Below are 57671 nucleotides of genomic sequence, written 5' to 3' on the forward strand. Positions count from 1 at the left end.
AATGGCTTCAACATGATAACTCTTGTTGGTTGGCTTGATATCCACAAATGCTTTATAGCTTCCATCTACTAAATCGTGGTTTACCTTGAATGTTCCTTCTGAAGTTTTTTCTGGATGCAAGTGTTTGTATATTTCCATATCAGATCCTACAATAATTAGATGAAGTAATTTTTCGTGATTGATATCTAATTCGTCTACAGGATTGCCATCTGTATCTTTCACCATGATGGAGATTGAATTATTTTCTGCAGCTACATCGACATTGACTTCGCTTCCCTCCACACCTTCACCGTGTTCGTCATGGCTGTCTGATTCAGTTGATGTTTCTTCATGTTCACCGTGAGTATCGGCAGGTTCAGCGGTTTCATGGCTATTATGGCTTTCAGATTTTTCGTTTGAAGCCTTTTCATCCGACTGAAACACTTGTGAATACACAGTATAACCTCCAACTATTAGCAATAGATATACAAGTGCAGATACAGCCCATTTTTTCATCTTCTATCCCTCCTATAATTTCACTCTTTGTAAACGTAAAGCATTAAGTACGACTGAAACTGAACTGAAGGCCATCGCCGCTCCAGCAAGCCAGGGAGCGAGGAAGCCGAGGGCTGCAATAGGTATTCCCAATGTGTTATAAGCGAACGCCCAGAAAAGGTTTTGTTTAATATTTATAATTGTTTTTTGGCTCATTCTAATGGCATCTGCGATACTATTTAAATCACCACGTATTAGTGTGATATCAGCTGCTTCCATCGCTACATCTGCACCTGTTCCGATTGCCATTCCGATATCAGCTACAGCAAGGGCCGGGGCATCATTGATCCCATCTCCTACCATAGCTACCTTCTTCCCTTTCTTTTGTAGCTTTATGACCTCTTCTGCCTTCCCTTCAGGCAATACTTCCGCAATGACTTGACTGATACCCGCTTCCTTGGCAATAGCATTCGCAGTTTGCCGGTTGTCTCCAGTCATCATAATGACTTCTAACCCCATATCTTTTAATCGTTCAATAGCTTCTTTAGATGTATTCTTAATGGTATCTGCCACTGCAACTAATCCAGCATATTGACCATTGATGGCAACGAGCATAGCAGTTTTTCCTGCTTGCTCAAGCTGATTTTTGATCTGCAACACCTTTCCTCCAATTGACACTCCTTCTTTGTTCATTAATTTAATCGTGCCAATGAGAACATTGTTAGAATCAACCTTGGCTATCACACCAAATCCAGGAACCGCTTCAAACTCAACGTTTGCATCAAGATTAATCCCTTTTTCCCTTATCCCTTCGACAATGGAAATAGCCAAAGGATGTTCAGAGGGTTTCTCTGCAGCGCCTACTAAGGTTAGGAATTCAGTTTCGTCAATATCTTGATGAGTGATCACATCTGTCAGAACAGGGTTTCCGTTGGTGACCGTTCCCGTTTTATCTAAAACTACTGTTGAAATTCTATAAGTCGTCTCAAGATGCTCTCCACCTTTAAATAAGATGCCGTGCTCTGCTGCACGGCCAGACCCGGCCATGATTGATGTAGGTGTTGCTAATCCCAATGCGCATGGACAAGCAATAACAAGAACAGCAATCATTTTTTCTAAAGATTCAGCAAAGTTACCAGGTGTAGCCCATATATACCAGGTGAAAAACGTAATAATCGCTATCACCACTACCACAGGTACGAAAACCCCGGATATTTTATCCGCAAGACGTTGTATAGGAGCTTTAGATCCTTGTGCTTGCTCCACAACTTTAATAATTTGAGCCAGGGCAGTATCCTTACCTACTTTTGTAGCCCTCACTTTCAAAAAACCATTCTTATTTAATGTGGAGCCAATCACCTCGTCGCCTTCTGATTTATCTATCGGAACACTTTCCCCAGTCAGCATGGACTCATCAATAGCTGATTTCCCTTCGACGACCACCCCATCGACCGGGATCTTTTCTCCTGGTTTTATGTAGACGATATCTTCTACAAGAACCTCTTCTAATGGCAACTCGAACTCTTCTCCTTTACGAAGTACAGTGGCGGTTTTCGCTTGTAAACCCATCAGTTTTTTTATTGCTTCCGAAGATCTGCCTTTGGCCTTCACTTCAAAGAGCTTTCCGAGAATGATCAACGTAATTAATACAGCACTTGTTTCAAAGTATAAACTGACCATATGGTCAGTACTTCCTATCGATTTAATGGATAAGTATATACTATAGAAATAAGCAGCTGAAGTTCCTAGCGCTACCAATACGTCCATGTTTGCACTCTTATTTTTCAATGCTTTATAGGCACCTACATAAAACTGTTTCCCTATTATGAATTGAACAGGTGTCGCTAAAGCAAATTGAACCCAAGGATTCATAAACATTTCCGGTAAATAGATAAAAGAAGTGAACTCAAAATGACTGACCATTGCCCATAATAATGGCAGAGAAAGAATGGTAGAGAAAATAAATTTTCCTTTTTGGTTCTCTATTTCTTTCAATCGATGATCTACTGCAGCTTGTTGATTTGTATCGATGCTCTCTCTTGCTCCATATCCTAGCTTTTCTATTTTTTTCATGAGATCGTTTACTGTGAGAGTGGATGGATTATATTCAACAGTAGCCGTTTCCAAAGCCAAATTAACTGTTGCTTTAAAAACCCCGTCTAATTTATTCAATCCTTTTTCAATTCTTGTTGAACAGGCCGCACAAGTCATGCCGGATATACTTAATTCAACTTTCTCTGTTACCAGATCAAACCCCAGATCCTTTATCTTTTCTTGTATTTCACTTTCATTCACATTCTTAGAATCAAATGCAACTGTAGCTTTTTCCAATGCCAAATTGACCGTTGCTTTCTTAACACCTTCCAGTTTGGTCAGTCCTTTTTCTATTCTTCTAGCACATGCCGCACAAGTCATTCCCGTTATTTGCATATTAAGTTCTTTAGAATTTTCAGTCATCAGCAGACCTCCTTATACCTATATGGGGTATATTCAATTCCAAAAGAAATCGTGCACATAATGGCACGTTTTCTTTTGTTTATTCTTGAATATCGTATCCTTGATCATCAATAGTTTCTTTGATCGCATCAATAGAAACATCAGAGGATTGATATTCAACGTCGACTGTACCTGAATCGAGATATACTTTCACATGTTGAACTCCATTTAATTTTCCTACACTTTCTTCTATGGCTTTCACACAGTGACCACATGACATTCCTTCTACTTGCAGCGTTACTTTTTCCATCTCGATCCTCTCCTTATTTCTTCATTAATTTTTGAATGGTTACCAATACTTCATCAAGTACTTCGTTGTCTCCAGCTTGAATGCGTTCTAAGACACAGGATTTCATGTGACCCTCAAGTAATATTTTCGCTACACTATTTAGTGCAGATTGCGTGGCCGATATCTGTGTTATAACATCGTCACAATAGGTATCACGTTCAATGAGTCCTTTGATTCCTCTAATTTGACCTTCTATCCTATTCAGTCTTGTTACAAGGTTATTTTTTACTTTATCTGAATGATGGCTCTTTCGATCACCATCCGTTGCACAACAAGAATCCATCTCAATAATATTCTCTGGATTAGATGACATTTCGCAACCCCTTTCAAACGATTTGGTTAAAAACAATGAAAGTGCTTTCCATCATATTCAAATTACATGATTTCAAGCTGTATGACAAATATTTAGACTATTTAATCGATTGCTTTATTTCATCAAATCCAATCCTCTTTATGAATTTTGCAACGCCTTCACGTTTTCTTCCCAATTCCTGATACTTGGCAAGAAAACGGTCGATATAAAGATAGAGTTCTTCTGATTCCAAATTCTCGAAAAGCAGAGTACCTGCCTCAGCGTCCTTACCTTTGGATTTCCCTCCTATATAAAGATTATATTTATCCCTTATTTTCATAATACCGATATCATTTACTAGAGGCTCTCCACATCCTACGGGACAACCAGTATACGCCATTTTTACAGTAAAGGGCACTTCTTTTCCCGCAGTTCGCTCATTGATTTCCTTCGCAACAGGCATTCCTTCTTCGAGTTCACCCTTACAAAAATTACAAGTGCGCAGGCTTTTAACCACATTGCCTACCGGGTAACATTTTAACCCAGCTGCTTGAAATTCCTGGATGGTTTCATCCACTTCATCTTCTGATACTTCCAAGTAAAGTTGTTGGAACGTTGTTAATTCCAACTCGACATCCCCTATGCGATTCGCAATGACCATTAACTGTTTGGAAGTCAGCTTGGCACCGAATCCAATTCCTCCGTTTACTGCAATTTTAGTTTTCTTCCCTTCCAAAGCTGATTACTCCCTTCTCCACTAAGATGTTTTCTCTAATAACTCCTCATGACAATGACAAGAAACTTCATGATTCTTACCAAGGGTTTCTAGTTGAGGCTCCATATCATGACATTTAGTTTCTTGGTGAGGACATCGGTGAACAAAAGGACAACCTTTCAACTCTTGAGTAGCATCGACTTCACCATCCAGGATGATCTGGTCACGATGTTCAATAAAATAATTCAAATCTTTTACCACAGAAACTAATGCTTTAGTGTAGGGATGAGATGGTGATTGGATAATCTTCTTAGTTGGCCCGATTTCCACTACCTTCCCTTGGTACATCACTGCTATCCTGTCGCACATATAGCTTGCAGTCGTTAAATCATGGGTAATGAACATCATTGTCAAGCCCATTTTCTTTCTTAAGTCTAATAATAAATTTAAAATCCCTGCCCTTACAGAAACATCCAACATTGAAGTTGGTTCATCCGCCGCAATAAATAATGGTTTTAAGATCACTGCTCTTGCTATGGCAATCCGCTGTCTCTGACCACCGCTTAATTGATGTGGATACCGATACATAAAATCTTCTGCTGGTCTTAATTCTATTGATTCTATCGCTTCTTTTACTTTCTTTAATTTCTCTGGATAAGATAGGTGCTTTTCATGTGCATTTAATGGCTCCATTAAAATATCTAATATTCGCATCCCTGGGTTTAATGTATCGTAAGGATCCTGAAAAATCATTTGCATCTTTTTCCGTACTTTGTTCGTTTGAGCATCATTTAAATTACATAAGTTTTCTCCGTCGAATTCAATCTTTCCTGCACTTTCTTTCATTAATCTCATTACCATCCTTGCGGTCGTTGTTTTACCGCATCCACTTTCACCTATGATCCCTAATATTTCCCCGCGCTTTATATCTAAATTAATGTCATTGACAGCATAGACTTCTTTCCTCACCCGCTTAAAAATCGGTCCAGTTTTTTTCACAAATGTTTTCTGTAGATTTTTGATACTGAATAATACTGTTTTATCCAATTTTATTCTCCCCCTTTTCTTCTAGGAAGCAAGCAGTAAAATGGCCTGGTTTAACTTCTCTTAGTTCAGGAGTGTCTGTTTTACATCTTTCCATTGCAAATGGGCATCTAGTTTCAAACCTGCAGCCTCTGGGAGGGTTCACTAAGTTTGGGACACTTCCTGGAATGGAGATTACTTCCCTTTCAGGGTTTGCCAGGTCTGGTGTAGCATTCAAAAGAGCTGAAGAATAAGGGTGTCTTGCATCGTTAATTATATCTTCAGTAGAAGCCCATTCTACAATCTTTCCTGCGTACATGATAACGATTCTGTCACATATTGCTGTTACCATTGGAAGGTCATGGGAAATCAAAATGACAGAAAGATTTAATTTTCTTTGCAAGTCTTTTATCAGGGCAATGACTTGAGCCTGAGTCAAAACATCCAAACCTGTTGTTGATTCGTCAGAAATGACCAGCTTAGGGTTGCATGCAAGCGCCATGGCAATTGCAACACGTTGTTTCATCCCTCCGCTAAACTCATGCGGGTAGCTTTTCCAACGTTCTCCATCTATACCAACCAACTCTAACAATTTTTTGACTCTGATTTCCGCTTCTTTTTTACTTACATCTTCATGTAGGAAGATAGCTTCCATTATTTGTTCTCCCACGGTATAGACTGGATTAAGAGCATTCATCGCGCTTTGAGGAATAACAGAAAGTTCCTTCCACCTTAAATCAGTAAGTTCAGAATCAGAGAGTTTCATAATGTTTTTTCCGTTTAATTGAACTTCTCCAGAAACCACTTTCCCAGGATATTCAATCAAACGTAGAATAGACTGTGCAACTGTCGTTTTTCCGCATCCTGATTCACCGATAATCCCCAGCATTTCTCCTTCTTTTACCGAGAAAGAAACGTCTTCCACTGCTTTTGCTATTCCTTTATCTGTTTTGAAGTAAGTTGACAGATTCTCCACTGTGAGTAAGGAATTCATTTATCACCGCTCCTTTCTTAATCGAGGGTTAAGGATTTCTTCCAAGGAATACCCCGTGAATGCAAACCCTATAACCAGCGTAGTGATCAGAAGCCCAGGAGGAAGTATCCACCATACCCACGCGTCCGTTAAGAAAGCACCTCTTGCTTGTGCATAGTATAAAATGGTGCCCCAGCTCTTTGTAAATGGGTCTCCTAATCCAAGGAAACTCAATGAAGCTTCTATTAATATCGAATGACTTGCTGCCAGTACAAACTGGGACAAAGCAATGGGGATTACCCCTGGTAAGATATGTTTTGTCAGAATGACCCTAATATTGGTACCAATCGATTTGGCGGCCTCCACGTATCCTTTTGTTTTTAACGATAGCACCTGTGATCGTATTACACGGGCCGGACTCGCCCATGAGATCAAACTTATGACCAGGATGATATTCCAAAAGCTTGGCCCGATGAAAGCGGCTAATAATATCATAAGGGGCAGGAATGGGATTACAAGGATCAAATCAACGAACCTCATTAACATCGAATCTATTTTCCCTCCGTAATATCCTGCTATGACTCCTACTAGGCAGCCAATGACAATGGAAATTAAAGCCGCAACAATACCAATTAGCAAGGAGACTCTTGTACCATAAATCAATTCACTGAAGATATCCTGACCTACATCATTAGTTCCGAGAAGAAAGTCACCATTTGGTTTTATAAAGGGGCCTCCCACCCTGACACTCGGATCATAGGGTGCTATAAGAGGTGCCAGCAAGGCGATAAGCAAGAACATCAATAAGATCCCAACACCTAGCATCCCTAAGTTGTTTGATGAGAGAACGGACCAATAATTTTTTAATTTTTGTTTATCCATTATTTTTACCCACTTTCGGGTCCAAGATAGGATAAATCAAATCAGCAAATAAGTTTGCAAGGACCACACTAAAGGTGATAATTAAGAAAGTGGCTTGAATCAAAGGGTAGTCCCTGCTTAGTACAGATTCAAACATCAATCTGCCTACACCAGGATAAGCAAATACCGTTTCGATCACGGTAGCTCCGCCCAGCATAAACCCTAAACTAAGCATAAAGACTGTAGCTACAGGCAATAACGCATTTCTCATGGCATGCTTATATTTAATGACTTTCTCTTTAACCCCTTTTGCTTTTGCCATCATGATATAATCTTCACCCAATACACTTAACATTGAATAGCGCATAATCATAAATGTGCTGGTTACCGAAATCAATACTAGCGTCGTTAAGGGTAATGCTAAGTGCTTCATAATATCGATAAATCGATCAATACCAGTGAGATTTGACCAGGCACTCTCAGCTCCAAACACCGGAAATAATCCAAGCTGAGCAGAAAAAATCGAAACCAGAATCATACCTACCCAAAAGGAGGGCATAGCACTCAGGAACATAAACACCGTGAGCAGGTTAGCATCGGTCTTTGTACCGCGTTTCCAAGCCGAAATTGCCCCGAACATAACTCCGATGACCGTTGAAATTACCAGCCCTAGCCCGGTAAGCAACAATGTCCATGGCAGTCGTTCCATCAAAAGGTCTGAGATAGGTCTTTTTTGCTGATAAGAGAAGCCAAAATTTCCAGTAGCGATGTTCTTAATATACGTTCCATATTGAACAAGAATCGGATCATTCAACCCGTGTTCATCCAATATTGCCTCTTTCTCACTGCTCGACATAAACCCAACATCTTCACCCGCTAGGAAAACCAAGGGATTGCCTGGCATCAAGCGCGGAAGAAGAAAATTCAGCGTGAGCATCAAAAAAATGACGATGGCATATTGTACAAACTTTCCAGCTATGAACTTTCCCAACTGTTACACCTCCACATTAGAATGTGAATCAAGGAGGTCTGATTCAAGTAATCAATCAGACCTCCTTATCACTTAAAAATCAAAATCATCTTTCGGTTTGCTTTTACCTTTTCGTTTAATAAAGAAGAAGCCGATGACCACTATAAGAATAAGCCCTCCAAGTATGAATAGGGTGTTTTTAGAACCCCCACCAGATGTACTTTGGCTGGCTACATCCCCAGTTGCTGTTTCTTTCTGGTCAGACGTTTTGATTTCGGATTTCTCACCTGAAACAAAGGATAGCTTATTAATAATCCCCTTCCCTACTTGGAAAACATATCCGTCGTATACTGATGGGTTATATGCATTAACGATCTCCTGGTAATATAAAGTGATAAAAGGAGAATCTTCTGCAACTAGTGATTGCATTTCCTTAATGACCTTCATTCTCTCCTCTTCTTTAAAAGTAGTGGATAATTGTTCAGACAATGCATCAAAGTCGGCATTCTTATAAGCACCAATGTTAACAGAACCTACTGCAGGATCGGAGTGGAACAACTCAACCATACGATCAGGGAATAATTGCATCGTGTTAGACCAACCCCACAGACCCATATCATAATCACGACCCTTTGTCACATCAAAGTCAGGCCACATTAGGGAATCAACAGTTGTTGCATCCATCGCTTTTACCGTATTTTTAATCCCAATCTCGTTTATTGCTTCTGAAACCAGCTCTGCTGTCCGGATTCTGATCGGACTGTTTGCATATACAAGAGTGGTAATGTCAATCTTCTCTCCCTTTGGGTCTTCTCTAAAACCGTCCCCATCAACATCTTTAAAGCCCGCTTCTTCAAGGATCAGTTTCGCTTTTTCTTGATCGTATACAGGTTTCAATTCTGAATTATGGAATGTGGAAGAGGGATGGATAAATCCTGGACTACCCACTTCACCATATCCGAGCAACAATGTATCGACTAGATTCTGCTTATCCACTGCATAATTAACAGCTTGCCTAAAGGCCGATTCTGTCATCGGATACTTCTCCGCATTAATTTGGAAAAGTGTCGTACTGTAACCAGGTCCCCTAGCCACTTTTAATGAACTATTTGATTCAAATTGCTCTACAAGTTCAGGTGATATACTAGAAGAAAGAGCATCGATTTCTCCAGCTTGAAGGGCATTCAGCATGGCTGTCGTATCTTCTATAATCGGAAAAACGATTTCTTCTATTGGAGGCTCCCCGTGAAAATAATCCTTATGGGCCTTCATCTTATAATATTGTCCTGACTTATGTTCTTCCAGAATGTATGGACCACTTCCAATAGCATTCGTTTCTTCATCTGGATTGCTTATTTCACTCCAGATATGTTTTGGTAGTATAGGTAAATCTGCAAGTGGTTGAATCATGAAGTTGGGATCTGCTTCTGATAAGGTAAGTGAGATTGTGGTTTCGTCTGATTGATCTATTGAGGCGATGCTCTTAAGAGGATTCGTGAAGCGAGACTTAGGATGATCGATAAAATATTCCATTGTAAATTTAACATCTTCTGTTGTCAAAGGCTTACCATCATGCCATGTGATATTTTCATGTAGTGTAAACTCATAGGTCAGACCGTCTTCACTAACATTGTACTCTTTGACTAACCATGGTTGAGGCTGATTGTCTTCATCTAACACAAACATGTTATCATAAAGAAGGTTCACCAAATCGAGGCCAGGATAACCCGTTACATAGGTGTAGGGATTAAGTCCATTTTCATCCTTTGTAATTCCGACTTTTAAGGATTTAGTTTTCTGATCTGCAAATACAGGGGTGAGATTCGAAATAACAAGTAACAGCGAGACTGCAATTAATAGTAGAGGTTTCTTCATCCTTTTTCCCCTTTTCATATCATTTAATTAATTCCTGCAAATGGAAATTTCCTTCTCTTCTATATGCTTCAGCTAAAGCAAAATGGCCGTGGGTTGCCAATCCATGATAAACATGAACCGCTTTATCCAATGCTTTATGAATGGCCCGTCCTTTTTCATAATTATTAGTTAGTTTAGAAAAACCGGGAGCTATAATTTCTGCAGCTGACGGATCCAGCATTTCATCAAAATGCATTCCACTGAATTCCATTTGACTTTCTAAGACACTCATCGCATTTTCTTTCTTTTCCCAAACAGATGAAATATCTACTACAGTATTAGGGTGATGAGGGGTCATGTAGTAAATGGTTGGTATAGGATGCGGATCTAAACCAGGAAGTTCTTCCAAACCAAAATCTCGACTTGAAAGGGCGATGGATTCGAGCAGTAAAGTCATAGCCGGCCTGCGGTCCGGGTCAAGATCATGGAAGGAATGCTCGGGGTCTTGAGTGATAATAATGTCTGGTTTTACTTCTCTGATGACTTTGATCAATTTGAGCTTTGAATCAATACTTAAATCGACAGTGCCATATTGAAAATCCAAGAAGGAAACATTCACTCCTAATTCTTCACTGGCTTTTCTTACTTGAGGCTGACTGGTCTCACGACAAAGCATAATTGTTGCGTAGGATTCTCCGCCACTAGTTACGTTCTTTGCCAGTGCACCTCCACATTCCACAACTTCCATTCCATAAACTCCAAGAAACAAAATTTTTTGTCCTTTTGCCATTTGTATTCCTCCCTATATAAATTTTTAAAAAATACAATACCCCTCTATAGTATATTGGGCTTGTTTTTAAATATACTATACCTTATTTAATATTTTGTAAATACTGAATTTTAAGAAAATTATATTTTTATAGTTCAAATGTTTTAAAAAATTTTGGAATGGCCTGTCTATTCTTCTCATATCATGAAAGCAAACAAAGGAGGAGATAACGATTCAACCATATCAACTATTTATTTCTATCACTCTTTTTCTCTTAGTCTTGGCTTGTATGATTATGGGGAAAATATTAAAAGAACGGTTACATTCTATGTCATACATGATGATTTCCATGTATACAGGAATGAGTATTGGATTGACGCTAGGAGTAATGTTCGGCGCACTATACCAAGGGGATTTATTCTATTCCACTTTATTGTCTATGGGGATAGGAGGTACTGTCGGACTGCTGATAGGAATTATCCATAGTCCACTATCTTCCATCGAAGGTTTAATGTCAGGATTAATGGGTGGTATGATGGGAGCAATGTTAGGAGAAATGATTTCTCCTAAAGAATCTATTATGATTTTGAAAATTTTGTCGGTGCTTTCATTATGTTCTATATTTCTATTTTTTATTTTTCCGCGAACCAAACCTGAACAGTACTTAATTACGAAGAAATGGCTATTTAAGCCTTTGGTTGTCTTCGTCACCATCTTTGCATTTTTCTTTTCAGGTGAACTACTTTTTAAATCTACTGCTTCGCCACATTCAGAACCAACTAAAGAACAGACGGGGCATCAATCTCACCTTAATCATAACGGTTCAAACCAAACTGAAGATATACACACAATCAACATCATTGCATCTGAAATGCGTTATCAGCCATCCACCATAACTGTTGTAAAAGACACAACTGCCAGAATTGTGTTACAAAATGATGATCAAGTAGAACACGATATTGAAATTAAAGGAATTACAGCTAATGCGCCTAATTCAAATGGTGGGCATGCCCACCACTCATCAATATCCAATGAATCATTTCATCTTCATGCTCAAGCCAACAGTTCAAATCAACTAGAATTTCTTCCTACCGAAAAAGGAGTTTATGAATTTTTCTGTACCGTCCCTGGTCATAAAGAAAACGGTATGACCGGTACACTGATCGTAAATTAGTATACAAAACAAAAGAACCCATTTTAAAGGGTTCTTTGTTTTTGATACGAGATATCTGTTACGATTTCTATGTTATTTAACCATTTTCCATTATGGAATCCTCTATATAGAAAATAGGCCCGAAATGCATTATCCAATCCAATCGCTATCCAAACCCCTAATATACCCCATCCGAAATACATCCCAAGCAAGTATACCCCCAACGTACGGATGATCCATATTCCAATCATGGTCAAATACAATGGTGATTTGGCATTTTCTGCTCCTTGATATATTCCAGTCATGATGAGAACAATCGCTAAAATAGGCTGAATAAAAGCATCAACCTTTAAAGCTATACCAATATTCTTAATTGCTTCTTCTTCAACTGTGAAAAAAGAACCGATCCACTCTCCGCCAAGAAATAAAAAGACTCCAAATATCGACATACATGCTATTCCTAAGTATACGCAGTACCGCGCTGCCTTTTTTGCAAGATCGTATTCTTGTGCCCCTAAATAATCACTGACCAATGTAGTTGCCGCCGTTGCAAACCCATACCCAATCATATAAGAAAAGACTTCAATATTACCTGCTATCTGATGTGCAGCAAATAATTGAGTTCCCATATAAACAATGATACCAAAGTAAAGTACCTGGCCGATCCGCATGGCTAGCCTTTCTCCCATTGCTGGAGTGGCTAATTGCAGCAGTAATTTCTGAAGAGATGAATCCCATCTAAATAATGTCGATTTGCGAACGAATTTCTTTTTATTAAGGAAAATAATCAGTAACAAAACTCCCGTTAATCTGGATATCACTGTAGCCCATGCAGCTCCTTCCAATCCAAATGCAGGAATGATAAAGAAACCAAAGATTAAAATATAGTCAAGCAAAATATTTAATAAATTTATGATTATACTGACAACCATTGGTGTTTTAGTATCTTTCATCCCTCTTAAAATGCTGTTCATACTGAACATCAAAGAAATCAAAAGTGATGGGATACCAACGATTCTAAAATATATAACTCCCTTTTGTAGTACTTCTCCCCCCAGACCCATCATCCTTAATAATGGCTCAGCAAATACGATGGTAACAAATCCAAATACAAGACCAAGAGCTAAAGCCAAGAGAATTGATTGACCCGCAACATTCTGGGTTTTTTCCTTATTCCCTGAGCCTGAAAATTTTGCGACATAGACATTCACTGATACTCCCAGAGACATAAATACTGCAATATACACTGCAAGTAACGTATTAGCCACTCCTACAGCGGTTACTTCCTCCAAACCGATTTGAGCAACAAAATAAGTATCTACAAACCCAAGTATGGTCTGAAAAAAATTGTCCACGACGGCAGGAATTGCTAAAGCTAAAATAGCAAAGATCATCTGTTTGTTTGTAAAAGCAGGCTCACCACTGATAAAAAACACTCCCTTCTTTCTTTTTACTCTGTACAGTACATAGGTAAGGTATTTATTTAATAATTATCTTTTATTAACTTAATGTCAATAATATTCAGATAATTTTAATTATTTATATAAAAAGTGATTAAGCAAAAGAAAAACGCCTTAAAAGACGTTTTTTCAACTTGTAATAAATTTATTTTCAGAAGAAGTTTTGAACTTTTATTTTTTTGGTTGAAAAGATATGTCCGAAAACAAGCAGGAAATGACTTTTAATTACAAATAGAAGCATAATTTTGACTCAATTATATAGAAGCATAAGCATGCCTAAAAATACAAATATATGGTCTCAACTCACCGATGTTACTTGAACTTTAATATCCCATTAAATTAAACATAAGTCTGCATTCATTGTTAATAATATAGAATTGTTGACTTGTAAAAATATACAAAACTTACCATTTAGCCACCCTTATATAAAGCTCCTTTTTTATACATACTTAATACATTTCAGTAATGTATTGGTACTTTAATGCAATGTTTAGATTAACCATACAAGCGTAATTTTACACCCATAAAATAATCGAATAAAAATAGAATTCTTTTATCTGCAAACAATCTGCAATCCCTTGGGGAATATGCTAATTATATTCAATATTTATAGGAGGATTCGATGAAAACACATAAACAATTAGAACAGTTTGCCAGTAAACCTAATTCTTATAATGATCGCGCAGGGGTTAACCTTAAGACGTATGATACGAAAAATGTCTCGAGACTAAATACAGATAATACGCTGGAGGCTTCAATCTATACTTCCCAAATGATTTGGCCGGCCACACATGATGAAACGAGACCTGGCACGGTTATTCTTTTCCCGAATAAATCGTGGAGTATTGGCTTGGCCTCGGTAAATTTTATTCATCACCCAAATAACGGACCTGTTTTTCATTTTGACTCGGAAGGTGTGGCGGAAGAAGTGCTTAATGAAATCGACAGACTACAACCTAAAGGAAATTCTGAAGGGATTCAAGTAATGGTTATGGGAGACGTTACTGATCATGTGAATGAACAATTGGCTTCTTATAAGGTTAAATCGATAACAGCAGATACGGCTGCTCAGTTTGCTTTTAAAGTCGATGAGGAATATGCAAGATTGACAGATGAGTATCCTGAAAATATCCTCGTTGTATCCTCCGAGGATCATGCAAAGCTTTTTTCTCTAGTAGCTGGTTATTGGATTGCTCATATGCCTGAGCCCATTTTATATGTAGAAACGAATGGCGTTCCATTAGAAACAATTAAAGCCCTTAAGAAAAGAAAGAATCCAAATATTTATATTGTAGGGCCTGAAAAAATAATTTCTAAACAAGTAGAAGAAGAACTGAGCACGTATGGTGGCGTTACTAGAATTCCAGGAGATAATCCTGTCGAAGTCTCAATTGAATTCACAATGTTTAAAGACCAGGATAGTGGTTTTGGATGGGGTATCGACAAGCCAGGGAGGGGGCTTTCCTTCATCTCAACCTCTCAGCCTGAATTGGCCATTACTACAGCTCCATTTTCCCACCTGGGAAAGCATTGTCCGCTAATTTGGCTGGACCAAGGTAAACTGGAGGACTCTGTTTATCATTTTCTTGCAAAGATTAAACCTACTTTTCAAGATAGTCCCCAAGAAGGTCCATATAATCATTCCTATTTAATGGGGAGTATTGAAACCATCTCTTATGAGACCCAGGGGATAATCGATAATAAGCTTGAAATCGTTGCAGAAAGTGACGGGGGACACCACTAAATCATGAAATAAAAAAAGATGGAGCCAAGAATCGCTCCATCTTTTTTTAGTAGTTATTCACACACGCTGACATATTCTCCTTCGATGTTTGAGGGTGGCAATGAGATTCTGGGTCTTCTTCCGGCTCCACTTTCACAACAATCCACTTGTCACGATGAAATTGTACGGTTAGTACGACGGCTCTAAAGGCAATATCCAAACCAATCGCCATCCAGACACCTAGCAGCCCCCATTCAAGCTGAATGCCCAATACATAAACAAGTAACGTTCGGATAGCCCACATACCGATTCCTGTTAAATACATCGGAAATTTTGTATTATTCGCTCCTTGAAAGGCACCTGTTAAAACAAGGACAACTGCCAAAAATGGCTGAAACACTCCTGAGACTTTCAATGCTGTTCCAATGTTTCCGACCACTACTTTGTCTTCTGTAAATAAACTTCCTGCCCATCCGCCTATGCTAAATAATATGAGTCCAAAGACAGCCATACTTCCAACTGCTAAAAACACACACAGTTTTGCATATGTTTTCGCTTCATCAAACTTACCGGCTCCAACCTGCTGACCTACCAGAATCGTTGCTGCTGTGGCAAATCCAAACCCGATCATGTAAGAGAAGACTTCAATGTTACCAGCAATCTGATGAGCTGCGAATACATTGGTTCCAAGAGCCACAACAAATCCAAAATAAACAATTTGACCTGCCCTCATAATCAATCGTTCTCCTGCTGCGGGAGTCCCTAGGATAAACAGCTCTTTTAAATGAACGGGATCTACTTTCCAATATTCTTTTTTGAAAGTTAATGAAGTATTTTTTTGAGTATAGCGAAATAGTATAAAAGTTCCTAGTGCACGTGCTACGACTGTAGCAGTTGCTGCACCGACTATTCCCATTTCAGGTATGACCCAAAAACCAAAGATAAACACGTAATCCAGTGCCGCATTCACAATGTTAATGATAATACTCGTCTTCATCGGGGACTTTGTGTCACCTGCCCCCCTGAGAATAGCACTCAAAACGAACATCAAGGCCATAAATACAGATGGAATGGCAACAATCCTAAAATATGTCACCCCTGCATCCAGTACATTGCTCTCAATCCCCATTAATTTAAGCAACGGCTCTGCAAAAAATATAGTAATAATTCCAGTGATTATACCCACAACAATCGTTACAATAATTGATTGTTGTGCAATGTGCCGTGCTTTCTCTATTTTATTGGCACCTATAAAGTTAGCAATGTATACATTAGCCGCGACCCCAAGGGCCATAAATAAAGCGAAATATATAGCTAGTATAGCATTTGTTACCCCTACAGCCGATACTTGTATTAGGCCCAATTTTGAAACAAAGTACGTATCAACGAAACCTAAGATAGTCTGAAAAAAGTTCTCCACAACTGCGGGTAGAGCGAGTAGAAGGATCAGCTTTATCTTTTTTCTGTTATTATCTGCTTCTTGAACCTTTTTGCCTTCAATGTTTGTCGTCAGTTTTCACCACTCCTAACATCATTTTCTACCTTAACTATATCTTTCCCTGAAAATATGAATAATTTATGCAAAACAATAAACGCATATGTATTAAGGATAAGCATTCACTTGAATAGTCAAAATATCGTTTCTCATTTTGATTTCTTATCATAAAACAGGAGAGACATTCGAACTGTCTCCCCTGTTTATGTTTAAGCGATTTTTTTACACTCTTCTGCACAATTAAAGCAAGCATCTGCACATTCTTGACAATGATCATGATCATGTTTCTTACATTCTTCTCCACACGTTTCACAAATCTTCGCACACACTTGAGCCAGTTCAGATGCGAATGGTGTCCCTCTTACTAGGGATTGTTCTAAGTATGCACACATATCCGCACATTCTCGATCTAACCGAATGCACTCTTTCATCATGTTGATATCTTCTTCCTTTAAACAAGCATCGTAGCAATGATTACAAGCTTCCATACACTCATGCAGCGCTTTGATAGCAGATTGGTACCTTTCATGTGACATCTTACATTCCTCCTTGGGATTTGAGTTATTTGTTACATAATTACTATATCCAGTTATCATGCCAATAAACGAATAAATAATATTTTTATCGCTCGTAGAAAGTTATTTTTCGTTTGCATGGATAGTGCATATTTTGTGGGTATAAACCGTAATGCTCACCGGAGATACCTGGTCAATTGATATTTGTGTTCAGCAAAAGAATTTGCAATCCAGCATTTAATAACAGAAAGGATGTGAGCTTCTTTGACTTAACAAAGAATCTATCAATCAAAAACAGACAACTTAATTAAAAGTGGTCTGATCTGTTCAGTGAACACGGAAACAGCTCTCAACTATTTTACTTTTAAAAGGCGAAGAGCATTTAATATGACAATGATTGCAGCCCCTGTATCGCTCAGAACTGCCAGCCACAGTGTCAGCCAGCCAGGGAAAATCAATGCCAATGCAACAAATTTCACAATCAATGAGAACCAGATGTTTTGTTTGATGATTGTGAGTGCTTTTCTGCTCAAATTGATCGTGTGAGGCAGTTTTTCAAGATTATCCGCCATTAATACAATGTCGGCCGTTTCCATCGCAGTGTCTGTGCCTGCACCGCCCATTGCGATTCCTAAATCAGCGGTGGCAAGTGCAGGCGCATCGTTAATGCCGTCCCCGACCATCGCTACCTTGTGGCCTTCGCTTTGTAACTTCTTAATGGCATCTACCTTATCTTGAGGTAAAAGCTCAGCAAAATAACGATTGACGCTTGCTTCCTTTGAAATCATTTTGGCGGTGCCTTCATTATCGCCGGTCAGCATCACGACCTGGCCAATTCCAACTTTTTCCAAACCATCCAATGCTTTTACAGTCGTTGTACGGATCGAGTCAGCAACAGAAATGACTCCGAGGATCTCCTGTTTTGTACCGACGATCACGACCGTCTTCCCTGTGCTTTGTAGCTCTTGAACGATTGTTTCAGCCTCGTCTAAAGGGAGGTTCATTTCTTCAAATAGCCTTGAATTTCCTGCATAGTGTATGACCCCATCAATGGTAGCCTGAACCCCTTTTCCCACTATGCTTTTAAAGAACTCCCCATCTTTAGATTCAATCCCTTTCTCATTGGCAAACCCTACAATAGTTTGTGCAATCGGATGTGTCGAATACTCTTCTAATGTCAGAGCAATGGATAACAACTCTTCTTCTGTTGCATGAAACGCCTTTACTTCAGAAACCTTTGGCTTCCCTTCGGTTAAGGTACCCGTTTTATCAAACGCAATGGCCGTAATCGCTCCTGCTTTTTCAAGGAATGTACCACCTTTGATTAAAACACCGTTCTTCGCTGCATTGCCAATTGCCGAGACAATCGCGACAGGTGTGGAAATGACCAGGGCACATGGACAGGCAACGACTAACAATTCGAGCCCTTTGTAAAACCAATCTCCCCAAGTACCAAAGCCAAGCAGTGGCGGAAGAACCATGACGACCAACGCGAGCACGAACACAATAGGCGTATACACAGCTGCAAACTTATCGATGAACGCCTGGGTAGGGGCCTTCTGTTCCTGGGCTTCCTCCACCAGGTGAATAATTTTTGCAATGGTTGTATCTTCAGCAAGCTTCGTGACACTTATTTCAAGAGACCCATTCTCGTTTATTGTTCCCGCATAGACCAAGTCTCCGGCTTCTTTATCCACCGGGATGGATTCACCGGTGATTGGGGCTTGATTGATACTTGATTTACCAGTTATAATTTCCCCGTCCAGCGGGATTCTGTCCCCGGGTTTCACAATTAATACTTCACCAATCTTCACTTCTTCCACTGGCTTCTTCTTTAACTGTGCCCCTGCTTTAATCCACGCTTCAGATGGTGCCAGATTCATCAAGTTCCGGATAGAATGTCTGGTCTTCTCAATTGACATGTTTTGAAGGGAAGTTCCCAAGGCAAACAGCCAAACCACCGTGGCTCCTTCAAGCCACTCCCCAATCAATGCTGCCCCAATTGCAGCTGCTGACATCAATACATTCATGTCCAACGAACGGCTTTTGATCGAATAATAAGCACTTTTAACCGGCTTATAGCCGCTGATGAACATAGCAGTTGCATACAACAGTGTGGTCACCAGATAGGAAACATCTGTTAACGACCCTAAGAAACCAAGAGCAATCAAAATTCCGGAAGTGATGATGACTCCATATCCTTCTTTTCTATTTGAAGTTTCAGTGCTTCCATCCTGCTTTGATTGCAAGGATGCATGAAATCCAATCTTTGAAACTTCAGAAACGATGTCTTCCACACGGTTCTCATGATCCACTTTCATTTTTCCCGTTGAGAAATTGACACTTACATGCCGGACTTCAGGAATCGTATTTAAATGGTTTTCAATGCTCTTGGCGCAGCTTCCACAATCCATCCCCTCAACAGCATATATCTTCAGATTCCTGTTTTGATTTATTGGTTCGATCTTAAATCCGAGTTTTTGTACTTCTGATTCTACCAAATCAAAATTGCTGCCTGCTACTTGAAGCTTTGCAGAATTATAGTTCACCTTCGCTTCGTCAATTCCCTCCACCTTTACGAGAGCTTTTTCAATCGACAATCCACAAGAAGGGCAATCCATCCCATAAATCCGGTAATCAGCTTTTTCAGATGTGGATGAAAAAGCTTCAGTCTCCCCAGTCCTATGATTGCTGGATGAGCAGCAAGACCCGTTTTTCACATCAACATGTTCGGTCGTTCCAGTACTGCTGCAGCATGATTTCTCAGAATCTTTATTTTGTTCGATTTGGTTGCGTTCATAGTTGAACGCAACCAATCCCTCTTCCTTTTTACGCGAAGTTTCTTGGCTGTTGCAGCAGCCTTTAGGTTCTTGTTTTTTCTCAACATTACCTTGACTGCTGCAGCAGCTTGCTGTTCCGGTCTCCTTGCTGGTTTCTTTTTCTCTTGAGTTGCAACATGACTCTCCCATTCAATCCACCCTCTACACGATATGATTGCTGCAGCACGCAACATCATTTTCAACTTCATCCAGCACCACGTCAAACATATCAAGCAAATCACGGACATGCTGGTTGCTTACACTATAATACGTATACTTTCCTTCCTGCCTCCCGACAATCAGACCGCAACCCCTTAAGCAGGCAAGATGCTGGGAAATGCTCGACTGGCTCCCATCCAGTTCCCCTACAATCTGAGAAACTGTCTTTTCTTCCGTTTTGATACTCTCTAATATCTGTATCCTGATTTTGTGGGCAAAGCTATGCAGGAATTTCACCTTTGTATTCAAATCAATTTTTGTACTCATATCCTTGTCTCCTATCACATTAGATTTTTCTAATATGTACAACTAACATATTAGCAATTTCTAATATGTGTGTCAAAATTAATTGGAATTTGTGCTACAGGGTGAAATACACAGGTAATTCGGAAACAAAATAAAAGAGCTCATCCATATGGACAAGCTCTTCGATAAGTACTGATGTACCAAGATAGCAGCAGGCGATATAGCGGCCCTACTTATTGTCAGGTGATGCAACAGCCCCTGAATGATCACCTGTTTGTTCCAACTTCTGAAGCTCTTTGGATGACTTTCTCTTAAAAAACAGAACTACTAGACCTGCAGGAATTGATAAAATCAAATAAGCCAAAATGAGGTTAATAATGTCCATCTTCTCATTCCTTTCTATTGTGTATCACCATTCAAATTTAGACTCCCCTGTCACGCGGTGAAATAAAGTCGTCTTCTTTTCAGTGAGTGCTTCTTCCGTACACGAAGAGTTTGCTTCATAATCAAGTTCATCAAGTTTCGCAACCGTTGTTTCTTCCAAGAAATTTGTAGCATCAGTCTGATTGAAACAAGGAGGCGCAATATACGTCTTTTTATCATGATCAAGAATCACCCTGGTTGAATCCGGAGGGCTTAAGTTAAATGGCACATAAAAGAATACAGCCATCCCGACAATCAGAATAATACTTGCAATCCGAATATATTTAAACAATCTCAAATCTGTTGCACCTGCTTCCTATTGCACATTCACTTCTACTTTTGGCATGTTGTGAAGATCCATTGCTGTTACATGGGCAATGATGAAATACTTCCCTTTTTCATCGAACGTATAGTCGATGGCATATATTCCATCCTCTTTAAGCTCAGCTTCTTTCTTTATGTGATCTTCCTCAGATACACCTTCCTTCCAGATTTCAAACAGGACTTCATCTGCATCGGACACCTTTTCTTCACCTTGGGTAACGATGGCGTTTACTTGATTGGTTTTACCGGCCGAAAGTTCACCCGGATCGGTTTTCACTTTAACTTCTAACATTTGAGGCACTTGACCTTCTTTTTTGTCATTTTGCTTTTCGTCGGACCCGCAAGCTTCCAGAATCCCAATTGAAAGCATGATACTAAACAAGAAAATGATTCTTTTTTTCATCTACTCCACCCTATTCATACGATTTTTTCAAAAGCTTGATGTCGGATACGATTTCTTCATAAGGGACATCCTGTACCCCGCTGTAATTCTTGACAACTTTCCCTTCTTTATTCACCAAATAGAAGCTGGTGCCGTGGATGACTTGGTCTGAGGAAGGGTCATCCCTTACCAATGCCTTAAACGACTCTTCGGCAAGCGAGCTAATTTCTTTTTGATCATATCCAGTGAGAAGATCCCATTTCTTTGTATCCGCTTCGTAGCTGCTTATGTATTCTTTTAATTTTTCCGGAGTATCAACTTCCGGATCAACGCTGAATGAAACAAACCGGACATCGTTGATTCCTTCCTCTTTTAATTGTTTTTGAATTTTCGTTAGGTTATACGTCATTGGAGGGCAGACAGTTTCACAACTGGTAAAGATGAAATCCGCAATCCAAATTTCGCCTTTCAGATCTTTTAACCCTACCTCTTTATTATTTTGGTTCGTATAGCTGAAATCCCTTACCTTCCAATCTGTTTCCGCTTCAAATTCTGCACACCCGGAAAGAACAAGCATTGCAGAGATGAGAATACTAATCCAATAATATTTCTTCATTATTCGTCCTCCTGTGTATTAATTATCATAAATGTATCACGAGCATCGGGCTGGACAATGTATGAAAAATGATCATAATGTGACAATCATAATTAAAAGGAGCAGATACCATCCTGCTCCTTTTATTATTATATAGCTTTTTGCTTTTCCCCCAGCATAACCGTAAGACTTATCAATGTGACCAAAATAGTTGCGCCCATATCAGATAAGATGGCAATCCATAGTGTCAATAACCCTGGAATGGTCAAGAGCAATGCAATCAGTTTTAATCCCAATGCCAATGAGATGTTGATCTTAATAATTTTATTGACCCGTTTAGCAATCTTTATGGCTGATGGGAGTTTCCCAAGATGATCCTGCATCAGTACGATATCGGCTGTTTCTATTGCACTGTCCGTTCCTTTGCCCATTGCAATGCCCAAATCCGCTGTCGCCAATGCCGGAGCATCGTTAATACCGTCCCCCACCATGGCAACCTTTCCTTGGCTTGTGAGTTCTTTTACTTTAGAGACTTTTTCATCCGGGAGGAGACCAGCAAAATAGTCTGTCAGTCCCACTTGTTTTGCCACTTTTTCTGCTGTCTTGTCATGGTCGCCTGTCAACATGACCGCATTTTTAATACCAGCTAAATAAAGGTCTCCTATAATTCCCTTACTTTCTTCCCTGATTTCATCCGTGATCCCAAATAGTCCAAGAACTTCTGTATCACTTGACACAATCACAAGCGTATATCCCATGTCTTTTAGCGTTTGAATACTTCTCTTCACTTCAGACGGAACGGAAAAATCGAGGCTTTTCTCATTTCCTACTTTGTAGGTTTTCCCATCGATTACTGCGGATACTCCTTGACCCGAGATCGTATTGATTTCTTCCGGTTCTGAATATGTTTGGCTTTCAGCGTCTTCGCTTATCTTTTTCATGACTGCTTTTGCGATTGGGTGTGAAGAGGATTTCTCTATTGACCCAGCTATTCGGAAAAAGTTTTCTTTCTCGTACACCACCGTTTCCTCTACATAAGGATGCCCTTTGGTCAGAGTGCCGGTTTTATCAAATGCAATCGTATCAATCTTCCCTAGCTGCTCAAGGAAAACGCCGCCTTTGACAAGGATTCCGTTCTTCGCGTTACGGGCAATACCGGAGACGATGGCAATTGGAGAAGAAAGAATCAATGCACATGGACATCCGACAATGAGAACAGCCAGCCCTTGATAAAACCATGAACCCCAATCCCCATCTAAAAGAAGAGGCGGTACCAGCATCACTAAAGCGGAAACTGCCATAATGAGTGGTGTGTAATAACGGGCAAACTTGTTTATGAATTGTTCTGTCGGTGTTTTTGTTTCCTGAGCTTCTTCCACCAGGTGCAGGATTTTTGCTAGTGAAGAATCTTTGTATTCTTTTGAAATCCTTACCTTTAATACGCCTTCATTATTGATACTTCCACCAAACACCTTTTCGCCGGGCCCCTTTTCAACCGGCATGGCTTCTCCTGTGATGGCTGCTTCATTGACAGAGCTTTTACCTGATTGAACCACTCCATCGGAAGGAATCTTTTGTCCGGATTTGACCAGGACAATGTCTTCAATCATAAGCGAGCTTATGGGAACCACTCTTTCTTCTCCGCCTTCAAGGAGAATCGCTTCTTTAGGTGCAACCTTCAGCAGTTCTTCCATCGACTTCCTGGCCTTTTCCATCCCCATTCCTTCAAGCAGTTCATTGAGCCCGAACAGAATGGCAACCAATGTTCCTTCTTTCCATTCCCCAATCGAAAAAGCACCGATGAGCGCGATTGTCATGAGAGTATCAATATTGAATTTGAACTTAAGTAAGTTTTTTGCTCCTTTGATGAATGTCGGATAACCACTTGTTGCAGCTGCTGTTAAGTACAAGAGAACGGGTACTATATTGTCCAATTGTGTTTCGACATATATGGCAGATAGAAAAATGATTGTAGAGATTCCCAGCAATATCTTCATGGTACTGCTGTTAGTGTGAGAATGATCATGATCGTGGTCATGGGAATCATTGTCACCTTCTTGATCTTTCAAGATGGCAGCTCCATCCGAAGAAAGGATTTTTTCAACCCTTTTAAGATCGACACCTTCAGTCAGGACCATCTTACTGCTGTTATAAAGTATTTTGGAGCCTTCCCCATTCTCGAGCTTATTGATTTCCTCTTCCATTTCCCTCGTGCAATTTCCGCATGAGAGTCCTTGCAGTTTATATTCGTTCATATTGTATCCCCCATTAAAACATTAGTGATGTCTGGCGTGGTGCATGGTTTGTTGAAGCATATTCATCACGTGATCGTCATCAGCAGAGTAATATAGAGTCGTTCCTTCCCTTCTATATTTAACCAAGCGTAAATTCTTCAGAAAACGCAGTTGGTGTGAAACAGTTGTTTGCAATAATGAAAGTTTTTCCGCGATCTGATTAACTGAATGCTCTTCCTGTGCAAGCAGATGAAGAATCTTTACACGCGTAGGCTCAGATAAAGCTTTAAATGTCTGAGTGACAATAAAGAGCGTTTCCTCATCAATGTCTTCGCAATCACTCGTTTCTACCTGATCAACCTTTGTTTTGTTCAATTCAATTAATTTCTCGTCTTTTTCATTTTTCCCCATACTGACACTCCTATCCTATTCCAATATATGATTATGTGTTCATGTATTATAATTTATATGATAAAAAAAAGATCTGCTTTTGTCAAACAGATTTCCCTCACGTTTCAAATAAATGCATCAACGCATAGATTAGCGATCCTAGTGCAACACCAACAACCCAGTTTGCTATATGTTCATTCACTTGATAATTAGTACCAGCCAACACAGAAAAGTAAAAGACCAGAGTAATAACGATTACAGAAGCACCCGCAGAAGCAAAACGCACCTCATTTCCTTGTTTGAACAATAGACCCGCTATTCCTACCCCCTCACCTAAGTGGTGGATGAACATCCCCTTCAATTGCTTCATCGCCAATATTCCATCGATGGCTGACGTGACCCCAATACTGAAACCAGTCGGAATGCTATGCAGAATAAAGCCTGAGATCATTGCAATGAATGGCAGCCTCCTGCTCGTGCTTATTTTCCGATCAGTAAGCCGAGTCAAAGCATAAAAGAAGACAACAGCACTTGTACTCCCCAACAAGACACCAGTGTAATCGTACTTCCCAATAATATGCGGAATGAACTCCAATATTATAAATAAAACCATGCCTATCCCAATCAAGTTCGTGAGGATTTTTTTATTCTTGCCAATCAGATTATATGTAAAAATACCGATTACACCCCCTATGATTAAAGGAATCCCTACGTATAAACCTGTATAAATGTGAATATCAGCACCCCCTTTCCACTAGTTAACTTTATTCAGTAAAAAGTACAAACATTCGTCAATAAAGCTATTGACAAAATCAAATTTCGGTCATACGATAAGGAAAAAGTTGCACTAAGGAAAAAAAATAAACTTAATAAAAAATATGTGAAGGGTGGTAAAACAAATGCCTTTGTCCACAAATAGACTATATGACCTTGAAGAAGGCAAAAGTATGAGAATTACAGAATTGCATCTTACTGGGGTAATGAGAAGACGATTATTAGATTTGGGTTTTGTACCTGGGGGCATTATCACGTCCGTTAAGAAAAGTCCTTTAGGCGATCCCACCGCATTTCGAGTAAGTAATACAATGATTGCTTTAAGAAAAGAAGAAAGTACAAAAATTATTGGGGAGCTGGTTTAATTGGATAACCAAAGGACATATCGTATTGCACTGGCAGGTAATCCTAATACCGGGAAATCAACTTTGTTCAACCTGTTGACTGGTTTACGCCAGCACACAGGAAACTGGCCGGGTAAGACTGTATCCCAGTCAAAGGGTTACTTCGATCATCTGCAGACCTCATATGAAATCATTGATCTGCCTGGGACGTATTCACTGTTTTCAAATTCACTTGATGAAGAAATAGCCCGGAATTATATTGCTTTTGAAAAACCGGATATCACTATTGTTGTATTAGACTCCACCTCCTTAGAGAGAAATCTCAATATTGCTTTACAGGTAATGGAGATTACGAACAAAGTAGTGATTTGCTTGAATTTAATTGATGAGGCTGAAAAAAAGGGAATTCATATCGATGAACAAAAACTACGTAACACACTTGGAGTACCTGTATTGAAAATATCAGCCCGAAATAAAATCGGAATAGAAAACATGCTGAACACAATCAGTGACATCGTAAAGAACAACCGTACGTTTGCTCCCATTAATATCAAGTACTCAGAGGAAATAGAAAATAAAATCTCAACGTTACAGCCTGACATCGAAGCTGTATATGATGATTTTCTACCATCAAGGTGGATTGCACTGCGACTGTTGGAAGGTGATGAAAGTGTTATTGAAGAATTAAATCAGCGAGTATTTAAGAACAGAAAAGGAGGGAAAGAGTATGAATTTGCATCAGGAGAGTAGTGGTGAAATCACTTTACTTAAACAAAAAGCTTTTAATCTTTCCTCTGAATCAATACGTGATGAAATTGTATCAAGTGCATTTCGGCATACACAGGCCATTTGTCAAGACGTGACAAAAGTGAAGGATCAAAGCAAATTGTTACACACAGAAAAACTTGATAAAATCCTTACCTCAAGATTATTTGGGTTTCCAATTATGCTTGCAATGCTGGGAATCGTCATTTATTTAACAATTGCCGGCGCTAATGTTCCCTCTTCCATGCTTGCCAGCTTTTTTGGATGGCTTGAAGGATACCTGACATTGGGATTCCAGACCATCAACGCTCCTGATTGGCTTCACGGGGTACTAGTATTGGGACTTTACAGAGGAACATCTTGGGTAATCAGTGTTATGCTGCCGCCAATGGCCATCTTCTTTCCAATGTTTGCCCTTTTAGAAAATTACGGATATCTGCCCAGAGTAGCCTTTAATATGGATCGTTTGTTTAAAAAAACCGGTGCACACGGAAAACAATCCCTCACAATGGCAATGGGATTCGGATGCAATGCAGCTGCAATCATGTCTACCAGGATCATTGAATCGCCTCGTGAAAGAATGCTTGCGATCCTTACCAATAATTTCGTTCCTTGTAACGGCCGATGGCCAACACTAATATTGCTTGCATCCATATTTATGGCTGCCGGATTCACCGGTGCTGCTGGAACTCTTGTAACTGCAGGAGTTGTGGTCGGGATGGTCGTATTTGGTATTATTGTTACACTTGCAGTCTCATGGATTCTTTCAAAAACTGCACTCAAGGGAGTTCCAACCCATTACACATTGGAACTGCCTCCATACCGCAAACCACAATTTATGAACACCATCATAAGAGCGACAATTGATAAATCAGCCTTTGTATTAAAAAGGGCCATTGTCATTGCCGCCCCAGCTGGTGTACTAACTTGGATTCTGGCTAATATCATGGTCGGAGATACGAGTATCTTAATGCATATCGTCCAGTTTCTGGATCCGTTCGCACAACAGCTTGGCTTGGATGGATTTATCTTAATGGCATTCATTCTGGGTCTCCCTGCAAATGAGATCGTTCTCCCAATCCTATTAATGGGATACTTATCGACCGGAGCAATGATCGAGGTGGAGGATCTGGATTCATTAAAGAAAATTTTCATTGATCAAGGGTGGACCTGGATCACAGCTTTAAATATGATGTTATTTTCACTACTCCACTACCCTTGCGGAACGACCCTGATTAATATCTATAAAGAAACAAAAAGTAAAAAGTGGACATTCATGTCCTTTGCAATCCCTACAGGTTTGGCTATAGCAGTCACGTTCGCAATTGCTCAATTAGCAAGGATCTTCGGGTGGGTGTAATATATCATCACCAGATCTGTGATATGATCAGATCTGGCTTTTATGAAAGGGAGGTCGTTTCTATTTGTTAACTGCCATCATATTATTTATCGTTGCCGGGCTGGCTGAAATCGGAGGAGGGTATCTCGTCTGGTTATGGCTGAGGGAGAACGCTTCTCCGTGGTATGGAGTATGGGGAAGTCTTATCCTGGTTCTTTATGGGATCATCCCTACTCTGCAGAACTTCCCCACGTTTGGAAGGGTATATGCTGCATATGGCGGAGTATTTGTCGTTCTCGCAATCCTGTGGGGATGGTGGGTTGATAAGAACACCCCGGACATGTATGACTTTATCGGTGCAGCTATTTGCCTCTTAGGAGTTTCAGTGATTCTTTGGGCACCAAGATAAAAAGCTGAAGTTACCTCTAGTAACTTCAGCTTCTTCTTTAGGTTATTCACCTTGTTTCTTCTCTTCTAAAAACCGTAACAGGTCCCCATAAACTACCTGATCCGAATATTTGAGTTGGTCTTCTGCCTGTTTGATATAGGGCTCACATGCATTTTGTTCCGTCAGCTTTTCTGTACTCTTGTCATAACACTTCTGATCGGTATACACGTACTTATCTGTAATGAAGCTGCCGTCTCGGAGTACGACAAACTGATCAGGACCCTTCGTAAATAAATCCGATCCGAACTGGATGTCTTCATCTGGCTTTATCCCCAACATGTTTAATATGGTAGGTTTCACATCGATTTGTCCGCTTACATTTGATATAGTGCGTCCATTTGTTTCACCTGGAATATGAACAATCATCGGGACCCGTTGAAGCTGGGTATTTACGAATGAGGTGATTTCTTTACCTAAATACTGCCCCATTGCTTCATTATGATTTTGAGAGATTCCATAATGGTCCCCCATGATGATGAAGACTGAGTTCTCGTATAAACCTTCCTCTTTCAACCTTTCAAAAAATTGCTTTAATGCTTCGTCTTCATACCTGACTGTAGTGAAGTAACGATTCACCGTTCCGTCATTTGAAGTCCATTCCGGGATCGACTCATCCTCTTGTTCAAGAGAAAAAGGGAAATGGTTCGTCAACGTGATGAATTTTGAATAAAATGGCTGTGAAAGCTCTTTTAAATATGGAATCGACTGTTCATAAAATGATTGATCCTTCAAACCCCAGCCTATCGAGTTTTCATTATTCACCTCATAATACGATTCGGAGTAGTAGTTTTCATACCCCAGGTTTTTATACATAACATCCCTGTTCCAAAAGCTTTTGTTGTTGGCATGGAAAACCGATGTTGTATATCCCTTTTCTTTTAACAAAGATGGAAGCCCATTATACTCGTTTTGAGCATGTGTGAAAAACGCTGCTCCTCTTGGCAGTCCATACAATGAATTTTCAAACAAGAACTCAGAATCGGACGTTTTCCCTTGTCCTGTTTGATGATAGAAATTATTAAAATAATACGTATCTTCTTGTCTGATTAGTTGGTTCAGAAAAGGTGTGATCACTTTTCCATCCACTTTATTATTTATTACAAAGTTCTGAGTAGATTCAAGTGAAATAACAAACACATTCTTTCCTTTTGCAACCCCCGTCATTTCTTCATTTACCGGCCTCTTTATTGATTCTGTGTAGTTCAAAACTTCAGCCAGCTCTGAATTATCAGCAAGTGCCCGATTCATATTCGTCTTAGCCTGCAGAAATCCATCATACAGATGGTAATTGAACACTCCTAAGTTTTTCACCAGCATCTGACGGTCAAAGGACCTGGTCAATAGCTGGGGGCGTTCTATATTCGCAAGTCCGATATTCAGTAATAGAATAATGGCAGAAGCGAATGCAACTTTGTAATATTTTCTCTTGTTTTCAACTATCTTCACATATTTAAACAGATAAGAGATAAGTACAAAATCAGCAATCAAAAAGATATCCAACGGATTCATTAAACTGATTATACTCTCTCCCAAATCCGACGCGTTATCTGTTTGAAAGAGTACCGGCAATGTAATGAAGTCATTGAAAAACCGATAATACACCACGTTAAAATAGAGAATGAACGTTCCAAGGATATTGGTGACCAAAAGCTTCCATTTCAGTGTCTCTTTCTTACCGATCGCCACCAGGGAAAGTATGAGCATGATAGACCCTGCATTCGCAAGAAACAGAATCAGTTCCTGCATGACATTCTCAATCTCCAGGTTAAAGACGAACCGGCTGACTACATATGATTTTGCAATTAAAAAGATGAGAGTCAACAAAAAGAAGTTGTCTCCCATTTGTTTCTTTAATAAGTCCAATTTGTATCAACTCCATAAATCTATTATTGTTTATCTTACATTACATGAATGGTGAACGTTATGTGAAAACCGCCTTAAACGTTTGTGTTGAAACGCTCTAACCTGTTAATATATGAACATATATAAATATAATATCTAGTTTAACATGAAAGGACTACTATGAAAAATGAAATATAATTTCTCCTTATTTACAATCAATGTAACGATTGCTGCATTAATTCTTGGCAACTTAGTGGTTGCTACAAATTCAGGCGATGCCTGTGGTACTGATTGGCCATTCTGCAATGGGAAAGTCATTCCTGATATAACCGATTATCACATAGTGATCGAATATTCTCACCGTGTTTTTACCACACTGCTCGGGCTGGTCATTCTTATAAACGCAATCTTGGCATGGAAGAAATCATCCGATAAAGCAGTAAAAGTCATTTCGGTTCTTTCAATGATTCTCTTATTTATCCAAGCTATGATTGGCGGGATGAATGTATTACTGGGAACACCAACCGGCTTCACCACACTTGATGTGATGTTTAGTCTATTTCTATTAATCTCTCTCATTTTCCTTCATGCAGGGTTAAATAAAAGACCTGAAAACAGGGATCTGGAAGAAATAAGAATACCTTTGTTTGTTGGATTTACAGCTCTTATGACAGAGGTGCTAGTAGGTGCTCTCTTTAAACATTTTGAACTAAGTCAACTACTATTCGAAATAAACACCGCAGAAATCAAACTGGCAACCTTCGTATATTTGATGCATGGTGTTTTAGGAATGGTCACACTATTCTCTACAGGGTATGCACTATTCCTTTCGTTCAGGTATAAAGTGATGAAGAAACAAGCCTTGCTATTGATTTTGCTGGCTGGATTTACAACCTTCGGAGGATTTATTGCCAAAACGGAGGAACTCAGCCCAATCTCTTCATCTCTACACATGATTTTTTCCATTCTTACCGTAGCATTGCTTAGTCATATGACAGCAATCTGCTATTTTAATACTAAGAAGAAAAACTAGGCAGTCTTATGCCTAGTTTTCTTTTATATGAATTTCTATAGTGAAATGCTTAATATCAAGGTGTGAAACAAAATCCCTTACCTTCTCTTTTATCTCTTCTTGTTTTTCGCATGCAAAACCCTTCGAAGTATATAAATGAGTAATCATGGCATTCTCTTCTCCATCGATCGACCAGATATGAAGATGGTCAACTTCATCCACGCCGTTTATACTTTTGATTTGTTCACGAATGGAATCCAAATCCACTTCATCCGGCACTGCATCAAGAAAGACTTTCATCGTTTTAATAAGGTTTCTAACAACGTTAAATAGTACAAAACAAGTAATCACGATGGAAAGAATGGGGTCGAGAATATGAATATCCTTAAACATCATCACGATACTGATGATCAGGACCCCTACCCAGACAAGAATGTCCTCAAGAAGGTGCCAGGACAGAACCTTTTCATTCATAGAGCTTCCACTATGTAACCTCCATGCAGCGAATCCATTTATCGCCACACCTAATATGGCAAACCACAACATCCCCTGGGCATCTGGATGAGTAGGATTAAACAATCTCGGTATAGCCTCAGTCAAAACGAAAATCGACCCGAACAGCAATACGGTACCGCTGATCAACGCGCCCAGTGCTGAAAACCTCTTGTATCCGAAGCTGTACCTATTGTTTCCTTCTTTATTTGAAAGTCTATGTAAATACCATGATCCCCCGAGCGACAGACTATCACCCAAATCATGTACAGCATCAGACAATATCGCCATACTATTAGTGAGATATCCTCCAATGAACTCGATAATAGTAAAAATTAGATTTAAGAAAAAGGCCAGCCTGGTATTTTTGGTAGATGACTGATTCTTGGACAATTTGCATCACGCTCTTCTTACACTATTTTTTCATCTTTTTTCCTTTTTTATAAGCAGCAATGATAAAGAACGTATAAAGAAGTACAATGATCAAAATAAATAAACACGTTAATAGAAAGGCAGTCTCCACAATTCGAACCTCCTTATTCATCAATATCCCAATATGAACACATATACACATATAAATGCAAGGATAAACATCGCATAAACCACAGACTATTTCCTAATCTAATCCAATATAAAATGAGCCATGATGTTCCATGGCTCATTTGTTGTATACAATTTCCTTTATACAATTTCCTTTTCATTTGAATATTGGCTGCTTGATTACCTTTTATTTGCTGATAGCAGAGTAAAAATAGTAATAAATACAAAAGCTGTGAGAGCCAGGAATGGAATCGTGATGAATCCGAGCCAATTAATATATTCGGCATTGCAGGGAACACCACTCGCACAAGGCTTGATTCCTCCGAACCCTTCAACTTTTTGCTCCAAATAATGTAATATGGAAATCGTACCTCCAACAATTGACATAGGCAGTATGATTTTTCTCAGTCCGCTATCATTTTGAAACGTCGCCACTCCCAGAATCAACGTCAATGGATACATGAATATTCTTTGAAACCAGCATAATTCACAAGGTATGAAACCCCTTACCTCACTGAAATATAAACTCCCGAGTGTTGCAATGATAGAAACCACCCAAGCACCATATAGAAAATATTGACTTTTGTTTGCTTCCTTCATCTATTCTTGCCCTTCTTCAATCAACGATTTAATACGCTCGTAATCATACGGATCCTCAAGCTTTACCCCATTAATGATCACAGTCGGTGTTTTCTCCACCTTAAACTCTTCTACTAGGGAATTATCCAGCTCGAGTTGTTCCTTGAACGTTTGCTGCTCAATGTCCTGCTTTAACTGCTCAAGGTCCATATCGGTCGTTTCACCCGCAACTTCGAGCAGCTTTTCCTTTGTAATCCACGGTGCATCATGGTCTTCTTTAGGCTGCTGATTAAATAGCTCTTTTTGGAATTCCCAATAAGAATCAGGATCGTGTTTATAAACTGACTCGGCAGCTAACGCACCCAAAGTTGATTCCTCACCGTGAAAGAGCACATTTACATAGGATAAATTCGCTTTCCCGGTATCAATGAAATCTTCTTTTAGTTGAGGATAGATCCTTTCCCCCCATGCCTTACATGCAGGACACTTAAAATCACCGAACTCGACCACTGAAACAGGTGCATCCTTTTTACCTAAAAGGGGCTGATTTTTTGTATCTGGATGAGACTCCAAGGTTTCATCCTTGTTTTGCGCCTTGTTGTTCAGCATAACGATCGCCGCCAAAATGACAGCCACTAACACAGTAAGTAATACCAGATATTTCATCGGGGATGATTTTTTCATAAAAGTACACCTCTTCAAAATTATTAAAACTAGCTTCATCATATCAGCAGTCAGAATCAACGATGAACCAAAATTATTACAGAATTTCAACAATCTTCTGAGCTGTGTAAAAATGCCTTGCTCTTCTATTGCCCGAAACAAACTAAACTGTTAATTTAAATGTACATTCAAATATATATAAGATTCAAACATATTCTATTAGAAACTGTGAGGGAAAACAATGAAAAAAAGAAAGAGAAGATTGGTACGGATGGGCATTTTACTAGTATTAATCTCAGCTGTCGTCTATACACTCTATCTAAATGCTACGAAAGATCGAGCTATCATAGGGGAAGGGGACATGGCACCAGATTTTAAATTAGAAACATTAGACGGTGATACAGTTCAATTAAGTGATTATAAAGGGAAAGGTGTATTTCTGAACTTCTGGGGCACTTGGTGCAAACCGTGTGAAAAAGAAATGCCATACATGGAGAAGAGCTACAAACAATTTAAGGATAAAGGCGTTGAAACGTTAGCGGTAAATATCGGAGAATCTGATTTCCTTGTAAATAAATTTGTTAAAAAACATGATCTTAGCTTCACTTTTCCAATGGATCGAAACCGTGATTTGATTGACACATATGGAATAGGCCCCATCCCGACGACATTCCTTATAAACCCTGATGGAAAAGTAGTAAAAGTAATTACGGGAAGTATGACACAGCAAGACATTCATGATTATATGAATATGATCAAGCCAGAACAATAAAGGAGAATTATAAATTGTGCAAGAATTAAACATTTTATTTGCTTTCGGAGCAGGCTTGCTATCTTTTCTATCACCATGCACGCTCCCCATCTACCCAGCTTTTTTATCGTATATAACAGGCATGTCTATAGATGAATTGAATAACCGTAAAGGAATGCAGAGAAAAGCCATTTTACACACCGTTTTCTTTTTGATCGGTTTTTCAATCATCTTCATATTCTTAGGAGTATCGGGGTCTTTCATTGGAAACTTTTTCTTGCTGAATAAAGAATTACTCCGCCAGATCGGGGCCATACTCATCGTATTTTTCGGATTGGTGGTTTCTGGTCTCCTTAAGTTTGATTTCTTGATGAAAGACAAAAGGATTCAATTCAAAAGGCGGCCATCTGGTTATTTGGGTACGATGTTAATCGGTATCGGTTTTGCTGCCGGGTGGACCCCTTGTACAGGTCCCATTCTAGCGGCAGTCATTTCACTTGGTGTTACAGACCCTAATGCAGGATTGTTCTTTATGGCGTGGTACATTCTTGGCTTTGCCGTCCCGTTCTTTGTGCTAAGCTTTTTCCTTGGTAAAGCCAAGTGGATCAATAAGTACAGCTCAAAAATCATGAAAATCGGCGGGTACTTAATGATTTTTATGGGAATCATTTTATACTTTAATTGGATGAATCCCATCATTTCCTTTCTTACGAATTATTTATTTGGCGGTTTTACGGGTTTCTAGGCAACCTTGTAGCATTTATTACAATTTACTAACCCCGTGACATTCCACCCATTTAATAATGATTACAGGAATTTAATGACTTTCAAATGGAAAAGGGACTCATTCTATAAAATGAGTCCCTTTTCCATTTGATTTGTGCTGAAATAGACGACATAGAATACCAGATTCTGTTGGAACAGGAACCGTGATACAATGTAGATAGTTCTATTATGACTATGAGGTGACTGAATTGAAAAACACAGATATATGTGAAGTTACTTGTATAGATAGTGAAAAAGTATCCTTAATAAAGGAAAAGTTAGAAAAGCAAAATACATTTAATATTGCACAGATGTTTAAAATCCTTTCTGAAGATACACGTTTAAAAATTGCCTATGCACTTTCACTGGAAAAAGAACTTTGTGTTTGCGATGTTGCAAACATAGTAGGCTCTTCTACAGCCACCGCTTCTCACCACTTAAGATTATTAAGAAACCTGGGCTTGGCTCAATACCGAAAAGAAGGAAAACTTGTTTATTATTATCTAGTTAATGAACACATAAAGAGCTTAATACAAATTTCATTTGAATATTACCAGGAATGACTTATACAACTATTTGTGAAATACTAAATCATTCCTAAAGGTGGTAAATACTTCTCAGTGCTTGCCAGATTCAAATAGTAGTACCCTCAATACCTATGTGAAGTATAAAAAGTCATTCCTTTATGAAATGACTTTCAGACCGTAGACAAACCCCACCTTTGTGTTAAGCGTAACCCGTTCGGGTGAGAGGAAAAAAAAAGCATAACTGCAATTGCTTTTACCAAAATTACAAAGTCTTTTGCAAGCAATTTTGAAGGGGAAAACGAATGAAAAACTGCACATAAAAGAGGAGCTGCAACGGCATTGCAGCTCCTCTTTTATATTATGCGTTATTCCATTAAAGCCCCTTGAATAAGACTAGCACTATAATAATAAAGTAAGAGAAACAAACAGTGTTTTCTCTTGCCATCTTATTTTTATTCCTTTACTTTTAGTAACCGCAAACTGTTAAGGGTCACCAACAACGTAGCTCCCATGTCTGCAAAGATCGCGATCCACAATGTAAGCCATCCAGGCATAACTAACAGTAATGCAACTAATTTAATCGCTAAAGAGAAGGTAATGTTTTGCTTGATGATTGCTAAAGCCTTACGGCTTAATTTAATCGTATATGGCAATTTTCTTAAATCATCAGACATTAACGCAATATCAGCCGTTTCTAGTGCTGTATCAGTCCCAGCTCCACCCATTGCTATACCAACAGTGGAAGCAGCAAGAGCTGGTGCATCATTCACGCCATCTCCAACCATTGCGACACTTTGGTATTTTCCTCGAAGTTCTTTAATGAAATTCAATTTATCTTCTGGCAGTAAATCAGCTTTAATATCCGAAACACCGACTTGTTTTCCAATTGCTTTTGCTGTCCTTTGATTGTCACCTGTCAGCATCACGGTATCAATACCCATATTATTCAACTTGCCGATGACTTCTTTAGATGATTCCCTCATTTCATCGGCTACGGCAATGAACGAAAGAATTTCTTTTTCTGTTCCTAACACCATCACTGTTTTACCTTGTGTCTGCATCTCCGCAATTTTTTCTTTTCTATCACTAGAAATGCTTCCATGCAATTCCTCAAAAAGGTTCGGACTTCCTACATAATACATTTGGTTATTTACTTTTGCTTTTACACCTTTACCTGTAATAGATTGGAAATCATCGACCGATACATCATTGAATTTCAATCCTTTTTCTTCTGCTTTTCGCATAATAGCTGAAGCAAGAGGATGCTGTGAACCTTTTTCAATCGCTGCTGTGATCAACAATAAATCATTATCCTTTTCACCAAAGTTTATGATGTCGGTCACAGTTGGTACACCTTTTGTTAATGTTCCTGTTTTATCAAAAGCAATGGCTTTAAGGGCTCCTGCTTCTTCTAAATAAATACCACCTTTAATCAAAACACCATTTCTTGCCGCATTTCCTATTGCTGTAACCACGGCAACTGGAGTTGAAACAACCAGTGCACATGGACAACCAACCACTAATGCAGCTAATCCTTGATAAATCCATTCACTCCAATCACCGCCGAATAACGGAGGAATAACTGCAATTAAGAATGCCAGAATCACAATAGCTGGTGTATAGTATTTTGCAAATTTATCGACAAAAGCTTGAGAAGGTGCTCGTTCTGCTTGAGCCTCTTCCACCAAATGAATGATTTTCGATAATGTAGTATCTTCCACTCGTTTTGTTACTTTAACTTCGAGCAATCCCTCTTCATTCAAGGTGCCTGCAAAGACTTCATCATCAATCGTTTTCGTTACTGGAACACTTTCTCCTGTAATCGCAGCCTGATTTAGCGTAGAAGTGCCTTTAATGACCACTCCATCCATCGCTAATTTTTGCCCAGGCTTTACGATCATAATATCGTCCACTTGAATACCCTCAACATGGACCATCATTTCTTGATTTCCACGACGAATTAACGCTTCTTTTGGAGCAATATCCATCAAAGATTCAATAGACTTCCGAGCTTTATCCATGGAATATCGTTCTAAGGCTTCACTGACGGCAAAGAGAATAACTACCGTTGCCCCTTCACCCCATTCACCAATGATTGCAGCTCCTATAATGGCGATGGTCATTAATGTATTCATATCAAACTTTAATCGACTTAGATTTTTAAGACCTTTAATGAATAGCGAATATCCACCAATTAAAATGGATGTTGCATAACCAATCGTCGGAAGAAAATGTTCTTCCCCTAATTGCTCTCCTAAAAACCAACTAATTACAAGCAACATCGCTGAAATATAGACTTTAATATTTTCTTTTTGCTTCCAAAAAGGTTCATGTTCTACCTTTTTTTCATTTTCGTCTCGTAATTTCAAGTTTTCAAAAGCACCTGCCTTTTCAAGTGCTTCAATGGTTGTATTGCCCGTAACCGTAATTTTAGAAGCACCAAAATTAACTTTCGCATTCGAAACACCATCCAGGTGTTTCACGTTCGTTTCGAACGTTTTAGCACAGTCAGCTCAGGTGAATCCTTGAACACGGTATGTTTTTGACTCTTGTTCATTGACTTTTACTTGTTCAGACATTACCTTTTCCCTCCTTTTTATGGGCTAATGAGAACATCATTATCTGCTTGATATGTTCATCATCTAACGAATAAAATGCGAGTTTACCCTCTTTTCGAAACTTAACGACACCTTGTTTATGAAGTTTTCTCAAATGATGGGAGGCATTGGCGACAGTAACACCTACGATATTCGCGATATCACATACACAAAGCTCTTCATCTTGGCAGAGAGCATAGGTGATTTTTGCCCTATTTTCATCAGCAATCACTTTTAACATTTGTACAACACTAGAAATATCCACTGTCTTTAAATCTCCTTGTATTCGATTCACCTTTTCTTCGTCATAGCAATAGATTTCACAAGTAGCTTTACTCATATTCTCACCTCATTCATTCAAATGTTCGCTTGAATAAACTATACACATTCTTCGCCATTACATTCAAGTGAATCTCATACAAATCATTTTTTCTTATGCTTTTGTCTTGTTAACTAGTACAACTATTTATTAAAACAGGAATGTGAGTAGGGCATTAAATGTTCTATTTTCAAACATAATATAAATTCCTAATCCTATGAAGACAATTGGAACAATCCAACGTTGATACTTTTCAATTTTTTCCGATATTAGATCCAATTTGGCTAAACGATAACCGACATAGAGTAAAATTCCAATCATAATTAAAAAGGTAATGATAGAGACAATAATTTCAGTCACGTTTAATGTTGTGAAATACGGTACATAAATGGAAAAATCATCTGCACTGGAAGACAATACAATAAAAGTGACCGTTACAAATAATTGATTAAACCTACCTGAGGAAAATAACGATAAAATGTTGCCTTCATCATCATCCTCGTCACCCTTAATCCATATCTTGATACCTAAGTAAAGTGGTAAAAGCCCAAGTAGTCCTATAACCCATTGTTGAGGAATTAGGTTAGTAACACCAAAAGCAACTAAAAGACTTGCTCCTATAACAATTATCGTTCCAATATACTTTCCTAACCAAATATGTTTTGCCTGTCCTTTTTTAATTTGTGAAAATAATAGAATTAAAATAACAAGGTAATCAATACCAGTTGCTACATAAATAGCTGCGGCTGTAAGTATAGTTGTTATCATTTTTCAACCTCCTCTTTCCTGTGTGTCAACACAAACTTTTGAACATTTTATGCAAACACTAGAAATATCTACTGTCTGAAACCCTGTTGTAATCGATTGACTTTTTCTTCGTCATAGCAATAGATCTCGAAAGTATTTTTATTCATATTCCCACCTCTTTCTCATTCAAACCTTTACTTGAATATAGTATATCCTTTAACCATTTCCTCATTCAAGTATCAGCTTGAATGAAAAAAAGAATTGGGGGAATCCCAATTCTCGCAATGAGTGTTTTTTTACAAACATGACACGTCAGTTTAAGGAATAACCCACCCCTTATTTGGTATGTATTTTGTCACCTCTGTTGTTTCTTTTAAAATATCTACAATAGCTTTCAGAGAAGCTTTATGACCCTTTCAAAAATCAATTTTTTAGTCTAATTTTATTACATCTTATTGTACTAAACTCCCCCCTAATGGAATAAAATATATTTAATTTTTGAATGTTCTGATACTATCACAATAACCATGAAATTGAAAAAGCAGACCTTAAATTGATAATTGGTCTGCTGTGCTTGGAAAGGGGATCATCTAAGGTAAATGATATCTTTTAAATCAAACTGCTTATCAGTTATACCCAACCTCTGTGTAGGTGACTTTTTATCACTCTTGGTTTTTAACCGCAAACAATAATTATAGTAGGTACGTTAAATCGTTACTGCCATTTGAGCATATTCAGGGTTGCTGTTTGAATACATATAGTTCTTCTTATCAGCTTTGGCAGAGTGAATTGGCCTTTCTAAAGGGGGGAACCTCCTTCGAACAAGCTGCATGAAAGCATCTGTAAACTAATCCGAAACATTTACCGCTAATTTAGCCATGTCCATGGGTTCCAACAATGAAAGATCTGTAGTTCAATCTATCCAACGGTATCCCCGGTCTGGAGAGGCTAATGGATGTTCTATTGGATTGTCGGCATAAATGTTAAAGGAGTCTTCAGAAGCATTCTTTACTTCGTGGAACTTATGAGTACCCAGGATTTCACAAGCCCTAGAGATAGGGGTTTTATTCAATAACAGCTTTGCGAATAGGTGCAGCACATCATGTCTCTTTTGATTTTATGTAATGGATTCTTCTCTTTTAGGGGTTAATGAAGTCTTTTTCTTACAAGATTTACACTGATACTTTTGAGAGCCAGTGCTGCTGAAACCCTGTTTATAAAAAGAATTGGGGTGGTTAAATGGATCTTCCATCTGGAACGGGCAGTCATCCTTATGAAACATGGATTGTGGCTGATTACTTGAGGTGTATTAATTCTGACGAGCCTACTAATTTCATCGGCAATCGACCAATTGGAAAGAGCTAATGATCTGCAATAAAAGAGATGCCTTTTTCAGTAGCGGCAGGAACGGCTTGGCACTAAAAAACACTTATTTTTTACCAGGACATAAATAAATTCAAAGTCAATCGCTTGTTCAACCTTCCTAACTAGATGCTCCTCTGGAACAAGTTGGTCCAACGCAACCATTTCAATTTGATTTCTTCCATCCTCAACGTGTTTTGATAACATTTTATATCTCCCCCACAAAATAATCGATTCCATTCCATTATACAAAAAAGCTTGTAGACTTGGTCTAATTCTTAGACTTTGTCTACAAGCAGAAAGTCATTCCTTTATGAAATGACTTTGTGAATAAACATTATGAATTTGATTCTTTTAGTTGGTTATATATAACTAGCATCTTCCCCTACTCCCTGGATCAAAGCAGAACTTCTATTATATTGCCAGGGTAACCCTAAAAAGAATAACCCTTTTTGGGAAGTTACACCCCTATTATGGATCGGAAAACCTTTATCGTTGAATATTTCATTAAGCTCTATCCAGTTGTAATCTGGTTTATACCCGGTTGCCCAGACTACATTATCTACTTTTATTTGAGTTTTGTCTTCGAATAGTATGAGATTTTTTTCAGAAGAAATCGCTCGTGGTTTTAATGTTATAGTTCCATTCTTAATTAACCTTTTCAACCTATAACCAAAAATAGGGTCTGGCCTCTTTTTTAACATTTTTCCGAACAGAGAATTATGACTGGCTTTATACACTCCTAATTTATCCAAATACCAAAAGATGCTTTTATTGCCAACATCTTGTGGCAAAAACACCATTTTATGTCCGACAGATAAAAACACTTTCCTACCTTCTGATAACTCATCAGCAATTTGGGCACCGGAATTTCCTCCACCTACAACTAGAGCTGTCCCTGGTTTTAATAGGCTTGGATTTTTATATTCTGACGAATGAATTTGTAAGACCTCTTTAGACATAAGCGATGAAAAATCAGGGATGTAAGGTTTTTGAAAAGGTCCTGTTGCCACTACAACATTATTAGCCTTTATTGAACCTTGATTGGTTTCTATTACGAATTCACCATTAATTAAAAATAATCTATTGACCTTAGTGTTCATCTGTAATGGGAGTGAGAATCTCTTTACATATTGCTTTAAGTACTCAACAACATCATCCTTGGTAGGATATGAATCTGAATCAAGATTAAAACCTGGAAGTGAGCTAAAATAAGAAGGCGTAAACAACTGTAAAGAATCATATCGATTTTTCCACACCTCGCCAATCTCAGACAATTCATCCAAGATGAGGTAAGAAAGATTACTCTTCTTCAAGTAGTACCGCATTGAAAGCCCCGCCTGCCCCCCTCCAATGATAATTACGTCATATTTCAATTGTTATTACCTCCAGAAAAAACACTTTTTATTATATAGTACCATAAAATTCCTTTTTTCATTTAAAGCAACAATCCCTAAGAAAAGAACCATTTCTATCTAGGTACAACTTTATTTTACAAATGACCACGCACAATACCATAAAAGTTCACAAAAGCACACATTTGATTATTTAATGGGTTTTTTCCGTAAATTCTTTTACATTAAAACGACCTATATTGACTTATTTAAACGTATTTAATAACTCAACGTTCGCTGGCAGCCAAAAGGTCAGCGGTTCGATCCCGCTATGCTCCATACCAAAAAACCCTTGATTATCAAGGGTTTTTTCTTTTGCCTTTCAATAATGGTCCTCTTCTATTTTAAGATTGCACATCTTTTGATTATCACTGAAATATAATTGTCCTAACCGAATAGCGGTCAAAAGGTCAGCGATTCAATCCAACTATGCTCCAAAACGCACGAGGTTGAGAAAAACAAAAAACAACTACCAGATTAGTGTGGGCTCTAAATTCCTCTAATGATTTCCGTGCAAGACTTCGTTTTTCGGGCAGCTCGTGAGCCTCCTCGGGAGGGATCATTTTATTATGGTAGAGCCTTGGAGCAATTCCGGTTTCGCACCCAGTATCAATAAGAAAAGTTTAGAGTCACTGACTTTGCGGTGCTTGTTCATTACTGTTTTCAATTGAACGATATTTGGATTGTCTTTCAATTTTCCTATTTCCTTTTGGTACAGGGTAAGAATCGAACCTCTTACGAACTGAGGCTCGAAGTCAGGCAGTTCTTTATCTCTCAATAATGAACCCATGTATCCGTACTTTAATTGTAATTGCCTAGTAAGACTGACGACATGGACCAGCTGCTCACTCAATTCAGGAAACTGCTGTTTTAATGAATCCACATCTTTTTTTGCTTCGTAGAGTTCATTCATACTCGCTAACATACTTGTCATGATGCTTCCCCTCCCATATTCCATGGTTTCTCCAATCCTACGATTTCCATGAGCTTTTTACTGTGTTTCCGTCTGATCCGTCTTCTTTCTGCCCGTTCTTTACCTGATTCGAAGAGAAATTTCTCTTCCGCTGTTTCGGGCAGTATTTCAGGAACTTTGAGTGGTTTTTTATTCTCATCGAGTGCGACAAAGGTTAGGAATGCAGTTGCCGCTATCCTTCTTTCACCGGTAATCATGTCTTCGGCGATCACTTTGCAGAAGATTTCCATTGATTTATTCCCAACATACGAGACGAATGATTCAACACACACGGAATCTGACTGATGAATCGGATACAGGAAGTCGATGGAATCAGTGGATGCCGTGACACATTCCTTCACCCTCGCATGACGTCTTGCGGACAATGTTGCATTGTTATCCAGCTTCTTCATCAATACACCCCCGAACAATGTATTGTAGTTATTCAGATCATTGATCATGACCTGGTCGGTATTGACGACCAGACTTTCTTTTGGATGCTTGGTTTCTGGCATGAAAAACAAATCCCTTCTGTGATATGTGGTTTTTCAAACGTTTGATAACCAAAGTGTAAGGCTGGATATAAGATAAGTGAAATGAATGTTTATCATATTTACCATAGACACTGTCTATGCAACTGCTTTCATCCATGTAGAATCAGTGTGCTATCTTATTAAATCCACACAATATTTTTTGCAAAGGTTCTCAAAAACCACAAAAAAAAGAGCACCTCTTAATCAGAGATGCTTCCCATCAACCGTTCCTGGGTAAACTTAAGCCATTCTGTTGTGGCATAGGATAAATATTGATTTTTACGCCAAATAATCGCGAGATCCCATTCGATTACAGGCTTTACAACTTTGATGGCGATGAGTTCCTCTTTCATCATATTATAAACGCTGGTAGGCAGGATCGAAATCCCGAGTTCAGCTTCGATCATCTTACCGATAAAATCCCACTGCGAGCTTTCGGAAACGACTTTCGGGAGGAAACCTGCTTCTTTGCATGCAGCCCTTATCCGATCGTTCAATGCAAAGTCCTTATTAAAGAGAATAAACTGTTCATCCTCCAATTCCTTCAACTTGACCTGCTTTCTTGCGGCAAATGCATGCTTACTCGGCACGACTACCCTGAGTTCCTCTTTCATGAATGAGAAATGATGGAAATCTTCTTCTGCTGCCGGCAATACGGCTATTCCCACATCAAGTTGATCCCCTATGATATCTTCCTCGATCCTCTTTGTCCCGTTTTCAATGAGTTGGAATGTGATGTGTGGATAAAGCTTATGAAAATCCCCCAATACCCGGATGAAGCGGCCGGCATCCATAATCGGCGGCAATCCGATCCGGATATGTCCTCTCTGGAGCCCGATCAGATCATCGAGTTCATGCTGGATATTCCCGAATGCTTTATCGATCGTCAGTGCTTGCTGTAAAATCGCCCGACCTGCATCCGTCAGAACCAGCTGCCTCCTCGAACGGTCAAATAACTCCACACCCAGTTCTTCTTCCAGATTCCTGATCATCTTACTGATTGTAGGCTGCGTAACGAATAAATGATCCGCTGCACGTGTAAAGCTTTTGAATCTTGTCACCTCTATGAAATACTTCAGATGCCGAATATCCACCTTCTCACCCTCTCCCGTAGATACATTATTCCAATCTATTTATTGTTTCATATATTTTACCCAAATGTCATTAAGTATTGTACCAAAACAGAAAGTGCAGACTTTGAAGAGAAGTCTACATGAAAGGTATGTTTGCAAAAAAAACTATTCACAATGGTTCTACCGCTGCTATTTTTGACCGGGCAGGCATTACTCATTATACTGATGTAATAAGTCCTTGAAGGGTAGTGATGCACAATGCTATACATATGGAATATTGAGAAAATCATCCAAGAGACATTATCCGGGCACAATTTAGACATCAACTATGAATCGAATAATCAGCTGACTGTTCCGATGAGTTATAATGTTTCCCATAATACAATCAGGTTCAATTACTTAAGAATCAATGGTTATATCGCAAAGTTGAATATAAAAGAGTCAAACGATAGCCTGGTCAAAATCATTCTATATCGTGTGCTGGGCTATTACTTGGATTTCAAGAAGAATAAGCATGATACGCGGATTCTGATGTATGGGGAGGATAAAGAAATCGAAGAGCTAAAAGATTTGATTGAGCTGAACGCCTGGGAGTTTGGGAGATCACTGGTTCCCGAAGAACTGCTGAATTCTTATGATAGAGTGAGAGAATTGGATAAGTTATTGATTAATTGAATATACCATCCAATGTCGAGAGGCTCCTTGTTAAAAGGAGCCTCTCGTCTGCACTTTTCGAATAGCAGACTAGTGCATGGCCTGTGGTAATAGGATAATAAATTCTGTGCCTGCACCTTTTTCACTGTTCACTATGATTTCACCTTTGAACGAACGGATGATTTGAAAGCTGACCATCATGCCCAGACCTGTGCCCTTTTCTTTCAGAGAATAATAAGGATTCCCTAGCCTGTCTATCTGTTGTTTCGTCATGCCGACCCCCTGATCCTTAATGCTGATCCTGATAGAACCATCGGCGGTCGGTCCACAGGTTACCCAAACGATTCCTCCATTCGGCATCGACTCTACCGCATTTTTCATAATATTAATCAATGACTGATTTATCTTCTGTGGATTTGCATCAATCCAACAGTCATCAACAATATCCGTTTTTATCTCCACTTGATGGTTCAGGCTGAAGCTTTGAATGAGATTTGCAACGCGCTCTACCTGGTCACCGGCATTCACCTTTCCTCTATCATTTCCCGAAGGTTTTCCAAATGCCAGAAAATCATCAATTATTTCATTTGCACGATCTAATTCTTCAATCGATACGTTAATGTATTCCTTCTTCTTAGGCGGCAGATCGGGATCGTCTAAAAGCTGCAGAAAACCGCGGGTCACTTGCATGGGATTTCTGATTTCATGCGCGAAAACACCAGTCAGTTCACTGATCACCCGTAATTTCTCCGAATTTTGTATATCTGAACGAAGCTGATGGATTTCCCTTATTTTTTCTATTAACACAATACAGAACAACGTAACCGCCACCGTGAAGGTCAGGTGTAACAACTGCACTTCCAAATTTTCAGAGGAAAAACCTTTTATTATACCGAAAAGTGTAAGTCCCAGCACACAGTAATAAAACGAAAGCCCTGCTGCGATGCCTCCCCTCTTATCTTTATTCGAACGTATAAATGACTTTTGAAAATACAAAATGATCGGAAGAGATAATACGATAACCAGAACAGTATTATAAAATCCAGGACTCATTCCAAAAGAAAGACGGTAAAGGATAATCAGGATTGAAAGAAGGATTCCCGGCCAGAATCCGAGGTATAAGGTACCCAGTAATAAAGGTATGAATCGAATATCCAGTCGGGCACCATCACCAAAGTTCACGGGAAAGGACATGCACAGCAGGATGGAGATGCCCCATAACATGGTCATGATCACGGTTATATTCCGATCATTCTTTACCTTCTCCAGAATAAATGTAAAGTAAATAAATATGGGTATGATCAAAAGCGTCAACTGCAGTAAAAAGTCCTTTATTATACTCATTCCGGCTCCTTCATTAAAATAGATTTAATTTTCTAAATACTACCTATGCACTATAATTATTTCAAATCCAAGCAAGTAACTCAACATAAATTTCTTAAAATCGGTAATCACCATGAATTATCTTGGTTTGCCGATGATTTTTCTGTTCATTGCTTCTCAAAAATAAAAAAGTCGAACTCCTTAAGCTAATAAGGATCCGACTTTTTTAAAGGTTATAAGAACTCAACTGTATTGGTGCTGATCGAATTTTTCCCCTTGACCTGTTTTAATGTCGCTACGATAAGAAAGCTGACGATCACCAATAAGAGCCAGGAACTCACCTTTCCGAGATGGACGAGACTCCAGGCATCGGCTTGATTGGGATATTCCCAAGCTCCAAAGAATGTAGCGATATTCTCGGCTATCCAGATGAAAAATCCGATGAGTACAAATGAAAGGGAAAGCGGCATCCGATAACACGTCCCACGCACCCAGTATGTGACCCTGGCACGCCAAAAGACGATCACGACAAGCGCCGACAGCCACCAGCGGATATCCATCCAATAATGGTGCGTGAAAAAGTTCAAATAAATCGCAGCAGCCAGGGCGACTACGATCCAAAATGGGGGCCACTTGACCAGTTCCACCTTTAACCGTCTCCAAGCCTGGCAAAGATAACTCGCTACACTTGCGTACATGAATCCGCTGTATAGAGGCACCCCGAACACTTTGGTATAGCCTTCATCAGGATAAGACCAGGATCCCATATTCACCTTGAAAAGTTCGAGAGCAAGTCCGATCAGGTGGAATAAAGTGATGACCTTTAATTCATCCCGGGTTTCAAGCCCTGAACGCACCATCATGAACTGCATCAGCAGACAGATGATGAGCAGCCAGTCATATCGCGGCAAGAAGGGGAGAGGAATCAACTGGGTAATGGCCAATGAAGCAAAGATAACGACAGGAAACAAACAGGACATGGCCTGCTCCCAGCCAAAGCGAATGAGTTGTTTTAGTGCTCTCATGATTCGTGCCTCCAACGTTTTTTCTCAGGCAGTATGCCGCGTTTAGTCAGTGTCTTCCTGTTTCCTGTATTCCAAAAGATCTCCAGGCTGACAATCCAATGCTTTACAAATCGCCTCTAAAGTTGATAATCGAATCGCTTTCGCCTTTCCATTCTTCAAAATCGATAGGTTAGCCATTGTTATACCAACCTTTTCCGAAAGTGCTGTCACACTCATTTTCCGTTTGGCCAGCATCACGTCAATATTGATTATAATCGCCATATTATCACCTCAGACCGTTAAATCATTTTCTGATTTTATTTCAATGGCATTCTTCAATAGTTTCTGAAGGACTGCGGCAAAGACTGCAATCACCATGCTGCCAAATATAATCACCATTCCTATCAATATCATACCCGGGGCATCGTCTACCTCTGCCATGAGATAGATGAGCGGCATAAATACCACAAAAGATGCACTGATGATGATAGCACAGTGTTTGATAACCTTTAATGCGTTTACGGATAGATCCGAAAAAGCCTCGTTCTTATCAATGAAGTTCAACAGTTTTAACGTCTGATACAGAGCAGCAAAGAAGACGGCCGCTGTCACATACAACCCGATTAAAAAGGGATATTGCAAAAAATCCAGCTCTGGGTTTAGTTCAGCAAAAAATTCAGCTATCTTGGGTAATATGAATATACACAAAGCAAGGACAGGCAGTCCCATAACAACAACAACGAACTTTAAAAAGGATGTTTCTTTTTTCATACAAATCACCTCACCAATTTATCCTCCATTTGAATTTAACACACCATTTATCGATTTACAATAAATTTTTATTAAAGTTTTTGATTTTTTTATTGAAAATGTATGTTCAGATAAATACAAAAAGCATTCCTTTTAATAAAGAATGCTCAATGAATCGCTCTTGGCAACCAGCCCCATATTCAATTGATTATCCACCGATATAAACACTGTCACATGTTCCAGCTTTTGGTTCGTAATAACAATGTTGTTTAAATTGACCGGCAAAAGGTTGACCGTACCAGGTCGGAGGACACGGGGCATATGGATTGAAATACCAAAGGGCATACTTCGCCGGGTGTTGAGCCCAAAAATTCAAATTCTTTCTAGCTAATCTTTTTTCAACGGATCTCGCTCTGTTATAAAAGAGATTCCCTTTTTGAACAGCCTCAAAAGAATAATTTCCACCTTGCACATGAAAGATGACTTCTCGAATGGTCCTTACCTTTTTAAAGTCCAAACAATCCGCCTTCGCACGATTAACAATGACATTTCCCACATATAACATTCCCTGTTTACCTTCACCCTCGGCTTCCGCGCGCATCATCCTAGCCATCAGGGCAACATCTGCATCCGTGTATTTGACTCTTGGCATTTTATTCACCTCAGAAATAGTGTATGAAAAAAGCCGGAGTTGATGTCATTCTTTATAAAGTGGCTCCGCTGTGGAAATGCCCTGCAATCGTTCCGCCGGGCCCTAAACATGTTGATTTTTAATAAGATGTTTTCTTACTTTATTGAAAAAAAATGTATTCAATGTCATAACTGAAGAATAAAGTATGCACGAGTAAAAGAGCGTCCACTCTTTATGTTGAAAAAGATTGAAGTAAAGCGAGATCCATTCCAGGAATGTCAGGATCAACCCCCACCCAAGGATGTACCACAATGCGGCCGGCCTGTATTTAGCATAAAAATGAATGGCGATGGTGACCGTGGCTGGATAAACGAAAGTCTGCAGAATAACATCAAAAATCTCTGCATGCGGGTAATCCATTGTATCGTAAAAATCCAAAGGGTGTTCAGCAAATAATGCTTCCAATGTGGTGGTCAAAAAGATATTGAATAAATACACGCTGAGTAGTTCCGCGTCGCTTAATGTTCTATAATGTTTGTGCAAATACGATAGAACGGCAACAACCGTAATAGAAATGATCAGTGTAAATAACTCGTTTTCATCAAATTGTTTTGGTGATATAGGGGATATGATCATTTTTATCATGTGATTACCTGTTCTTTTTTCAATATCCAATGAATTTTTTTCATTACAAAAGTGGTAATGAATAATATGACGACAGCTGCAGCTGCATCTATCGTTGGATACCAATGTCCATTCGACTTTTCCAATATCCCTGAAATGAGAAAAATTTTTTCATATACAATGATGATGAAGATCCAGGCGATACTGCTCACTGCATAAAAACTGGGGTTTGTACTCTTCAGGATAAACAGTACGATAATCAATAAAATTGGCAGGACAATGCCAAAATGAACGATTACAGTTAGTTTGGCCCATCCGCTGTCTCCAACACTCAATCGGTCGTAGGGGGAGAACAGTTTATAGTATGTGTTTTGACAAATGTATGATGAGAATATAAACAATATAGTCAGTTCCAAGCCATCGAAACGTTGTTTCACGAAGTGGAGTGAAAGCACCAGAACGAAGGACAGAATGATCGTGGCTGCGGCTGTAATGAACATAGAAAACCCCCTTATCATCAAATATCCTATCGATACTAGTATGACTTAGAAACTTCCTTTACATTCCCCTCGTACACTATTATCATCTATTACAATAAAAAAGCACCAGCCCCATTTAATATTGGACTGGCGTTAACTATTTTCTATTTTAATTTTGGATATATTTATTAAACACTTCACCAAAGTCTTTGCGTGTATTCGCATTATAATGATCATTCAGCCATTCAAAGGCAAAGCTTGTCGCATCCTTGAACTCATTTGAGATGTCATTATCATGGAAACGGTTGTTGGTGATCAGTTCCCTGGCTGTGGATAAGCTTTTTTCTGCAGAATCCATTTTACGTTTTCCTTCCTGCTGGATATGGGAGATGGCAAGCAGGGACTTGTATAGATCTGCGATGGCTTCTCCTTCTTTTTTGTCGATATCCACTGAAAAACCGTAGCTGCCCATCGTAAATTTGATTTCCAGATCAAGGTCGATTGTACCTGCTGTTTCGATGGAAACCCCGCTGATCGGATTTTCATAATAATCATAGCGTTTGAGGTTACGTTTGCTGCTGGAGGCTTTATTGCCATCCAAGTGGATGAGTGCACGGTTTGTGAAGCAGTATTCATCCGTTTTTGATTTGATGAGGAAGTGAATCTTTTCCCCGTCTTCTGTCAATACGTAGTCATCTGACTGTGTTTTGTCAAAGTCTTCTCTTCTGATGATTTTTCCGATATCACTGATTCCCAATGCATCACTGGCAAATTTCTTTAGCATGATTGATAACCTCATTTCTTTTTTAATGAACTGGCACTTTAAACTCCGCTGTTGATTTCCGTGCAAGACTTCGCTTTCCGCGGGCGGTTGGCATCTGCTCCTGCGGGGTCTCACCTAACTAGCTTCTCCCCCAGGAATCTTCGTCTTGCACTCCAATCAACAGCTGGAACAGTCAGAAATAACAATTAGTTATAACAAATACCTAAACGTATACCTCTTACTACTATGCTATCAATAATAGGGGGAAAATGTAAGTATTTTGATAGGCACACAATATATATTCATATGCTGATAAATATCATTTAAAACTTTTCTTACTTAAGAAAAGTAAAAGAGCCCAAGGCAACAATGCCTTGGGCTCTTCCAATGACTTACTCAATAGATCAAATACTGTTCGCGGACTTCTTTGAATTTGTCCAGTTCTGGCTGCCATTGTTCTACCATTTCTCCGATGCTTCTTCCTTCTTCGATTCCCTCGCGGATCCAGCCGTTTCCGATCAGGTTGTCGAAGAATGAGATGCCGGCGCTGTTTTCAGCGCGGAACTGGAAGTTTTCAGGGTACATGTCATGGATCGTTTTCACGATGTGAAGCCCTGTTTCGACAGGTTTGAATGTTTTTCGATCGGTGACATGAATCTGGATGCCGTGTGACAGTTTACCTGCGTGCTTGGATGATGCCGGGGTGAAGGACGCCGCCCTGAACGCAACGCCTTTCAGCTCCAGGTCATTCAGTTCAGCTGCCAGATCGGCTGCATTGATGAATGGTGCGCCGATCAGTTCGAATGGTTTTGTTGTTCCGCGCCCTTCGGATACATTTGTCCCTTCGATCAGTGCCGCCCCCGGGTATACCAATGCCGTTTCAAGTGTCGGCATGTTCGGCGATGGCATGACGAATTCAAGTGGAGTTTCGTCATAATACTTGCTGCGTTTCCAGCCTTCCATTTCCACGACTGTCAGGTCTGCGCCGATTTCAAATTCTGTGTTGAATAGTTTGGCAAGTTCCCCGACTGTCATACCGTGGCGGAGAGGGATGCTGTATTTTCCAACGAATGAAGAGTACTCCATATCCAGTACCGGTCCTTCAACTTCTTTACCGCTCAATGGGTTTGGACGGTCCAATACGATGATCGGTATATCGTTCTCTTTTGCCGCTTCCATTGCATATGCCATAGTGTAGATGTATGTGTAGAAGCGCGTTCCTACATCCTGGATATCGAATAACAGGACTTCCACGTTTTCAAGCATTTCAGGTGTCGGCTTTTTAGTTGCTCCATATAGGCTGTAGACCGGAAGACCTGTTTGTTCGTCGATATAGAATTCAACATATTCCCCCGCCTGCGCATCTCCACGCACACCGTGTTCCGGTCCATAAAGAGCCGTCAGTTCGACGTCCGGGTCATTATGCAATGTATCGACGATGCTGTTCAGTTCTTGATCGACTCCGGTTGGATTCGTGATCAGCCCGACTTTTTTGCCTTCGATGAGGTGCTTTTCTTCTTTCAAGAGCTGTTCGACACCAAGTGAGAATTCCTTTTGTTTGCCTTTGCCCTTTCCGTGACCCTTTCCATTATCATGAGCAGAGCCTGCGGACATCGTTGATAGAACCAGGACTGCCGTGAGTAGTGCGATCATCCACTTTTTCAAGGTATTCCCCTCCCGTTTTCACAAGTTTAATACGTCAAGCCGTGGCCAAATTGGTACATGGTTCCCTCATTTACGTCAGGGATTGATACTGGCAGTTTTCCGCCAGGGGTGTTTGCTCCGAAAATCGTCGCAGCGGTTGCTTTGAAGCTTGCCGTGCGGAAACCGTATTGGGCAAGATAAGCGTCCACTTCGCTGTTATAGGCCATGATGTCATAAGGGTTACGGATGCCGACTGCAATCACCGGGGCCTCTGTTTCTTCCCCAAGGGCTTTTACAAGCTGCATCTGTGCACTTTCTGGAGACCTGCCAGACACATTATAGGTGTAAGTGCCGACGATGACGGCTGACGCTTCTCTGATATCTGCTTTCTGTTCTTCTGTTAATTGATAATTCGATGGTGCCTCGATGACAGTTGTATTTGCATGCTGTTCTTTCACTGCATTCCCAAGGTCTTCGATATAAGACCTTCCAACAACGACTACTTTTTCATCTTCGGCCGGGTTCATTGGAAGTGCCTGCTCATTTTTCACAAGTGTAATCGAGCGTTCTGCCGCTTCTCTTTCCACTTGTTTGTGTTCTTCTGATCCTACGATTTCACTTGCTTGTGCGACTTTTTCTTCTATTGGAAGTGGCGTTTCTTCCTTGATGACACCTCGTTTGATTTTTAGTGAAAGGATTCGTTCAACGGATGTTTCGATTCGGTCGACAGTCAATTCTCCACTGTCGACTGCATCGAGCAGTCCCTGTCTCACTTCGCTTAATCCAACCGGCATCAGGACGATATCCGTGCCTGCTTTGACTGCACGAACCGCGGCGTCGACTGCACCGAAATGATCCGCGATCGCTTTCATGTTCATTGCATCTGTCGTGATAATGCCTTCGTAGCCCATTTCCTCACGCATCAATTCTGTTAATACTTTATGAGAAAGAGTGGCCGGCACTGCAATTTCTTCCCCTGTTTTTTTTGAAATTGCTTTAGAGCCGTCGATTTTAGGGAACGTGACGTGAGCCGTCATGATCGCATCGATTCCTGCATTCATTGCCTGCTGAAACGGATACAATTCCACTTCCATCAAGCGTTCTTTATCATGCGGAACTTCAGGCAGCCCTAAGTGGGAATCCACAGCCGTGTCACCGTGGCCCGGGAAATGCTTGGCGGTAGCTGCTACACCGGTTGATTGAAGACCTTCAGTATAGGCCACTCCCATTTCAGCGACCAATTCCGGATCTTCCCCGAATGAACGGACACCGATTACCGGGTTGTCAGGGTTATTGTTTACATCCATTACAGGTGCAAAGTTTACGTTTATACCAAGAGAATGAAGCTCTTCCCCGATTGCTTTCCCAACGTTGTGGGCGATTTCCGGTGAACGTGTCGCACCTAAGGCCATATTCCCCGGAAAGTCTGTACCTGATTGGAGCCGGGTGACGATTCCGCCTTCCTGATCAATCGTCATCAGCAATCCATATTCTTCAGCCGCCTCTTGATAGTCAGCGACCAGTTTCGTTGTTTGTTCAGTGGTGACCACATTTTCGCGGAACAATATTACACCGCCGAGATGATAATCTTTCACCAGCTGTTCGATTTCAGGTAGCATTTCTGTTACATTTTCACCATCCCAGTTTCTGAAGTCCGGCATGAGCATCTGACCGATTTTTTCCTCGATCGTCATGTTCGCGATGGCTTCATCCACCAGGTCGTAACGTTCTCCTTTTTGTTTCACGATCTTCGCTTCCGATGCCGACTTGCCTTTTTTCCCTTTTTTAGGGGCAGGTTTCACATGGACGGCAATGCGATCGGAAAATTCCCCGTTTGTCAGTTTGATAAAGGTTCTGCCGTTCTTACCTGTTAATGCTACATTTCCGTTTTCATCTACTGACGCGACTTTCTTATTTGAAGAACTCCATTCCAAGCCTTCAGACACCAATGTGAAGTGTCCATCCTTATAGACATTCAATGCCTTCAATCCGATTTCGTCACCGGCATTCGAAACTTCCACTTGCGATGCGTTCTGATAGATAATCAAGTCTTTCAGCGGACTTTCTGCCTGCACATTATTCATCGGCAGTCCCGAGATGATCAACGCGAGTACGAGAACAGATAAAGAAAAGATCTTGTATGCATGTTTCATATGTGTCTTCCCCCTTATAATTAATAGCTTCGTTCTGTCCAGCCTTTAAAATGGGTTTTAAGCTTATGCCCATTTTCCACTTCCAATTGGATATCTTTCACATACCAGCCGCGGTAATTTACGGATGCATCTGTTTCGTAGTTGAATCGGATGAATTTTGTACCGGAAGGGATGGATACTTCCTCTTCTGACCATCCATCGCTGGTTCCCGTCATTGCATTTCCGGCTGCGGTCCAGGTTTCCCCGTCAGGTGACGTTTCTACATGACCGAAGTCAGAGTCCTTTTCAATCCGGTACCAGGTATCAAAGGAAAGACGGGCATCTTCTTTTACATCCACTTCTGCTGTCAAACTTCGGTTCAGTTGATCACCGTAACCAGCAAACCATGCTTTCTCTTTTTTGTGACCCTGCATTTCTACAGGAATCGAATCTGCAACCAACCGGGCGAACGGGCGACGGACTGTGTTGGTCGATACCGTGCTTCGCGAAGGGTGGACACGGTTCGTCAATAGAATGGCAATGGTGTCATTATCCTGATCCACGACGATCGAAGTTCCTGTGTACCCTGTGTGACCAAGTGAGTTCTCGTCTGCCAAACCATCCATGAACCACCCCTGGTTCAATTCCCAGCCAAGTCCATGATCGTCACCGGGAAATTCTGGAATTTGATTTTCAGAGAGCATTTGAATCGTTTCAGGTTTCAGTATCCGCTTGCCTCCGTAACGCCCTTCTTTCACAAACATATGGGCAAATTTCGCCAGGTCTTCTGCAGTGGAGAACACACCTGCATGCCCTGCAACGCCGTCCAGTGACCAGGCATTTTCATCATGAACTTCTCCCCAGACGAGTCCTCTTCCGATCGCAGGCTGATATTCAGTGGCAGCGATCCTTTCTTTCAGGGAAGCCGGCGGGTTGTACATGGTGTCTTTCATCCCTAGCGGCTCAGTAATATTTTCTTTCACAAATTCATCGAGGCGCTGCCCGGACAACCTTTCAATGATGGCACCTAATGTAATCATGTTTAAATCACTGTATGTATAGGCGGTGCCGGGTTCGTTCGCAAGAGGGTGGTTGAACACGATCTGCATTCTGTCCTCTCTATCATTCCCTTGACTGTACAATGGAATCCATGCAGTGAACCCTGAAGTGTGGGTCATCAACTGCCGGATGGTGACATCTTCTTTCCCATTCGCAGCAAACTCAGGGATATATTCAGCAACCCTGTCGTCCAGTTCGAATGCACCGTCCTCATAAAGGATCATCGCTGCTGTCGTTGTAAAGATCTTGCTGATGGATGCAAGATCGAAAATCGTGTCTTTCTCCATCGCGATCGGTGAGTCTGTCTCAGTAAAATCACCGTCTGTATAGCGGTACGCATCCCCGTATGCATCATGCTTGACGATATGCCCGCTTCTCGCGACAAGTGCAACAGCCCCCGGCATGACACCCTCGGCAATCTTCTCTTCCATCAAAGGATCGATTCTATCCAAAGTGAACTGCATCATACCTGCTCCACGTGCAGAACCCGGATGAAGGACAGGTGACGAAGGTCCAGGATTCCCCCATGTAAATGCAGGATGCGCACGTACATTTTCCGTTCCTGATACCTCCCCATCATTTTCCCCGCCTTGAGCAAGTACTGCGGGACTAAATAACGAGGTACACATCAAAGCAGTCAAAACGATTGAAACTGGTTTCTTTTTCATCCAACTTTCCCTCCTTTTAGTCGAAATGTAAGGGTTTCCAATTACTCTACTACTCTAGTTTATGGAATTAAAAGTATAGATGTCTATACCACTTAAGTCCCGTTAACGGTCGGAATGCCGGAATTTGGTATGACATTTGGACTGTTTTGAATTTTTTGATTATTCTTTATACCCCCGTGAAAAAAACTTTTAATCCTTTTGTGGTGTTTGTATATATATCGATAACCAATACAGTTCTTGCAAATCCTGAATTTAGGAGTCCAGCATGAAATAGAAAGAATGCAAAATGGAAGGAAACTTAAATGAGATTGGGACAAAACAAAAAAACAACTACCTAAAGGCGAACATTATCAGTGTTAGACTCTAAATACCGCTAATGATTTCCGTGCAAGACTTCGCTTTCCCAGGGTAGCCCGTGAACCTCCTCGTCAAGCCTGCGGGGTCTCACTTGTCTAGCTGCAGGACTTAGAGGCACATGTCATAAGCCTCTGAGCAAAGCCCTTCCGCTTTTATAATAAGCTGCTTTTCCCGCAGGAGTCTTCGTCTTGCACTCCAATCAACCGCTGGAGCAAGCAAGATACTAAATGGACATTTGAACTAAGCTAATAAAAAACCCGAACTTACTTGAATTTAGAATTCAAATTAGTTCGGGTTTTATTCATACGAGAACACTTTTGTCACAACCTCTATTTTAATCGTGTACAAACACTTCGTCCATATGCAGGTTTCATTTAAGTTACCTATTTCCATTCAGCATCAATACTACGCAATATTTCTTTTAATTGTTTTGTTGCCACTTTAAATAATTCCGACCCACTAAACCCGAAAAATGTTCCCTCAGCAGCCAAGTGAGGCTCAAGTGACATAAAACCTTTATATCCTTTGGCTTTTAAAGCTCTATACATTTCTTCAATTTGCCCATCTCCCTCCCCTGCTGGAACAACGGTACCATTAGAAAATAGCGCATCTTTCACATGGACATACTCAATATAGTTTTCAAGCAAAGGATAGGCATCTGTAAATGGTTTTACCCCGCATTGAACAAAGTTCGCAGGATCGAATACGGCACGGAAGTTAGGTGATTGGCATGTCGTCAATAAATCCAAGCAACGTTCCGCATCACTGCCAAAAATCCCCTTTTCGTTCTCGTGCAGCAGGATCACTCCTCCTTCTTCTGCCCTTCTGACAAGAATGTTCATTCTTCTCATCACTTCATCCCTATAGATAAGTGGATCTTTGTCTTCAGGAATAAAAAAAGAGAAAACCCTGATAAAGCGGGTGCCTAAATACTTTGCTGTTTCGATCACTTTATCGAATTTAGCAAGATGTCCCTGAAAATCGTCTTGTATACCAATCTTTCCAATTGGTGATCCAATGGAAGAAACTTGGATTCCTTTGCTGTCGAGTACTTCTTTTACTTGTATCACT

Annotated in this window: 57 protein-coding genes and 2 pseudogenes (2 of these 59 cut by a window edge); 11 read left to right on the forward strand and 48 right to left on the reverse strand. The window is 39.9% G+C overall.

Annotated features, from left to right (window positions below):
* The 11 genes from V6B33_RS16620 to V6B33_RS16670 all read right to left on the reverse strand — a co-directional run.
* Positions 1-495 carry the 5' portion of a hypothetical protein gene (locus tag V6B33_RS16620; RefSeq protein ID WP_159362680.1) on the reverse strand. It extends 363 nt beyond the left edge of the window, so the window shows 495 of its 858 coding nt (coding positions 1-495); its start codon is at positions 493-495; its stop codon lies off the left edge, out of view.
* A 12-nt stretch (positions 496-507) separates the two neighbouring features.
* Positions 508-2931, reverse strand: a complete 2424-nt coding sequence (locus V6B33_RS16625) for a heavy metal translocating P-type ATPase (RefSeq protein ID WP_282139101.1) — start codon at positions 2929-2931, stop codon at positions 508-510.
* Positions 2932-3010: 79 nt separating this feature from the next.
* On the reverse strand, positions 3011-3220 hold the full coding sequence (gene copZ, locus V6B33_RS16630) for a copper chaperone CopZ (protein WP_282139100.1): 210 nt from the start codon (positions 3218-3220) through the stop codon (positions 3011-3013).
* 13 nt (positions 3221-3233) lie between these two features.
* Entirely contained in the window at positions 3234-3572 is a 339-nt protein-coding gene (locus tag V6B33_RS16635; protein ID WP_159362683.1) for a metal-sensitive transcriptional regulator, read from the reverse strand.
* Between the two features lie 97 nt (positions 3573-3669).
* Positions 3670-4287 (reverse strand): nitrite reductase, encoded by a 618-nt coding sequence (locus V6B33_RS16640; protein WP_282139099.1) that lies wholly within the window; start codon positions 4285-4287, stop codon positions 3670-3672.
* A 21-nt stretch (positions 4288-4308) separates the two neighbouring features.
* A complete protein-coding gene (locus tag V6B33_RS16645) occupies positions 4309-5313 on the reverse strand; it encodes an ABC transporter ATP-binding protein (RefSeq protein WP_282139098.1) in 1005 nt (334 codons plus the stop codon).
* Positions 5306-6283, reverse strand: coding sequence for an ABC transporter ATP-binding protein (locus V6B33_RS16650; protein ID WP_282139097.1), 978 nt, complete (start codon positions 6281-6283; stop codon positions 5306-5308). Before V6B33_RS16650 ends, V6B33_RS16645 begins: the two co-directional genes overlap by 8 nt.
* 3 nt (positions 6284-6286) lie before the next feature.
* Positions 6287-7144, reverse strand: coding sequence for an ABC transporter permease (locus V6B33_RS16655; protein ID WP_159362686.1), 858 nt, complete (start codon positions 7142-7144; stop codon positions 6287-6289).
* The gene (locus tag V6B33_RS16660; protein WP_159362687.1) at positions 7137-8114 is read right to left on the reverse strand and encodes an ABC transporter permease; all 978 of its coding nucleotides are present in this window, start codon (positions 8112-8114) and stop codon (positions 7137-7139) included. Before V6B33_RS16660 ends, V6B33_RS16655 begins: the two co-directional genes overlap by 8 nt.
* A 72-nt stretch (positions 8115-8186) precedes the next feature.
* Positions 8187-9968 carry an ABC transporter substrate-binding protein gene (locus V6B33_RS16665; RefSeq protein ID WP_334218841.1) on the reverse strand — a complete coding sequence of 594 codons (1782 nt, stop codon included), beginning with the start codon at positions 9966-9968 and terminating at the stop codon, positions 8187-8189.
* A 19-nt stretch (positions 9969-9987) separates the two neighbouring features.
* A complete protein-coding gene (locus V6B33_RS16670) occupies positions 9988-10737 on the reverse strand; it encodes a PIG-L deacetylase family protein (protein ID WP_282139095.1) in 750 nt (249 codons plus the stop codon).
* A 328-nt stretch (positions 10738-11065) separates the two neighbouring features.
* Between V6B33_RS16670 and V6B33_RS16675 the strand changes: the two genes are divergently transcribed.
* Positions 11066-11890: a cupredoxin domain-containing protein gene (locus V6B33_RS16675; protein WP_282139094.1), complete on the forward strand. Its 825-nt coding sequence runs from the start codon at positions 11066-11068 to the stop codon at positions 11888-11890.
* A 23-nt stretch (positions 11891-11913) separates the two neighbouring features.
* Here the strand turns inward: V6B33_RS16675 and V6B33_RS16680 are convergent, their stop codons facing one another.
* Positions 11914-13305, reverse strand: coding sequence for an MATE family efflux transporter (locus tag V6B33_RS16680; protein WP_282139093.1), 1392 nt, complete (start codon positions 13303-13305; stop codon positions 11914-11916).
* A gap of 646 nt (positions 13306-13951) precedes the next feature.
* On the opposite strand from V6B33_RS16680, the gene V6B33_RS16685 reads away from it, so the two are divergent.
* Positions 13952-15073, forward strand: coding sequence for a cell wall-binding repeat-containing protein (locus V6B33_RS16685; RefSeq protein ID WP_282139092.1), 1122 nt, complete (start codon positions 13952-13954; stop codon positions 15071-15073).
* 46 nt (positions 15074-15119) lie between these two features.
* Here the strand turns inward: V6B33_RS16685 and V6B33_RS16690 are convergent, their stop codons facing one another.
* From V6B33_RS16690 to V6B33_RS16740, 11 genes are all read right to left on the reverse strand, one after another.
* Entirely contained in the window at positions 15120-16565 is a 1446-nt protein-coding gene (locus V6B33_RS16690; RefSeq protein ID WP_334218895.1) for an MATE family efflux transporter, read from the reverse strand.
* Positions 16566-16756: 191 nt separating this feature from the next.
* Complete coding sequence (locus V6B33_RS16695) at positions 16757-17083, reverse strand: four-helix bundle copper-binding protein (protein WP_159362691.1); 327 nt, start codon at positions 17081-17083, stop codon at positions 16757-16759.
* 332 nt (positions 17084-17415) lie between these two features.
* Positions 17416-20031, reverse strand: a complete 2616-nt coding sequence (locus V6B33_RS16700; protein ID WP_282139091.1) for a heavy metal translocating P-type ATPase — start codon at positions 20029-20031, stop codon at positions 17416-17418.
* A 12-nt stretch (positions 20032-20043) separates the two neighbouring features.
* Positions 20044-20367, reverse strand: a complete 324-nt coding sequence (locus V6B33_RS16705) for an ArsR/SmtB family transcription factor (RefSeq protein WP_159362693.1) — start codon at positions 20365-20367, stop codon at positions 20044-20046.
* Positions 20368-20575: 208 nt separating this feature from the next.
* Positions 20576-20731: a hypothetical protein gene (locus tag V6B33_RS16710; protein WP_219166262.1), complete on the reverse strand. Its 156-nt coding sequence runs from the start codon at positions 20729-20731 to the stop codon at positions 20576-20578.
* Between the two features lie 24 nt (positions 20732-20755).
* A complete protein-coding gene (locus tag V6B33_RS16715) occupies positions 20756-21067 on the reverse strand; it encodes a hypothetical protein (RefSeq protein ID WP_282139089.1) in 312 nt (103 codons plus the stop codon).
* 18 nt (positions 21068-21085) lie between these two features.
* On the reverse strand, positions 21086-21496 hold the full coding sequence (locus V6B33_RS16720; RefSeq protein WP_334218842.1) for a FixH family protein: 411 nt from the start codon (positions 21494-21496) through the stop codon (positions 21086-21088).
* Between the two features lie 10 nt (positions 21497-21506).
* On the reverse strand, positions 21507-22091 hold the full coding sequence (locus tag V6B33_RS16725; protein ID WP_282139087.1) for an SCO family protein: 585 nt from the start codon (positions 22089-22091) through the stop codon (positions 21507-21509).
* A gap of 128 nt (positions 22092-22219) precedes the next feature.
* Entirely contained in the window at positions 22220-24325 is a 2106-nt protein-coding gene (locus tag V6B33_RS16730) for a heavy metal translocating P-type ATPase (RefSeq protein ID WP_282139086.1), read from the reverse strand.
* 21 nt (positions 24326-24346) lie between these two features.
* Complete coding sequence (locus V6B33_RS16735) at positions 24347-24715, reverse strand: ArsR/SmtB family transcription factor (RefSeq protein WP_159362698.1); 369 nt, start codon at positions 24713-24715, stop codon at positions 24347-24349.
* 97 nt (positions 24716-24812) lie between these two features.
* The gene (locus tag V6B33_RS16740; protein ID WP_282139085.1) at positions 24813-25307 is read right to left on the reverse strand and encodes a hypothetical protein; all 495 of its coding nucleotides are present in this window, start codon (positions 25305-25307) and stop codon (positions 24813-24815) included.
* Positions 25308-25593: 286 nt separating this feature from the next.
* Here V6B33_RS16740 and V6B33_RS16745 point away from each other — a divergent pair, with 286 nt between their 5' ends.
* From V6B33_RS16745 to V6B33_RS16760, 4 genes are all read left to right on the forward strand, one after another.
* Positions 25594-25833: a FeoA family protein gene (locus V6B33_RS16745; RefSeq protein WP_159362700.1), complete on the forward strand. Its 240-nt coding sequence runs from the start codon at positions 25594-25596 to the stop codon at positions 25831-25833.
* Complete coding sequence (locus tag V6B33_RS16750) at positions 25834-26562, forward strand: FeoB small GTPase domain-containing protein (RefSeq protein WP_198257882.1); 729 nt, start codon at positions 25834-25836, stop codon at positions 26560-26562.
* A complete protein-coding gene (locus V6B33_RS16755) occupies positions 26540-27937 on the forward strand; it encodes a nucleoside recognition domain-containing protein (RefSeq protein ID WP_282139084.1) in 1398 nt (465 codons plus the stop codon). Before V6B33_RS16750 ends, V6B33_RS16755 begins: the two co-directional genes overlap by 23 nt.
* A gap of 64 nt (positions 27938-28001) precedes the next feature.
* A complete protein-coding gene (locus V6B33_RS16760; protein ID WP_159362703.1) occupies positions 28002-28325 on the forward strand; it encodes a YnfA family protein in 324 nt (107 codons plus the stop codon).
* A 42-nt stretch (positions 28326-28367) separates the two neighbouring features.
* Here the strand turns inward: V6B33_RS16760 and V6B33_RS16765 are convergent, their stop codons facing one another.
* Positions 28368-30206, reverse strand: a complete 1839-nt coding sequence (locus V6B33_RS16765) for an LTA synthase family protein (protein ID WP_334218896.1) — start codon at positions 30204-30206, stop codon at positions 28368-28370.
* Positions 30207-30393: 187 nt separating this feature from the next.
* Here V6B33_RS16765 and V6B33_RS16770 point away from each other — a divergent pair, with 187 nt between their 5' ends.
* Positions 30394-31239 carry a COX15/CtaA family protein gene (locus tag V6B33_RS16770; protein WP_282139083.1) on the forward strand — a complete coding sequence of 282 codons (846 nt, stop codon included), beginning with the start codon at positions 30394-30396 and terminating at the stop codon, positions 31237-31239.
* 12 nt (positions 31240-31251) lie between these two features.
* Here the strand turns inward: V6B33_RS16770 and V6B33_RS16775 are convergent, their stop codons facing one another.
* The 3 genes from V6B33_RS16775 to V6B33_RS16785 form a co-directional block, all read right to left on the reverse strand.
* A complete protein-coding gene (locus V6B33_RS16775; RefSeq protein WP_282139082.1) occupies positions 31252-32103 on the reverse strand; it encodes a cation diffusion facilitator family transporter in 852 nt (283 codons plus the stop codon).
* A gap of 327 nt (positions 32104-32430) precedes the next feature.
* Positions 32431-32850 (reverse strand): disulfide oxidoreductase, encoded by a 420-nt coding sequence (locus V6B33_RS16780; RefSeq protein WP_282139081.1) that lies wholly within the window; start codon positions 32848-32850, stop codon positions 32431-32433.
* The gene (locus V6B33_RS16785) at positions 32851-33513 is read right to left on the reverse strand and encodes a thioredoxin domain-containing protein (protein ID WP_334218843.1); all 663 of its coding nucleotides are present in this window, start codon (positions 33511-33513) and stop codon (positions 32851-32853) included. It lies immediately after the preceding gene.
* Positions 33514-33733: 220 nt separating this feature from the next.
* Here V6B33_RS16785 and resA point away from each other — a divergent pair, with 220 nt between their 5' ends.
* The 3 genes from resA to V6B33_RS16800 all read left to right on the forward strand — a co-directional run bounded on the left by resA (position 33734) and on the right by V6B33_RS16800 (position 35571).
* Positions 33734-34264, forward strand: a complete 531-nt coding sequence (gene resA / locus V6B33_RS16790) for a thiol-disulfide oxidoreductase ResA (RefSeq protein ID WP_282139079.1) — start codon at positions 33734-33736, stop codon at positions 34262-34264.
* Between the two features lie 16 nt (positions 34265-34280).
* Positions 34281-34988: a cytochrome c biogenesis CcdA family protein gene (locus tag V6B33_RS16795; RefSeq protein WP_282139078.1), complete on the forward strand. Its 708-nt coding sequence runs from the start codon at positions 34281-34283 to the stop codon at positions 34986-34988.
* A 229-nt stretch (positions 34989-35217) separates the two neighbouring features.
* Positions 35218-35571, forward strand: coding sequence for an ArsR/SmtB family transcription factor (locus V6B33_RS16800; RefSeq protein WP_159362712.1), 354 nt, complete (start codon positions 35218-35220; stop codon positions 35569-35571).
* Between the two features lie 416 nt (positions 35572-35987).
* Here the strand turns inward: V6B33_RS16800 and V6B33_RS16805 are convergent, their stop codons facing one another.
* The 9 genes and pseudogenes from V6B33_RS16805 to cidR all read right to left on the reverse strand — a co-directional run bounded on the left by V6B33_RS16805 (position 35988) and on the right by cidR (position 44533).
* Positions 35988-38114 carry a heavy metal translocating P-type ATPase gene (locus V6B33_RS16805; RefSeq protein WP_282139077.1) on the reverse strand — a complete coding sequence of 709 codons (2127 nt, stop codon included), beginning with the start codon at positions 38112-38114 and terminating at the stop codon, positions 35988-35990.
* The gene (locus V6B33_RS16810; protein WP_282139076.1) at positions 38107-38472 is read right to left on the reverse strand and encodes an ArsR/SmtB family transcription factor; all 366 of its coding nucleotides are present in this window, start codon (positions 38470-38472) and stop codon (positions 38107-38109) included. The genes V6B33_RS16805 and V6B33_RS16810 overlap by 8 nt, the downstream gene beginning before the upstream one ends.
* Before the next feature lie 129 nt (positions 38473-38601).
* Entirely contained in the window at positions 38602-39219 is a 618-nt protein-coding gene (locus V6B33_RS16815; RefSeq protein WP_282139075.1) for a CadD family cadmium resistance transporter, read from the reverse strand.
* A 54-nt stretch (positions 39220-39273) separates the two neighbouring features.
* Positions 39274-39365, reverse strand: a pseudogene (locus V6B33_RS16820) (transcriptional regulator); the annotation flags it as partial.
* Between the two features lie 1264 nt (positions 39366-40629).
* A pseudogene (locus V6B33_RS16825) lies at positions 40630-40767 on the reverse strand (IS5/IS1182 family transposase); the annotation flags it as partial.
* Positions 40768-40922: 155 nt separating this feature from the next.
* Complete coding sequence (locus V6B33_RS16830) at positions 40923-41936, reverse strand: flavin-containing monooxygenase (RefSeq protein ID WP_282139073.1); 1014 nt, start codon at positions 41934-41936, stop codon at positions 40923-40925.
* Between the two features lie 577 nt (positions 41937-42513).
* Positions 42514-42888: a hypothetical protein gene (locus V6B33_RS16835; protein ID WP_334218844.1), complete on the reverse strand. Its 375-nt coding sequence runs from the start codon at positions 42886-42888 to the stop codon at positions 42514-42516.
* Positions 42885-43421: an acyl-CoA thioesterase gene (locus V6B33_RS16840; RefSeq protein ID WP_334218845.1), complete on the reverse strand. Its 537-nt coding sequence runs from the start codon at positions 43419-43421 to the stop codon at positions 42885-42887. Before V6B33_RS16840 ends, V6B33_RS16835 begins: the two co-directional genes overlap by 4 nt.
* A gap of 218 nt (positions 43422-43639) precedes the next feature.
* Positions 43640-44533, reverse strand: coding sequence for a cidABC operon transcriptional activator CidR (gene cidR / locus V6B33_RS16845; protein ID WP_334218846.1), 894 nt, complete (start codon positions 44531-44533; stop codon positions 43640-43642).
* A gap of 237 nt (positions 44534-44770) precedes the next feature.
* Between cidR and V6B33_RS16850 the strand changes: the two genes are divergently transcribed.
* A complete protein-coding gene (locus tag V6B33_RS16850; RefSeq protein WP_334218847.1) occupies positions 44771-45187 on the forward strand; it encodes a hypothetical protein in 417 nt (138 codons plus the stop codon).
* 69 nt (positions 45188-45256) lie between these two features.
* Here the strand turns inward: V6B33_RS16850 and V6B33_RS16855 are convergent, their stop codons facing one another.
* The 12 genes from V6B33_RS16855 to V6B33_RS16910 form a co-directional block, all read right to left on the reverse strand.
* Entirely contained in the window at positions 45257-46510 is a 1254-nt protein-coding gene (locus V6B33_RS16855; RefSeq protein WP_334218848.1) for an ATP-binding protein, read from the reverse strand.
* A 212-nt stretch (positions 46511-46722) separates the two neighbouring features.
* A complete protein-coding gene (locus tag V6B33_RS16860; RefSeq protein ID WP_334218849.1) occupies positions 46723-47514 on the reverse strand; it encodes a DUF817 domain-containing protein in 792 nt (263 codons plus the stop codon).
* Between the two features lie 42 nt (positions 47515-47556).
* Positions 47557-47775 carry a helix-turn-helix domain-containing protein gene (locus V6B33_RS16865; RefSeq protein WP_334218850.1) on the reverse strand — a complete coding sequence of 73 codons (219 nt, stop codon included), beginning with the start codon at positions 47773-47775 and terminating at the stop codon, positions 47557-47559.
* A 9-nt stretch (positions 47776-47784) separates the two neighbouring features.
* A complete protein-coding gene (locus V6B33_RS16870; RefSeq protein ID WP_334218851.1) occupies positions 47785-48264 on the reverse strand; it encodes a DUF2975 domain-containing protein in 480 nt (159 codons plus the stop codon).
* A gap of 187 nt (positions 48265-48451) precedes the next feature.
* The gene (locus V6B33_RS16875; protein WP_334218852.1) at positions 48452-48895 is read right to left on the reverse strand and encodes a cell wall hydrolase; all 444 of its coding nucleotides are present in this window, start codon (positions 48893-48895) and stop codon (positions 48452-48454) included.
* A gap of 102 nt (positions 48896-48997) precedes the next feature.
* Complete coding sequence (locus V6B33_RS16880; protein ID WP_334218853.1) at positions 48998-49519, reverse strand: CBO0543 family protein; 522 nt, start codon at positions 49517-49519, stop codon at positions 48998-49000.
* Positions 49516-49998 (reverse strand): hypothetical protein, encoded by a 483-nt coding sequence (locus tag V6B33_RS16885; RefSeq protein ID WP_334218854.1) that lies wholly within the window; start codon positions 49996-49998, stop codon positions 49516-49518. The genes V6B33_RS16880 and V6B33_RS16885 overlap by 4 nt, the downstream gene beginning before the upstream one ends.
* Before the next feature lie 148 nt (positions 49999-50146).
* On the reverse strand, positions 50147-50761 hold the full coding sequence (locus tag V6B33_RS16890) for a PH domain-containing protein (RefSeq protein ID WP_334218855.1): 615 nt from the start codon (positions 50759-50761) through the stop codon (positions 50147-50149).
* Positions 50762-51136: 375 nt separating this feature from the next.
* Positions 51137-52405: an exo-beta-N-acetylmuramidase NamZ family protein gene (locus tag V6B33_RS16895; RefSeq protein WP_334218856.1), complete on the reverse strand. Its 1269-nt coding sequence runs from the start codon at positions 52403-52405 to the stop codon at positions 51137-51139.
* A 26-nt stretch (positions 52406-52431) separates the two neighbouring features.
* The gene (locus tag V6B33_RS16900; RefSeq protein ID WP_334218857.1) at positions 52432-54537 is read right to left on the reverse strand and encodes a glycoside hydrolase family 3 protein; all 2106 of its coding nucleotides are present in this window, start codon (positions 54535-54537) and stop codon (positions 52432-52434) included.
* A 20-nt stretch (positions 54538-54557) separates the two neighbouring features.
* Entirely contained in the window at positions 54558-56243 is a 1686-nt protein-coding gene (locus V6B33_RS16905) for a serine hydrolase (RefSeq protein ID WP_334218858.1), read from the reverse strand.
* A 740-nt stretch (positions 56244-56983) separates the two neighbouring features.
* Positions 56984-57671, reverse strand: the 3' portion of a protein-coding gene (locus V6B33_RS16910) for a sugar phosphate isomerase/epimerase family protein (RefSeq protein WP_334218859.1). 143 nt of this gene lie beyond the right edge of the window; only the last 688 of its 831 coding nucleotides appear in the window; the start codon falls outside the window, past its right edge; the stop codon is at positions 56984-56986.

This window comes from Mangrovibacillus sp. Mu-81 (genome assembly GCF_036867415.1).
Taxonomy (GTDB): Bacteria; Bacillota; Bacilli; order Bacillales; family Bacillaceae_B; genus Rossellomorea.

Coding starts and splice junctions, on each gene's coding strand:
- V6B33_RS16665 (WP_334218841.1), bottom strand. CDS start 9,968: ATGAAGAAACCTCTACTATTAATTGCAGTCTCGCTGTTACTTGTTATT.
- V6B33_RS16855 (WP_334218848.1), bottom strand. CDS start 46,510: ATGAGTATAATAAAGGACTTTTTACTGCAGTTGACGCTTTTGATCATA.
- V6B33_RS16655 (WP_159362686.1), bottom strand. CDS start 7,144: ATGGATAAACAAAAATTAAAAAATTATTGGTCCGTTCTCTCATCAAAC.
- resA (WP_282139079.1), top strand. CDS start 33,734: ATGAAAAAAAGAAAGAGAAGATTGGTACGGATGGGCATTTTACTAGTA.
- V6B33_RS16835 (WP_334218844.1), bottom strand. CDS start 42,888: ATGACAAGTATGTTAGCGAGTATGAATGAACTCTACGAAGCAAAAAAA.
- V6B33_RS16725 (WP_282139087.1), bottom strand. CDS start 22,091: ATGAAGAAATATTATTGGATTAGTATTCTCATCTCTGCAATGCTTGTT.
- V6B33_RS16745 (WP_159362700.1), top strand. CDS start 25,594: ATGCCTTTGTCCACAAATAGACTATATGACCTTGAAGAAGGCAAAAGT.
- V6B33_RS16905 (WP_334218858.1), bottom strand. CDS start 56,243: ATGAAAAAGAAACCAGTTTCAATCGTTTTGACTGCTTTGATGTGTACC.
- V6B33_RS16880 (WP_334218853.1), bottom strand. CDS start 49,519: ATGATAAAAATGATCATATCCCCTATATCACCAAAACAATTTGATGAA.
- V6B33_RS16785 (WP_334218843.1), bottom strand. CDS start 33,513: ATGAAAAAATCATCCCCGATGAAATATCTGGTATTACTTACTGTGTTA.
- copZ (WP_282139100.1), bottom strand. CDS start 3,220: ATGGAAAAAGTAACGCTGCAAGTAGAAGGAATGTCATGTGGTCACTGT.
- V6B33_RS16850 (WP_334218847.1), top strand. CDS start 44,771: ATGCTATACATATGGAATATTGAGAAAATCATCCAAGAGACATTATCC.
- V6B33_RS16675 (WP_282139094.1), top strand. CDS start 11,066: ATGTATACAGGAATGAGTATTGGATTGACGCTAGGAGTAATGTTCGGC.
- V6B33_RS16860 (WP_334218849.1), bottom strand. CDS start 47,514: ATGAGAGCACTAAAACAACTCATTCGCTTTGGCTGGGAGCAGGCCATG.
- V6B33_RS16720 (WP_334218842.1), bottom strand. CDS start 21,496: ATGAAAAAAAGAATCATTTTCTTGTTTAGTATCATGCTTTCAATTGGG.
- V6B33_RS16685 (WP_282139092.1), top strand. CDS start 13,952: ATGAAAACACATAAACAATTAGAACAGTTTGCCAGTAAACCTAATTCT.
- V6B33_RS16755 (WP_282139084.1), top strand. CDS start 26,540: ATGAATTTGCATCAGGAGAGTAGTGGTGAAATCACTTTACTTAAACAA.
- V6B33_RS16890 (WP_334218855.1), bottom strand. CDS start 50,761: ATGCTAAAGAAATTTGCCAGTGATGCATTGGGAATCAGTGATATCGGA.
- V6B33_RS16780 (WP_282139081.1), bottom strand. CDS start 32,850: ATGAAGGAAGCAAACAAAAGTCAATATTTTCTATATGGTGCTTGGGTG.
- V6B33_RS16710 (WP_219166262.1), bottom strand. CDS start 20,731: ATGGACATTATTAACCTCATTTTGGCTTATTTGATTTTATCAATTCCT.
- V6B33_RS16840 (WP_334218845.1), bottom strand. CDS start 43,421: ATGCCAGAAACCAAGCATCCAAAAGAAAGTCTGGTCGTCAATACCGAC.
- V6B33_RS16770 (WP_282139083.1), top strand. CDS start 30,394: ATGAAATATAATTTCTCCTTATTTACAATCAATGTAACGATTGCTGCA.
- V6B33_RS16625 (WP_282139101.1), bottom strand. CDS start 2,931: ATGACTGAAAATTCTAAAGAACTTAATATGCAAATAACGGGAATGACT.
- V6B33_RS16670 (WP_282139095.1), bottom strand. CDS start 10,737: ATGGCAAAAGGACAAAAAATTTTGTTTCTTGGAGTTTATGGAATGGAA.
- V6B33_RS16735 (WP_159362698.1), bottom strand. CDS start 24,715: ATGGGGAAAAATGAAAAAGACGAGAAATTAATTGAATTGAACAAAACA.
- V6B33_RS16900 (WP_334218857.1), bottom strand. CDS start 54,537: ATGAAACATGCATACAAGATCTTTTCTTTATCTGTTCTCGTACTCGCG.
- V6B33_RS16765 (WP_334218896.1), bottom strand. CDS start 30,206: ATGGGAGACAACTTCTTTTTGTTGACTCTCATCTTTTTAATTGCAAAA.
- V6B33_RS16815 (WP_282139075.1), bottom strand. CDS start 39,219: ATGATAACAACTATACTTACAGCCGCAGCTATTTATGTAGCAACTGGT.
- V6B33_RS16695 (WP_159362691.1), bottom strand. CDS start 17,083: ATGTCACATGAAAGGTACCAATCTGCTATCAAAGCGCTGCATGAGTGT.
- V6B33_RS16740 (WP_282139085.1), bottom strand. CDS start 25,307: ATGGTTTTATTTATAATATTGGAGTTCATTCCGCATATTATTGGGAAG.
- V6B33_RS16730 (WP_282139086.1), bottom strand. CDS start 24,325: ATGAACGAATATAAACTGCAAGGACTCTCATGCGGAAATTGCACGAGG.
- V6B33_RS16700 (WP_282139091.1), bottom strand. CDS start 20,031: ATGGGAGAGTCATGTTGCAACTCAAGAGAAAAAGAAACCAGCAAGGAG.
- V6B33_RS16810 (WP_282139076.1), bottom strand. CDS start 38,472: ATGAGTAAAGCTACTTGTGAAATCTATTGCTATGACGAAGAAAAGGTG.
- V6B33_RS16875 (WP_334218852.1), bottom strand. CDS start 48,895: ATGCCAAGAGTCAAATACACGGATGCAGATGTTGCCCTGATGGCTAGG.
- V6B33_RS16705 (WP_159362693.1), bottom strand. CDS start 20,367: ATGAGTACAAAAATTGATTTGAATACAAAGGTGAAATTCCTGCATAGC.
- V6B33_RS16650 (WP_282139097.1), bottom strand. CDS start 6,283: ATGAATTCCTTACTCACAGTGGAGAATCTGTCAACTTACTTCAAAACA.
- V6B33_RS16865 (WP_334218850.1), bottom strand. CDS start 47,775: ATGGCGATTATAATCAATATTGACGTGATGCTGGCCAAACGGAAAATG.
- V6B33_RS16635 (WP_159362683.1), bottom strand. CDS start 3,572: ATGTCATCTAATCCAGAGAATATTATTGAGATGGATTCTTGTTGTGCA.
- V6B33_RS16885 (WP_334218854.1), bottom strand. CDS start 49,998: ATGTTCATTACAGCCGCAGCCACGATCATTCTGTCCTTCGTTCTGGTG.
- V6B33_RS16870 (WP_334218851.1), bottom strand. CDS start 48,264: ATGAAAAAAGAAACATCCTTTTTAAAGTTCGTTGTTGTTGTTATGGGA.